Source organism: Frankia sp. BMG5.23, assembly GCF_000685765.2.
Taxonomy (GTDB): Bacteria; Actinomycetota; Actinomycetes; order Frankiales; family Frankiaceae; genus Frankia; species Frankia casuarinae.
Genome location: NZ_JDWE01000008.1, coordinates 112,291 through 156,393 on the forward strand (window position 1 = coordinate 112,291; position 44,103 = coordinate 156,393).

Consider the following 44,103-nt stretch of genomic DNA (forward strand, 5'->3'; position numbering starts at 1 on the left):
CGGGTGAGACAACGGGAACGGGATCCGACGGCACCACCGGTTTCGGCGGGCGGGGAGAAGACTGATGACCAGCGCTGACCTCCTTCTGATCATCATGGTGGTAGGGCTCACCGCCTACGCGCTGCTCGGTGGCGCGGACTTTGGTGGCGGGGTGTGGGACCTACTGGCACGCGGACGGCACGCCGGCGACCAGCGGAAACTGATCTCGGCGTCACTCGGCCCGGTGTGGGAGGCCAACCATGTCTGGCTGATCTTCATCGTGGTGGCGATGTTCAGCGGGTTTCCCGAGGCCTACGGGGTGATCGGCTCCTCTCTGGAGGTGCCGCTGTCCGTGGCCCTCGTCGGCATCGTGCTGCGTGGCGCCGCGTACGTGTACCGGTCCTACGGGGCGGGTGGGGCCGGTCCCGACCACTGGTGGGGGCACGTCTTCGCGGTCTCCTCGACGATCGCCCCGTTCGCGCTCGGGGTGGCCGGTGCGGCTCTGGCCAGCGGTGATCTGTCGACCGACGACCCGTTCGCGCCGGTGCGCAGCCCGTTCGGGCTCGTCTGCGGGGCCTTCGCGGTCGCCGCGACGGCCTTCCTCGCCGCCGTCTACCTCTGCCGGGACGCCGCCTCTTCCCCGGCCACCGCGCACCTGGTGGCCGACTTCCGCCGGCGGGCCATCGGCGGCGCCGTGCTCTGCGGTGCACTCGCCGCGATCCTGCTGCCCCTGCTGTGGGCGGACGCCCCGCAGGTCGCCGGCCGGTTCAGGGACCGCTCGCTTCCCCTGGTAGCCCTGTCCACCCTCGGCGGGATCGGCGCCCTCGTCGCGCTCTGGCGCGATCAGTTCGGTGCCGCCCGCATCGCGGCCGGTCTCGCCGTCGGCGCGATGCTCTGGGGCTGGGCGGTGGCCCAGTACCCGGACCTGGTGGTCGGGCAGGCCACGGTGGACACGGCCGCGGCGCCGACGACGAACATCCGGGCCATGCTGTTCGCCATCGCCGGCGGTCTGGTGGTGCTTGTGCCGTCCCTGATGATGCTGTTCCGGCTGTTCTCCCGGCCGGAACCGGCGGAGTGATCGGGCTGGTGCAGTGATCGGGCCGGTGCAGTGATCGGGCCGGTGCAGTGATCGGGCCGGCCCGCCGCGGCGGTGGGCTACGGTCATCGCGTGACCTCTGCCCCCGCTCAGGCGCCGGTCATCGCGGGTGAGTCGCTCACCCGCCGGCAGCTCGTCGTCGAGGTCTGGCTCGTGCTCGGGGTCTCCTTCGCCACCTCGGCGCTGTTCGCGGTCATCCGCTACGTCGGGGTGCTGACCCGGCCGGGCCCCGTCCGTTCCCAGGTGGCCCGGCTGAACACCTCGGCGGCGCCGGGACGGCCTTGGCTCGACCTTGCGCTCCAACTCGCCGACCTGGTCACCGGGCTGGTGCCAGCGCTGCTCGCCGTATACCTGCTGACGAGGCACGGAGGCGGACCGCGGGCGATCGGCCTGGACGGTCGGCACACCGGTCGCGACGCCGGCCGGGGAGCGGCGATCGCGGCCGGGGTCGGCGGGCTCGGCCTGGGCCTCTACCTGCTGGCGTGGCACAGCGGGGCGAACCTCACCGTCGCGCCCTCGGGCCTGCCGGACGTGTGGTGGCGTGTACCGGTCCTGGTCCTCAGCGCGGCGCAGAACGGCCTCGCCGAGGAGGTCATCGTCACCGGGTACCTGCTGGTGCGGCTGCGTGAACTTGGTGTCGCGGCCAACCGGGCGCTGGCGGCCAGCGCCCTGCTCCGCGGTTCCTATCACCTCTACCAGGGGCTCGGTGGGTTCACCGGTAACCTCGCGATGGGCCTGCTGTTCGGCCGGATGTTCCAGCGGACCGGCCGGGTGCTGCCGCTCGTCATCGCCCACGCACTCATCGACACCGTCGCGTTCGTCGGATACGTAGCGTTGGTCGGAAAGATCTCCTGGATCCCGGCGCCGCGCTAAGGTTACGGGTGGGGAAATAGAGATCGTCTGATGGGCATACGATGCGTATCTCAACGGTGTATCGCGGAGGCGGTGGATCGTTCGAGGACGTCAACGTCGGCGGGTTCGGGGCGCCGGAAGGCCATGGGGCGCCGGAAGGCATAGCCGTCGAGTGCCTGCCGCGGTACGGCTGGTCGGGGAGGACCGATGGTCAACGGAATCCGCGAGATCGAGCGCAAGTTCTCGGTCGAACCGACCTTTGTGCTCCCGAAGTTGGGGGAGGTTGCGGGCGTCGCCACCGCGCGCACCCGCAAGACCGTCAGCCTGGAGGCCGTCTACTACGACAGCGACGATCTCCGATTGGCCCGTAACAAGATCACGATACGGCGTCGGACCGGTGGGGCGGACGCCGGATGGCACCTCAAGCTGCCCGTCCGGGTGGGGGAGCGGGACGAGCTCCAGCTCCCGCTCGACGCGGGCGTGGGCGTGGGCGTGGGGGCGGAGGGCCCGCGGTACAGCCCTCCCGCGGAGTTCGTCGATCTGGTGTCGGTCCATCTGCGCGGCGCCGAGCCGCGGCCGGTCGCCAGGCTGCGGACACTGCGGACAGCGCGCCGACTGCGGGACACGGTCGGAGTCGACCTGGCCGAGGTCGTCGATGACCAGGTCTCCGCGCAGACCCTGGGGGAGACGACGGTACTGAGCAGCTGGCGGGAGATCGAGGTCGAACTCGTCAACGGCGGGCCCGAGGTGCTCGACGAGGTCGCCGGTCTGCTCACGGCCGCGGGCGCCACCCCGGCGGCGGACTCCTCGAAGCTCGCGCGGGTCCTGGGTGAGGCGCTGGCCGCCGGCCCCGGGCCGGACGTTCCTTCGCCGCCGCGCAAGCCACGACGCGGGACGCCGGCGGGCGAGGTGGTACGGGCCTACCTGATCGAACAGGCACGTGCCCTGCTCGCGGCCGATCCGCGGGTGCGGCTCGACGAGCCCGAGGCGGTCCACAAGATGCGCGTCGCCTGCCGTCGGGCCCGCAGCACCCTGCGGACGTTCGCGCCGCTGTTCCCGCCCGAGAGAGCGCTCTTCCTGGACGGCGAGCTGCGGGACCTCGCCGGCGCGCTCTCCGGCGCCCGCGACGCCGAGGTCCAGGCCGCCTATTTCGAGACCCGCCTGGCGGAGCTGCCCACCGAGCTGGTCGCGGGGCCCGTGCGCAAGACGGTCACCGCGCACCTCGGCGCCGGCACGGCCAACGGCCGGGCGGAGGCGTTGGCCATGTTGCGCAGTGACCGGTACTTCGCGCTCGTCTCCAACCTGCTCACCCTACTGCGGGGCCCGCTCACCCCCGCGGCGGCCCGTCCGGCCGGCAAGGCCCTCCCCGATCTGCTGCTCGGCGCCGACCGGAAGCTGGCGAAGAAGGTCCGTGCCGCGAGCGCCCTGAAGGCCGGCTCGGAACGGGACGAACTGCTGCATTCCGCCCGCAAGCAGGCCAAGCGGTTACGGTACGCGGCGGAAGCCGTCGCACCGCTGTACGGGAATGACGCGGCGCGGCTGGTCGAGCAGGCCCAGATCGCGCAGGAGCTGCTCGGAACCCATCAGGACGCCACCATCGCGCGCAGGCTGCTGGGGGACTGGGGGACGGCAGCGCAGGCCCAGGGCGCCCCCACCGCGTTTACTCTGGGTGTCCTGCTGGGCCTGGAGGAGTGCCGGGCACGCATGGCGGAACGAGACTTCTTCGATGCGTGGCCCGCGATCTCGGCAGCCCGGCACCGTCGCTGGATCCGCTGACCTGAGGCCGTGCCGGGTGGGCTCTGCCGTGGTCTGACCGATTACCTCCTCCGCGTCACCCATTCGTGCGCCACATCCGGGCCATCGGGCGCACGACCATCCGCCACGGGTCGGCGCGCTCGGGAAATCCCTGTCAGCTCGACGGATTGCGGGACGGGACGGGTGGAGCTGCCGGCGGCCGGACCTGCTGCGTTGTTCTGTGACCGGGGTATGAAGTGGACTTCCTTGCCCGGAGGACTCCCGCGAAGGCCTCCGTCCGTGTAGCGTCGTCCCTGGCCGGAGTTCGGCGGTTCGCGTCTCAACCGAGGCGCGGCGGAACAACGTCAGGGGCTCTTGCAGCTTCCTGATGTTCGGCCCGGGGCCCGCGCGGTGCGGGTCCTGACTGCACCAGCAGGGAGAACGGCACGTGGCTCAGGGCACGGTGAAGTGGTTCAACTCGGAGAAGGGCTTCGGCTTCATCTCCGTGGACGGCGGCGGTTCCGACGTCTTCGTTCACTACAGCGCGATTCAGATGGACGGTTACAAGGCACTTGAGGAGGGCCAGCGGGTCGAGTTCCAGGTGACCCAGGGTCAGAAGGGTCCGCAGGCCGACGCCGTCCGCGTCGTCTGAGCCACGAGAGACTTCAACGGTCAGCCCGCCCAAGGGTCCTCCTGGGGCGGGCTGACCGCTTCTCGACTTCTCGATCAGTTCGATATCCGACAGTTCGGTGGAAGGTATGTTTTTTCCGGCTGATCTCGATCGTTTTCTCGGGCCGGAAAGCGCGGGGCGTTCATCGGTTCCCGGATGGCGTGGTTCGCGGCCAAAAGCTTAACGCCTGATTAAAGGTACAGCCAATCCTGCACGAGAAGTTCGGCGATCTGCAGGGTGTTCAACGCGGCGCCCTTGCGCAGGTTGTCCCCGCAGAGGAACAGCGCGACCTCGTGCGGGTCGTCCGGCGACTGCCGGATTCGGCCGACCCAGGTCGGGTCCGTTCCGACGACGTCGGCCGGGGTCGGGAACTCGCCGGCTGACGGATCGTCGACGACGGCGACGCCGGGAGCGTTCAGCAGCACCGTGCGCGCCTCGTCCGCGGTCACCGGCCGGGTGAAGCGGGCGTGCACCGCGACCGCGTGCGTGGTGATGACCGGCACCCGCACACAGGTAGCCGACACCCGCAGATCCGGGATACCCAGGATCTTGCGGGACTCGTTGCGGACCTTGAACTCTTCCGAGGACCAGCCGCCGTCCTTCAGTGAACCGGCCCAGGGCACGACGTTGAGCGCCAGCGGCGCCGGGAAGGGGCCGAGGCCGTCCTCACCGATGGCCTTACGCACGTCACCGGCGGTCCGCCCCAGCTCGCGGGTGCCACCGACGACGGTGAGCTGGTCGTAGAGGGCGTCGATGCCGGCCTGCCCGGCGCCGCTCGCGGCCTGGTAGGAGGCCGCGAACATCGACTCCAGCCCAAACGCCCGGTGCAGAGCGCCGACCGCAACGATCATCGACAGGGTGGTGCAGTTCGGGTTCGCGATGATGCCCCGCGGCCGCGTGGGGATCTGGTCGGCGTTCACCTCCGGCACGACCAGCGGCACGTCGGCGTCCATCCGGAACGCGCCGGAGTTGTCGACCGCGACCGCGCCGTGGGCCGCCGCTACCGGTGCCCACCGGGCGGAGACCTCGTCGGGAACGTCGAACACGGCCACGTCCACGCCGTCGAAGACCTCCGGTGCCAGGGCCTGGACGACGACGTCCGCGCCGCGCACCCGTACCGTCCGTCCCGCGGATCGGGCCGAGGCGATCGGCCGGATCTCTCCCCAGATGCCGGGGCGTTCGTCGAGCAGCGACAGCATCACCGTGCCGACCGCGCCGGTCGCCCCCACCACTGCGAGCGTCGGTCGCCGGCCCGCCTCGTTGCTCGTCACGATCCATCCTCCTGATTCGCCACTGTGCCGCCGCGGCGTGTCCAGCTGCCGCGGTGTGCCGCCGTCTCGAGGACCCACGACGTCGCCAACGTCATCGTCCGGTTCCCGCGTACACGATCGCCCCGCCGTTCGGGTCACCCAGGTCGAAGGCGCCGTGCACGGCCCGCACGGCGAGCGGGAGGTCGGTGTCGCGCACCACTACTGAGATGCGAATCTCAGAGGTGGAGATGATCTCGACGTTGACCCCCGCGTCGGCGAGGGAGCCGAAGAACCGGGCGGACACCCCCGGGTGCGACTTCATCCCCGCGCCGATCAGCGACAGCTTGCCGATGTGGTCGTCGTAGAGGGTGCGCTCGAAGCCGATCTCGCTTTGGACCTTCGTGAGCGCGGTGAGCGCGGTACGTCCATCCGCCTTGGGCAGGGTGAACGAGATATCCGTCCGCCCCGACCCGGCGACCGAGCCGACCTGAACGATCATGTCCAGGTTGACGTCGGTGTCCGCCACGGCCCGGAACACCGCCGCCGCCACCCCGGGCTTGTCCGGGCATCCGACGACCGTCACCTTCGCCTCGCTGAGGTCGTGCGCGACCCCACGGATGATGGCCTGTTCCACGAGCTGTTCCTCCGGAATCTCGGTGACCCACGTGCCCGGCTTCGCAGAGAAGGACGATCGGACATGCACGGGGACGCTGTAACGGCGGGCGTACTCGACGCACCTCAGCATGAGGACCTTCGCGCCGCACGCCGCCATCTCCAGCATCTCCTCATAAGAGATCGTGTCGATGCGGCGGGCGTCGGGGACGATGCGCGGGTCGGCGGTGAACACGCCGTCTACATCGGTGTAGATCTCGCAGGCGTCTGCTCCCAGCGCGGCAGCGAGCGCCACCGCGGTCGTGTCCGAGCCGCCTCGACCGAGCGTGGTGATGTCCTTCGTGTCCTGGCTCACACCCTGGAAGCCCGCGACGATCGCGATGGCGCCGGAGTCCAGGGCGGCGCGGATCCGCCCGGGGGTAACGTCGATGATGCGCGCCTTGCCGTGCACCGAGTCGGTGATGACTCCGGCCTGGGAGCCGGTGAACGAGCGGGCTTCGGCGCCGAGGGTGGTGATCGCCATGGCCAGCAGCGCCATCGAGATTCGCTCACCGGCGGTGAGCAGCATGTCGAGCTCCCGGGCGGGCGGAAGCGGCGAGACCTGTTCGGCCAGATCGAGAAGTTCGTCGGTGGTGTCACCCATCGCGCTGACCACCACGACGACGTCGTTGCCGGCCCGCCGGTTCTCCACGATTCGCTCAGCGACTCGTTTGATGCGGTCCGCGTCGGCAACGGAGGACCCACCGAACTTCGCGACCAAGAGCGCCATGGCAGCCAGGTTACCGAGCGCGGCCGCTGACCGAGCGCGGCCGCCCGTCGCCCTTGCTCGGCGGCCTTGCCCGGATCTGGTCCGGTGTCCCTTTTCCGCCGCCGGGACGATGTCGCCCCGGCGACGGGGTGCTGGGCGTATTCCTTCCGGTGTGCCAGGGTGATGACATCCGCACGACCGGCTCACCCGTATGACCGACTCACCCGTACGACCGGCTCACCCGTATGACCGACTGCGACGCACGCGGTCCACGCGATGGTCCCCGACGCCGAGGACCAGCTCAGGAAGGACGATCCTCAATGGCAGTCAGCCTTGCCAAGGGCGGCAACGTCAGCCTCACGAAGCAGGCCGCCGAGGCCGGCACCCCCCAGCTCACCGCGTTGAACGTCGGGCTCGGATGGGACGCCCGCACGACCACCGGGACCGATTTCGACCTGGACGCCTCTGCCATCGGCGTCCGGGCGGACGGCAAGGTCCTCAACGACGGCTACTTCGTCTTCTTCAACAACCTCGCGTCCCCCGAGGGGGCGATCACGCTCACCGGTGACAACCTGACCGGACAGGGCGAGGGGGACGACGAGTCCGTTATCATCAACCTTGCACTGGTTCCAGTCGACATTGACCGGATTATCGTTCCGGTTTCCATCTACGACGCGGTGAACCGGAACCAGAACTTCGGCCAGGTGCGCAACGCCTACATCCGCGTGGTCGACCAGGGCGGAAACGAGCTGGTCCGCTACGATTTGTCCGAGGACTACTCCACCGAAACCGTCGTCATCTTCGGTGAGGTCTACCGCAACGGCGCCGACTGGAAGTTCCGCGCCGTCGGCCAGGGCCACAATGACCTTGGTGGTCTGGCTCGTGATCATGGCGTCAACATCTGAGCTACCCGAGCGGATGCGTGCCTGGCAAGTAGTCGCTCCCGGGCCGATGAGCACCCGCCCGCTGCGCCCGGCCGAGCTGCCCGTGCCCCGGCCAGGGCCGGGCCAGGTTCGGGTCCACGTCGACGCCTGCGGAGTCTGCCGTACCGATCTGCACCTCGCCGAGGGTGATCTCCCGCCGCACCGACCGCGCACCGTGCCCGGACATGAGGTCGTCGGACGGGTCGACGCGGTTGGCGAGGGGGTGAGCGGCGTGCGCACCGGGGACCGGCTGGGCATCGCCTGGCTGGCCTCGACCGACGGGACCTGCGGGTACTGTCGGCGCGGAGCGGAGAACCTCTGCCCGGCCTCGACCTACACCGGATGGGATGTCGACGGCGGATACGCCGAGTACGCCTGCGTGCGCGCCGACTATGCCTACCGGCTGCCCGACGGCTACAGCGATGCGGAGCTTGCCCCGCTGCTGTGCGCCGGCATCGTCGGCTACCGGGCGCTGCGCCGGGCGGAGCTGCCGCCCGGCGGGAGGCTCGGCATCTACGGGTTCGGCGCGTCCGCCCATCTCGCCGCCCAGGTGGCGATCGCACAGGGCGCCACCGTCCACGTGATGACGCGCTCGGCGCGGGCCCGCGAGCTTGCTCTGGAACTCGGCGCCGCCTCGGCGGGCGAGGCGTATGCCGCACCGCCCGAGCCGCTGGACGCGGCCGTGCTCTTCGCCCCGGTGGGTGACCTGGTGCCGGTGGCGCTCGCCGCGCTCGACCGTGGCGGCACGCTGTCCATCGCGGGCATCCACCTCAGCGACATCCCGCCGCTCGTTTACTCCGACCATCTGTTCCAGGAACGGTCCGTACGCAGCACGACCGCCAACACTCGCGCCGACGGTGAGGAGTTCCTGGCGATCGCCGCCGAGCACCGGCTCGCGGTGACCGTGTCGCCCTACCCGCTGTCCGCGGCCGACCGGGCCCTCGCCGACCTCGCCGCCGACCGGGTCACCGGCGCGGCCGTGCTGCTGCCCTGACCGTTTTGCCTGTCCTGTCGGTGCCGGGCCTTCCTGCCGATGCCGGCCCTTCCGGATCTGGTTCGTAGATCCGGAAGGGCCCGGGATCCGGAAGGGCCCGGAGGTTTGGCGACCTTGCCGGGGGATGCGCGCTGAGCTTCCGCGTTCAGTCGCCGCGGGTCGCGAGTCGGCGCAGGAGTAGGGTGCCCGCGGTGGTCAGTACGGCGGCCGTCGCAATCTCGCGCGGCAGGCGGTGTCGGGCCTCGTTCTGGATCGCTTCGTGGAAACGGTCGAACCGGCTCGGCCAGGGACTCACCCCGACGAAGTACCGGCCCACCTTGTCGGTGTCCGGTAGGCAGGCACCGGTCATGCCGGCGAGGACGGCGAGTCGGCGCCCGGCGGGGGCGGACGCCGTCAACAAGGCCATGGCCGCGAGTCCCGCCACGCCGTCCTTGCGTGCGATCGGCAACCATTCCGGCTCGGTGTTCGGACCCGTTCCCCAGTGGGGCAACGCGTCCATGACCAGGTGTGAGACGAAGCCGGCGGCGAGGGCGGACACCGGGTGCCGGATCGCCATGCCCACGAAAGCGCCCGCCCCGACATGTGAACTGATGATCATGCTTCAGGACCTCCTGGTGGCAGACGGACGGCAGAGCGTTCGCCGGGTACCCCCTACCCTGACGTCCCGATTGGAGGATGCGTACCGCGGGGTGATGGTGGGGCCTTCCGGTGGTCACCATCAGTGGTCGCCCGGTGGTCTCCGTGTTTGGGGGCGCGGGTACCACCGCTCCCGGGATCGGATCCGGGTGTCCGATGCTCGCGCGAAGGTGCGCGCGGACGCCGTCCCACCTTTCTCTGGATGCTCTTGCTGCCGCCCGTCTCGATGCGTTCGTCGATGCTCCGGCCGATTCCCACGCCGACGCGCGAGCCGACGAATTCGTCGAATGCCCGCGCAGATGCTCGGGCGAATGCGCATCATGGGTAGATCGGCGCGCCTCGTAGCATCTGGGCGCGTAGCGGAGCGACTCGGCGGCAATCCATGGATGAAGGGCTGCTGTAGCGTGAAGGAGATAACTCAGAGTGATCAATTTTGAGGTTTGGGTGGCGTTGGTGCGGGAAGCTACCGGGATGTCCTCCGGTGAGGATGGCGGTTCGCCGGGCGGTCCGGGGCACCGCGGCGGCGTGGGTCCGGGGCACCGCGGCGCTGGAGACCTGAGCGGTGTGGATGGATAGGCGCGTCCGTGATCTACGCATGTGCCACCTACCAGCCGTCTGCGACCTGGCCACGCCGGTGCCGTCGGGGGTGGTCGTCTCCGTCGCGTGGCGGCTGGAAGGGGCCGGGCGGATCATCGGCGGCATGGTGCCCCGCGGCCATCCGGGGGCTGGCCCGCAGGGTAAACGGGTCCTGCACGGTGAGGGGATCTGGGCGGCCGAGATGTATCCGCGGGACCGGGAGATCGCGGCGGAGGCCGACCTCGTCGAGCCGGGTTCGGCGGCCCGGCCGGTCCGGCTGGTGGTGCACGGCTCCGACCGGGACATCATCGGCTATCTGGATCAGCCCTGCCTGCCGGCCACCCGACTCGCCCGGCTCACGACCGGGCTGCGCCGGGACGCCCGTCAGGTCAGGGTCCGGGCGGCCGGGCGGGTCTGGTGGCTACGGGCGACGAACGTCTTCGGAGTACAGGTCGTCCGGGATCCCGAGGTACGGATCTACCGCACCAGAGGATTACACGCCGTGTTCAGTGCCGAGGCCGACCACCTTGACGTCAGCGTGGTCCTGCTGGCCCTGGCCTCGATTCCCAGCTCGGCTTATGCCCCCATCCTGGGGTTCTAGCGGCTGCAGCGGCCCCGGCGGACCCGGTGGCGGACCGGCGGACCCGGTGGCGGACCGGTGGAGCCGGGTGGCTTCGGGGTGGGACCGGGTGACAGCAGGCCGGGGTGTCAGGCGCTGACGACGCGGCGTCCCTCGAAGGCGCGTCCCAGGGTCACTTCGTCCGCCCATTCGAGGTCACCGCCCATGGGCAGGCCGCTGGCGAGGCGGGTGACCTTCAGGCCCATCGGAGCGATCTGCCGGGCCAGGTAGGATGCGGTGACCTCACCCTCGGTATTCGGATCGGTGGCGAGGATCAGTTCGGTCACCGTGCCGTCCGCCAGGCGGGCGACGAGTTCCCGGATGTGCAGGTCGTCGGGACCGACACCGCCGATGGGATTGATCGCGCCCCCGAGCACGTGGTACCGCCCCCGGAACTCGCGGGTGCGTTCGATCGCCACGACGTCCTTGGGTTCCTCGACCACACAGATCGAGCTCGGATCGCGGCGGGGATCGGAGCAGATCCGACACAGTTCCGACTGCGCCACGTTGAAGCAACTCCGACAGAACTGGACCTTCTCCTTGACCTCGGTCAGGGCGGTGGCCAGCCTGCGGACGTCCACGGGGTCGGCGGCCAGCAGATGAAACGCGATCCGCTGGGCACTTTTGGGACCGATGCCGGGCAGCCGCCCGAGCTCGTCGATCAGATCCTGGACGATGCCCTCGTACACCGGTGCCGCCGGTTGTCAGCCGAGCCCGGGAAGGCCCGGGCCACCCGGAAGCGGGCCTCCGAGGCCGCCACCGGACAGCAGGCCACCGAGTCCACCGAGTCCACCGAGTCCGTCGGCGCCACCCGGACCTGCCGGGCCGCCCGCGCCGAGGCCACCGGTGATCGCGTCCATCCGGTCGGCGGCGAGCTTGTGGGCATTCGTGGTCGCGTCACGGACCGCCGCGAGGATCAGATCCGCGAGCGTCTCAGTGTCCTCGGGGTCGACCGCCTCGGGGCTGATCGTCAGATCGACCAGTTCCCCGCCGCCGTTGACGGTAGCGCGGACCAGGCCGCCGCCGGCCGTCCCGTCCACCCGGGCGGTGGCGAGGTCCTCCTGGGTGGCGAGGATCGCGGCCTGCATCTTCTGCGCCTGTTCGAAGAGCTGCCCCAGCGCCCCGCCCCCGGCGGAGGCCCCACTCCCGGCGCGGTTCTGTGGGTTAGACATGTCGATGAGCCTACGTCTCCTTCAACCGGACGAGATCTGTTCCTTCAGCCGGACGAGATCAGCCGGACGAGATCTGTTCGATGATCGTGGCACCCAGTCCGCTCCGTAGCAGGGACACGGCGGCCTCCTCGCCCCCGCGGGCCCCGCCGGGACCGGACGGGACGGCCTCGTCGTCGAGGGACGGCTCGTCCTCGCGCCGCGGACCCGGCTCGTCCCCGGCGGGAGGTGCGCTGGCAGCGGCGGCGACCCCGTTCGCCGGTCCGGGCGACGAGCCGTCCCGGCCCGTGGCGGACCAGGGCCTGTCGCCCTCGGGGCCGGGGCCGCCCTCGGGGCCGGGGCCCGGGCCGGTGGAACCGTGCCCGGCGCCGTGGGAGTCGCCGTGTTCGCGGGGGTCGCCGTGTTCGCGGGGGTCGCCGTGTTCGCGGGGGTCGCCGTGTTCGCGGGGGTCGCCGTAGCCGTCCGGGCCGCGGCCAGGGTCTGTCGTGCCGCCTTCGGTTCCGTCGGTGGAGCCGCCGTAGCCGTTCCCGGTGTCGGGGGACAACCCCGCCGGTCCGCGCATCTGGCCGGGCATGGCTCGGGGGGATCCCGGCGAGACGGCGCGGTTCTCGGCGCCGACGGGCGGATCCAGCCGCGGGCCCCAGGAGGGGCCGGAGGATTGTCCTGCCGGGCCGGCGGGCCGTGCCGGTGCCGGTGAGCGGGATGCTCCCGCCTGGCCGGTGGGCCCGGGGGCTCCGCCCGAGCCGGCGAACCCCGAGGCCTTGGAGGGACCGGGCGGGCCGGAGTAGCCACCGCCGCCCGGACCGGGACCCGCTGCGGGCCGCCCGCTGCCGCGACCAGATCCGCCCGCGGGAGCGACGGTGACCCGCCAGGTCCCGCCGAGTCTCTCCGCCAGCACCGTACAGAACAGCTCGGCGTTGTTCCCCTGCCCGAACATCCGGCCCATCGTCGGGGTGGCGAAGGCCAGCACGACCTCGTCGCCCCGAACGTCGGCAACGGTCGCGTGATCCTTCAGGATCGCATGCGTCTTCCGGCTGTGGCGGCCGGCGAGCGCGAGAAGCTCGTCCCACAGCATCCGCAGGCCGGCGGCGTCGATCCGCCCGGTCCCGGGCGTGCCGGCCGTGCCCGGAACACCTGCCGGGCCCGAGGGGCGATCACCCGACGTGAACGCGGGACCCGGCGAACCAGGCTGGGGGCCCGCCGCCGGTCGAGACACCGGTCCGGTCCGAGCGGATGCCCGGACTGCCAGCGGCATGGGCTCCGGGTCCGCGGCGGGCGGGTGGACCGGCGCGGGAGCCCGGCCGACCGGCAGCGGGGCCGGGGGGCCCGGCTCCGGTTCTTCCCCGCCGAGCACGGCCCGCCGTTCCAGCCGCTCCAACCGGGTGAGCAGCGCGGCCGGGTCGGTCGACGCCGTGGGCAGCAACGCACGGGCCATGATCAGTTCCAGTATCAGCCGTGGGCTCGCCGTCCCCCGCATCTCGACCAGGCCGTTGTGCAGGACGTCCGCCGTCCGGGACAGCTCGGCGGGGCCCATCCGGGTGGTCTGCGCCCGCATCCGGTCGATCTGGTCGGGGGAGAAGGATTCCAGCAGGCCGCGGGCGTCCGCGTCCGGAACGGCCGCCATCACGATCAGGTCGCGGAACCGGTCGAGGAGATCGGTCGCGAACCGGCGCGGGTCGTGACCGGCGGAGACGACCTTGTCGACCACGGTGAACAGGGCCGCGCCGTCGCGGTCGGCCAGCGCGTCGACGGTCTCGTCCAGCAAGACGCCGTCGGTCATGCCGAGCAGCGCCACCGCCCGGTCGTAGCGCAGGCCGTCGTCGTCCGCGCCGGCCAGCAGCTGGTCGAGAACGGACAGCGAGTCGCGAACCGATCCGGCGCCCGCCCGCACGATCAGCGGCAACACGGCTGGATCGACGACGACCCCCTCCCGGGCGCAGACCGACGCCAGATGTTCGCGCAGCACGCCCGGCGGAACCAGCCGGAAGGCATAGTGGTGCGTCCGGGACCGGATGGTCGGGATGACCTTGTCCGGTTCGGTGGTGGCGAAGACGAACTTGAGGTACGGCGGGGGCTCCTCGACGACCTTCAGCAGCGCGTTGAACGCCGCCGCGGTCACCATGTGCGCCTCGTCCACCACGAAGACCTTGAACCGGGCCGACGCAGGGGCGAAGAACGCCCGCTCGCGCAGGTCACGGGCGTCGTCAACGAGACCGTGCGACGCGGCGTCGATCTCCGTGACGTCCATCGAGGCGCCCGTCCGGATGCCCACGCACTCGTCGCACACCCCGCAGGGTTCAGGGGTCGGGCCCTGGACGCAGTTCAGCGAGGCGGCGAGGATCCGGGCGGAGGAGGTCTTGCCGCAGCCCCGGGGGCCGCTGAAGAGATAGGCGTGGTGCAGCCGACCGGTGCGCAGGGCCTTGCGCAGCGCGTCGGTCACGTGCTCCTGGCCGACGACCTGAGCGAACGTCGCGGGACGGTAGCGGTTGTACAACGCTGTGCTCACTGACCTGCTCCGCGTGCTCGACGAGACGATCGGCGAAACGAGAGGACCCCCCGCACACCCGCCAGAGCCCGCTTACCCTTGCTGCCTTCCGGCCCTGGGGGGGTTCACGAGGGTAACGCCGCACGAGGGGTCTGCTGTGCAGTCTAGCCCGTGATGGACGATCATGAATTCCGAGGTCTGCCGGGCGGCACGGCGGCAGGCCCGGCGCCCGGCCCCGCAACGATCAGATAGTCTCATCCACGGAGGATTCGCCTAGTGGCCTAGGGCGCACGCTTGGAAAGCGTGTTGGGGGCAACCCCTCGCGAGTTCGAATCTCGCATCCTCCGCCGTTTCGCTGTATTCCGGCAATTATGGTCAAGGCTCCTGACCTGGGCGGATTCCGGGTCGGACACAGGGTCACCATCCTCCGATGATCGTTGTGAGAGTCCCGTGAGAGTCCGGCGTGTGCGGGGCACCGCGGTAGCCACCGCCTCGGCGGCCCGCTGGCCGGACGACCGCATCAGGTGGACGTAGAGGTTGCCGGTGATCGCGGTGGAGCTGTGCCCGTGCCGCTTGGACACCAGCGTGATGTCGACACCGTTGCATGTGAGCGTCCAATGGTGCTCTCATGCCGCCTTGCCTCTCGGCGAGGCGCCCCGAGTCTGATCGGCCGAAGCCGCGCTCGGTTCCCGCTTCTTAGCCACCTGCCCGCTTGCGCGGGTCTTACGGTCGTCTCCACGGGCGTTTACCGTCTCCGACGCACTGGCGGCGACGAGGTTGTGCAGGTTGATTGCGGCGTTGTGGTCGCGGTCGAGTACCAGTCCGCAGGACTGGCAGGTGAACGTGCGCTCGGACAGCGTCCGCAGGCGCGCCCCGCGCGGCGATCGCGGAGGGAGGCCGGTGGTCTCCAACGTCGACCGCGCTCGACCGGTACACCCGGCAGACCGACCTCCGCAGGAACCACCCGCTCCGCAACGTGGCGATCCGACCTGCCCCTGCACGACGTCCAGGACGCCGCCGGCCACGCCGACCCGCGCACCACTCAGCGGTACAACCGCGCCCGGCACCCCGCCTACGCCCTCGCTGGACACCGCGCCGGCTGACGGTCACCGCTGCCGTGACACTCTCTGAGCTCGCGGTGCTGGATATGCCCGTCCGTAGGCTCTGAGGAGGGCTTCCCGCTCCGCCGGAGTCGCGCCGCGAAGCACCACGATCAGCCCCAGCAGCCAGACACCGCGGTACAGCGCCTCGGGTACCGCGGTCATCAGAACGATCAGAAACACGGGGTTCCTCCCTTTAGCCAGACCACTCCCTTGTGGAGCGGACCGACCGAGGGCGACCCACATCCGTTCATATCGACGATCATCCGGCTACGGCAAATTATTGATCTTGAAACATCAAGATCTATGATCTTCTATTGATTGACCCGCTATGTGACTGAGATCACGCGATTGGGGGCCGGGGCTGCGGGTTCCGGGCCGGATTCCGGTTCGGGACGGAGCGGCGAATACGCCTTCCCGTCCGTGTCCATCGCAGCGAACACGTTGACCTTGTGACGGATCAGCCCGGCGCGGGCGTACAGGTCATCCATGGCTGTTGCCTTCCTGGAGGATCGCGATCAGGCGCGCTAGGTCATCGCGGGACATGTGCTTACGGAGAGCGGCAGCGACCGCGGTAGGCGAGGAGACGACGATCCGCGGGTGCCGCCAGCCCATTTCCCGCGCGGCGGCATTTGCGGACATCTGGCCACCGACGACCCTCGCGGCCAGATCTGCGGCCTCGGGATCCGTTACTGCATCTGCGCGTCGCACACCGACGCCGTGACGCTGCCCGCCCGCTATGGGCAGAACGGGCGCCGCCGCGGTCCCTATGGCCGCGGAGCACGCGGTAGGCATGCAGAAAGGCGCGGCTCAGACGTTCGTTCCGGACGTCAGTGCCGGGCGTTGCGCTGCCGCGACCGGTTCGCCGAGTTCCCGGACCGCCGGCATCGTTCCCCAGCGGGCATCCAGGGTGCGCCAGGTCTTCGCGGCTGGTCCGACGACCCACGAAGTCCGCTGGTCTCCGACCGCCTCCAACGCACTGCGCGTCGCAGCGGTGGCCCGTTCCGGGTCCGGTTCGGCCCGGTGCAGGTAGCTGCGGGCGAGGGCGTTGTAGGAGCCGCCGAGGTTCGCCGACCGGCCGCTTCCGAGGTAGGCGTCGACGGCGCGCTGCGCGAACTTCTCGGAGGCCGGGTCCCGCAGGGTGGCGAGGATCGCCGCTGTCTGAGCCACGGCCTGGCCTTCATCGATGCGGACCTCACCGGGCATGACGGGTCCGTTCCACAGGTGGTCCCACATGTCGTCTAGCGCGGCTCGCGCGGTCGACTCGTCGCCCCCGCGGGCGGCGGACCGCGATTCGCAGGCGGCCAGCATGGGCCGCGCGTAGGGGTGCGCGTCACGGCGCCGCTCCGCGGCCACGCTCCGCGCGCGATGCGGATCATTCCGGAAGTACGCGAACGAGCTGTCCGACCGCGGCGACGCAGTCGGACAGGAGCCGGTCGCCGGCTTCCTGGGCGTGCTGACCGGCAAGATCGAGATAGGTGTCGGAATCCTCCTGCGCGCCGAGGTCGTTGGCGGTCAACGCGAGATAGATCGCGTACTGGCCGGCGCGGAGGTCCAACGTGGTCCGGGTCTTCCCTCGCACCCGGCGATCGAGCATCCGCTCGACGGCCATCCACTCCCGTTCGGCTTCGGCGGCGAGCTCGGCCGGCGGGGTGACGATGTAGGCGCGGGCGATGCGGTTGATGTTCGCCTCGATCTCCCGCAGCGTCGGGGGGCGATGGCGGCGGCGGCCGCGATCCGTCCGGAGATCTGGGCGGCAACGGCAGCGGCTCCGAGCAGGCCGACTGTTCGGCCAGGACGTCGAGCACCGCGAGGCCCTGAACCTCAGCGACGAGCAGGTGAAGATCCTCACCGAGGAGTGCACCCGCTACCAGGGCACCGCCGACACCAACGTCCGCCAGATGGCGCGGACCGTCGCGCTCGTCCACCACCTCCTGTACGGCGGCACGCTGCCCGCGACCGAGCAGATGGAGGAGATCGACCGCCAGCTCGTCCAGTGGGCGGCGCTCGCGCTCGAACTCGCCCGCGCCCAGGTCGCCGGCACCTACCACGGGATGAAGGCCCTCACCCCCGACCAGCTCACGCAGCGCGCCGCCCTCCACCAGGGCGGCGAGCTCCATCCCCCGCGAGCCCTCACCGCCCACTGATCCCCACCGCATCCACCCGCAAGGAGAACAAGTGACCACCACCCTTGCCCCACCGCCGATCGACCGGCTGTCGCTGGAGCTCACCGGCCGCTGCCAGCTTTCCTGTTCCCACTGCTACGCCGACTCGGGCCCGGCCGGCGGGCACGGGCCGATGACCGCGGCCGACTGGGCGGAGGTCATCGACGCTGCCGCCGAGCTCGGGGTCCGCCTGGTGTCGATGATCGGCGGTGAGCCGACGTTGCACCCGGCGCTGCCCGAGTTTGTCGGCCGGGCGCTCGACACCGGCATGACGGTGGAGATCTTCACCAATCTGGTCCGGATCCCGGATGGCCTCTGGCCGACACTGACGCGGCCTGGGGTACGGATGTCCACCAGCTACTACACCGCGGGGCGGCGCCGTCGAGGTGCACCGGGGGCGGATGTGGCGGGGCATGGCGGAGCAGCGCCAGTTCCTGCTCGACGCGTCCCGCGGCCGATATGTGCTCTACCTCGACGACGATGTGCTCTGCGAGCCGGCCCTCGTGGACCGGCTGCTCGCCGCCATCCGCATCCTGCGCTGCGGCTTCGTCGGCACCCCACCGCAGGGGCTGAGCCACGTCACGGACGTGCGGCCGCACGAGCAGAAACCCTTCGAGACCGTTACCGACGCCGCGGACGTCCGGCCGGAGCGGGTGCGCAAGGGCACTCCCGGCTGGGAACGCTGGCGGTTGCACAACGCGGCGAACCTCACCCACATCACCGCCGACCTCGCCCGTCGCGGCCGGCTGCCGGCGGGCGGCTGCCACGACCGCACTGAGGCTCCGCCGGTGCAAAAGTCACGGCTAGTGACCTGCGCCGGGTCGACCGGTGCCGCCGTGGGACGCCGTGGGCCGTGGCCCGCAGGCCGCGGGAGACCACGTTGTGCTGGGTGTTTCCGCTTCCGGCGGGCGGCCGCCCCGGCTAGCGTCCAGCGAGTGTGCAGTCGGACCGGCAGACGGGGCATGATCATGGAAGACGGGGCGTGACCATGGACGATGACCCGTTTCTCGACTGCCCACGGACGGATCATGGTCATGGGAGGCGGGCGACATCCCGAAGCGCAGGTGCGGCATGGGCGACGAGTCCGATCGACGGCGGTTCCTCCGGCTGGCGGCGGGGGCATCCCTGCCACCCGGGCTGTTCATGGTCCGGAGCGGGCGAGTGATCCCGAGAGTGATCGCGTCCGAGGACGTCCTGAACCACATCGACGTCCGCATCGAGCAGATCACCGGGGCGTACGAGCGGACTCCGATCGGCGCGACGAGCGTGTACCTACGCCGGCATCTGCCGGCCGTCCGCTCCCTGCTCGCCGAGGGCGGGCACCCGACCGCCGTCGACGCCCGCCTGCACCGCGCCGCCGGCCGCCTGGCCGCCCTGTGGGCCACCACCCGCCACGACCTCGGTGACATCCCCGGGGCGACGGCCGCGTTCGCCGAGGCGTTCGGCCACGCCGAGGAGGCGCGGGACCGGACACTTCAGTGCTGGGTTCGGCTGTGGCAGAGCTCCCTGGCCCGCAAGTCCGGCCGCCTGACCTCCGCCCTCGCGCTGGCCCGCGCCGCCACGTCCCACGTCGGTGCGGGCTCGCCGGCCGCCAGCCGCGCCGCGGCGATAGAGGCCCGTACCCTGGGCGCGCTCGGTGAACGGGCGGGCGTGCACGAAGCGATCAATCGTGCCTGGCGCATCCAGGGGACGCTGAGTCGCGCGCAGTCGGGTAACCCCGGGTTCTCGATCGACACCCTGCACATGCTGACGCTCGCCGAACTGTCCGCGGCAGCGTACGTCGAACTCGGCCAGCCGGACGCGGCATCGGTCTATACCGACGCCTCGGTGCACCATCTCGATGTCGCCGGGGCGACCGGCCTGCGGTCGATGGCGAGGATCGCCGCGGCTACAGCGGCCCTGTACCGCCACCACGTCGACGAGGCTGAAGCGCTCGTCACCGAGGCACTGGACATCTCCGAGCACCGGCCGAACGCCGTGATGGTCACGCGGACCCACCGGTTCCTCGCGGACGCCCGGCGGATCGCCGGGCGGCGCCAGGGCACGAACAACATCGCCGAACGCCTCGACACCTGGACGTTGCCGTCGTTGCCGTCGTTGCCGAGGTAGCCGTCGTTGCCGAGGTAGCCGCCGGTGCCGCCGGCGGTCACCCCGCGCAGGTGTCCTGGTAGGGCAGGCCGGGAATGTGGAAGCTCCACGCCGACCGGTCGAGCCCGCCCTGGGCCTCGTGGCAGGCGTACTCGACGACGCCGTTGCGGCGGAACGCGTCGACCGCGGCGAGCCGCCACAGCCGGACGGTGCCATCGTTGCCGCCGGAGGCCAGCGTCCCGCCGTCCGGGGAAAACGCCAGCGACAGGACGGAGCGGGTGTGCCCGGTCAGCGGCTGCCCGATCTGCCGCGGCGGGGTGACGCTGGTATCCCAGAGCCATACCCTCCGGCCAGATCCGACCGCGGCCAGGACCTGCCCGTGCGGGGAGAAGGCCACGGCCCGGACCGGTCCGGGGTCGGCGAGAAGGATGCTGGGCGGCCGGGGCCGATCCGGGGCGGTGACATCCGCCAGCATGATTGATCCGTCCTGGCCGGTGGCTCTGAGGCGCCCGTCCGGGGAGAACGCATCCCACGGCGTGGGGAGGGCCGCGGCGGCGTTCACACGCCCCCGCAATTGTGGCCGGTCTGGGTCGGTGACGTCCCACCGCAGCACCGTCCCGTCGACGCCGGTCGCGTCGAGGTTCCGGCTGTCCGGCGAGAACGTCACCGACGTGATCCCGCTGTGCTGGCCGGTGAGGGGCGGGTCGATCCGACGATGTTGACCCTCCGTCACATCCCACAGCACGACCGTTGCGTTCGCGCCGCCGACGGCCAGGATGCGTCCATCCGGGGAAAACGCCACCGAGGTGACGGGATCGCCGCGGCTGGCGAGTGGGTTCGGGTCCTCGGCGAGGGTTTGCAGCAGGTTCGCCCGGCTGTCGGCGCCCCTGTCGGCCTTACCGCCGGCCTCACCACTGGCGGCCTCACCACTGGCGGCCTTACCGCCGGCCGCACCACCGGTACCGGGGTCGATGTCCTCGGCGGCGATGGCGAGTCGTAACGCGCGCACCTGGTCCGTCGCCCGCGCGGCGTCGGCGTCGGCGAGCAGGGTGTGAGTGATCAGGGCGTGCCGCGCCCGTTCGGTGGTGCGCTGCGCCCGTTCCGCGGTGCGCTGCGCCTGCCGGGCGGTGAGGGACTGCCAGGTGGCGACCGCGGCCCCGACGACGGTGAAGACGAGGAGCACGGAAAGGACAGCGATGACCTGCTGGCGGCGTTGACGTTCGTGACGTTCCCGGCGGCGGGCCGCCTCGACGCGCGTACGTTCCTGGCGACGGGCTTCCTCGATCCGCTGGTCGCACGCGTCAATGAACCTCCGCCCGGCCGGTTTGAGATGGACCACCGGCTCCTCACCGGCGCGGAAACGCTCATAGGACTGCCACAGCGTCGTGATGGCGGTGGTCAGCCGGTCCTCGTCCCAGAGCGGGCCGTCGTTGTGCTCCCACTCGGCGGCGGCGCGCTCGACCTTGCCCTCACTGAGCAGGGCGGCTTCCCGTTCCCGGATGACGGCATCCAGTGGCTTCCAGGCGGTCAGCAACGCCTCGTGGACGACCCCGACGGCGGTCCCCAGGCTGTCGCTGGGGGTGGACAGCAGCCATTGGTTCACGAAGACCTGGAAGGTTCTCCGCAACGCGTCGGACGGCAGGTCCTTGAGGTCGATGCGTCGGCGGGTCCGCCGACCGGCCTCGTCGAGCGTGGCGAGCTCGGCCATGCCGACCAGGATCTCCTCCCGGCCCAGCCCGCTCGTCTCCACGGCGTCGTCGAGGACGGCGTCGGCGCGGCGGGCCAGCGCCCCCCGCACGCCACCCAGCTCGTGGTACCGGTCCATCGACAGGGTGCCGCCGCGGGTCTGGTCCTTGGCCAGCTCATGGAGCGTGAACGCCAGCAGCGGCAGCGCCTCGCCGTCCTCGGTGTCCGCGACCATCCTGGCGACCAGCTCCGGCTCCACGTGCAGGCCGGCTACCCGGGCCGGCTCGGTGATGACGACCGGCAGCATGTCCCGGGCCAGCGGGCGGAGGGGGAAGACGTGCAGGTTGACCCCGCCCTGTTCGGGGGGGCCGCTCAGTTCGGGCAGGGCGAAGACCTGGTCCTGGAACTCGGAGCGAAGCGCCATGACCACCCGCACGGGACCGGTGACCCCATGCCGCAACAGGGTCGCCAACCGGGCCCGTTCCTCTTCGTCCGATCGGGTGAACAGCTCCTCGCCCTGATCGATGATCAGTAGCAGCAGGCTGTCCCGCACCGGGCCGGAGCCGGCCGTCAGAAGTTCCTCGGCCAGCCCCATCAGGGCCAGGTCGTCCTCCCTGAGCTGCCGGTCGATGTCGGTGACCGCCCACTGCTGGCCGACACGCCTCGCAGCCTGGGTCAGGGTGTGGGCGAGCTTGCGGACCGGGTCCCGGCCCGGCCAGAAGGGGTCGGCCACCTCCCAGCCGGGCTCGCCCGCCAGCTGGGCCGGCAGGCCGGCGGTGACCAGCGACGACTTGCCGCATCCGGAGGCGCCGACCACCAGTAGCAGACGCTGTTCACCGAGGGAGCGTAGCCGGTGGGTGAGTCGCCGCAGCTCGTTGCCGCGCCCGTAGAACACCTTGGCCATGTCCCGGGTGAACGGCCGCAGACCCGGGAACGGGGACCGGTCGTCCGCCCAGCCCAGCCCGCCGCCGGCCTCGACGCGCCGCAGCCCAATGTTCAGGTTGTCGGCCCACCCCGGATTCTCGTGCAGGTGAACGTGCTGCCGGTCCTCCAGAAGCGGGGAGGTGACCGTCGGCTCCACGCGCAGCGGCAGCAGCAGGCTGCCGACCTCGTAGGCGATTCCCAGTTCGTAGGCGCACCACGGGGAGGCGTTGTAGGCGTTGGTGATGACACAGACCACGGCGTCGGCGGCTCGCAGCTCGCGGTGCAACCGATCCTTCCACATGTCGCCGGGCTGGACGCCCACCCGGATGTTCTGAGCGAGGAACACCCGGTGGCCAAGAAGGGTCAGCGTCTGATGCACTCTGTCGGCCAGCTCCGCGTCGGAGCCCGCATGGCTGACGAAGACTCGTGCCACCATCGCCCCCAGGACTCGCCGCATTTGCCGCGCACATTCTCGCGGACATTCTATGCGCCGCTTGTCCTACCTCCGGCAGGCGGCATGGATACTCGTCGGCGCCCGGTCGCAACCGGTCCCGTCGGCGCCCTGGAACGATCCCGCCGCATCGCCGCGAGATATCACCAGAAGGGCCGGGACGGCAACCTCGTCGCGTCGAAAAAATGTACTTTACCCGTTATCAAATTTCCGGTGTACGGAAAGTAAAGGGGGAATGGCTGGATGGTTGTGGCTGCCCCCTTTTGCGCTGTTCCCGTGCCTCCGGCACGTTTCTTACTGCAACGATCACACGATTAACGATCGTACGGTTATTGTGTGGTTATTGCACAGAGATTGCTTGTTTATTGGGGTGGCGTTGAATCGGGTCCGCCGAACGTGGACCGTCCACTGGTTCCCGGGCCCGATGTGGCTCCTCTGGTACGTGGATCGGCGGTGAGGTGGCCTGATCGGCACGGACAGCCGGCCCGGTCCGCGCCGATCGGTTGCGAACCCCGTGCGGGGGGATGGTGGTGTCCGTACCATCCACGCACGCCATTCTCACCGACGATCTGGATCTCACCGACGATCCGGGCGAGTTGGGCGGCGCCAGGGATGTCGTCGAGCTGGGAGGCCTCCGATGATGACCGTCGCACAGTCCCATGTCCGGCTCTCCCGCGCCGCCGGGTGGCGCAGGCCCGACGACGTGGTCGTGGTCGCCCGGCCGACCCGATGGGGCAATCCCTTCGACCAGCGCGAGTGGGGGCGGTCCGCGGCGGTAGAGCTGTACGCGGCGTGGATGACCGGCAGTGGGCCGGATGTCCGGTACGACCGGTCCGGTCGCCGCTACTCGCGGTCGGAGCGGCTCGCCGAGTTGCCCGACCTGGCTGGTAAGCGGTTGGCCTGCTGGTGCCCGCCGGGCGAGCCCTGCCATGCCGACATCCTCGCAGCCCTTGTCGCCGAACGGGTGCGATGAGGGCGACTGTGAAAGCACCGTCCAAACGCCGGGCCGCGTGAAGATTGCCCCGCGATACGACACGTGTCCATCGTGCTGTCGTAGGACGCGTCGGCTTGTCCGGCGGTCCGGTCGCACGCCTGGGACCACTTCATGGCATGCTCGGTTTCGATGGCATGAGGATGTGTCAGCCGTTCGTCCCCCGGGACGGCGGGTCTGGGCACCTTCCGCGGCGTCCATGGGGTATATGGATGGACGCCCGGGCATGTCGTCCCGTAGGCCGGGTCCTCATCGTGGAGGTTTGTTGTGAAGCGTGTCGGAGCGATTGTTCTGTTGGTTGCCCTGGTTGGTGGCGGGTTCCTCTTCCGTCGTCAGCGCGGCAAGCAGGACGCGTAGCCTCGCGTCGTCCCTCGGGTCGCGGGAGATCACCCGACCCGGGCGACTTGTGACGGTCCGCGACGAGCCGGTGTGAACTCGGGGTTGACCCGGAAACGCCGGTGTTGCGGCGGGGTGAGCTGCCCGATGTCCGGGCATGGCCGACCCTAGACTCCGCCTGTGCATCGGTTTGACGCGCAGGCTGCCGACCTCGTCCGCGCGATATGTGACTTTGCCCGCGTCCGGCTCGGATTCGATCCGGTACCGCTGGACGCGCCATTGTCATGGGACGAGTTGGCGGCGGCGGTGGGATCCACGATCACCGCCGAGGGCATCGGTGGCCGTCGCGCTCTCGAGGTGTTCGACGAGGAGCTGTCCCGCGCCTGCATCTCGACGGATCATCCCCGCAATCTCGCCTTCATCCCGGCCGCCCCGACTAAGGCGGCTGTATTGTTCGATCTGGTGGTCGGGGCGTCGTCCATCTACGCGGGCAGCTGGATGGAGGGCGCGGGCGCGGTCTTCGCGGAGAACGAGGCGCTGCGATGGCTGTCGGACCTCGCGGGCTTCCCCGCCTGCGCCGGTGGGCTGTTCGTACCGGGGGGCACCGTCGGCAACCTGTCGGCGCTGGCCGCCGCCCGGCATGCCGCCCGGAGCCGGTTGACCGCCGCCGGTCGGCCGACTCCACCGCGATGGCGGTTCGTCTGTGGGGCCGAAGCGCACTCCTCCCTCTACCAGGCCGCCACGGTGCTCGACACCGAGGTCGTCGTCGTGCCGACGGATGACGCCGGACGACTGACCGGTCCGCTGTTGGCCGAGGCGCTGGACCGGCTCGCCGAGCAGGACGGCGCCCAGGCCGTCGACGGCGTGTTCGCGGTGGTGGCGACCGCAGGGACCACCCAGTTCGGCACCGTCGATGACATCCGCGGGGTGGTGGACGTCTGTCAGGCCCGCGGGCTGTGGGTACATGTGGACGGCGCCTACGGGCTGGCCGCGCTCGCCGCCGCATCGACCCACTCTCTCTTCGACGGGATCGCCGAGACCGACTCGTTCATCGTCGATCCGCACAAGTGGCTGTTCGCGCCGTTCGATGCCTGCGCGCTGGTGTATCGCGATCCGGCGGTGGCCCGGGCGGCGCACGGCCCGCAGCGGGCCGGCTACCTCGAGGTCCTGGATTCGGCGGGGGCCTGGAACCCGTCGGACTACGCCATCGGGCTGTCCCGGCGGGCCCGCGGGCTGCCGTTCTGGTTCTCGCTGGCGACGCATGGCACCTTGGCCTACGGCCGGGCCATCGAGTCCACGCTGGCGACCGCCCGGGCGGCCGCGCTCCAGATCGCCGCGCTGCCTTACGTCGAGCTGGTGCGGGAACCGCAGCTGTCGATCGTGGTGTTCCGTCGGCTGGGTTGGCAGGCCGCGGACTACCAGCGGTGGAGCGAGAACCTGCTGCGGGACGGTTTCGCGTTTGTTCCGCCCACCGTGCACGAGGGCGAGACCGTCGCCCGGTTCGCCATCGTCAACCCGCGGACCACCGTTGACGACATCGGCGCGATCCTCGCCACGATGGCCTGATCCTCGCCGCGATGGGCTCCCTCTCCCCGCCGTCCGGTCTCCCCGCCGGCCCGGTGCCCGGGCTTGATCCTCCGGGACCGCTGTGCGGGCCCGGCCAGCACGCGAAGAGCGAGACGTGCCGCTAGGGCGGTGGAGGTGGGATTTGAACCCACGGAGGGGTTGCCCCCTCACACGCTTTCGAGGCGTGCGCCCTCGGCCACTAGGCGACTCCACCGCGGACTAGCCTACCGGACGTCGCGAGAGTCCGGTTCGCCGGGGTGTGTAGGGGTCCGACGGCGCCGAGGCTGCGGCCCGTCGCCCCGAACCGGGCGAGCGTGGCGGCGGTGTGCCGGCTAGCGCCCCGCCGGGCGCCGGCGCGCGGCGAAGAACTCCGCCAGGAGGGCGCCACACTCGTCGGCGCGGATCCCGGCGACCACTTCGGGTCGATGATTGAGCCGCCGGTCCCGCACCACGTCCCAGAGCGAGCCGACCGCCCCGGCCTTCTCGTCAACCGCGCCGTAGACGAGGCGGTCCACCCGGGCGAGCACGAGGGCCCCCGCGCACATGGTGCAGGGCTCCAGCGTGACCACGAGGGTGGCTCCCGGTAGCCGCCAGGAACCCGTCCGGCGCGCGGCCGCCCGCAGGGCGATCATCTCGGCGTGGGCGGTGGGATCGGCGCCGCGTTCCCGCTCGTTGTGCCCGAGCCCGAGCACCGTGCCGTCCTCGGTCACCACCAGGGCACCCACCGGGACGTCGGCGTGGTCCGGGGCCAGGCGGGCCTCGCGCAGGGCGAGCCCCATCGCCTCGTGGAAGCGGTCCGGTCCGGGCGGACCGCTCAGCCGGGCGGGAGCGCCCGCCCGGGGGTACTCGTCGGGATCGGTCATCCCGGATCAGCGGGCCGGCGGCGCGGGACCGAAGCGGTGGGCTCAGCCACGTGCGTCATCGAGGATCTCCCCCGCCCCGGCCCGTTCGCTGAGCGCGCTGATCACATCGCCTGGCAGCATCCCCTCCTCGCCGATCAGTTCCAACAACGCCTCCGCGGGGGTGCCCAGATCGCCGAGTAGATCGAGATCGCCCACGGGGGCGGCATGGGTGACGGCGGACGCGTCATCCTCGTCGTCCGGGGTGGTCAGCCCCGCCATCGAGGGCAGCGCGTCGGCGAACAGGCGTTCGGCGAGGTCGGAGGTCACCAGGACCCGGCGATCGGAGAGGAAGACCTGCGGATCCGGGTCGTCGGGACACACCCGGACCACCGCGAGGTACTCGTCGTCCTCCTCGAGGAAGGCGACGACGGGGCCATCACCCAGATCCCGCATCATGTCGGTGAGGGCGTCGAGGTCGTCGACGTCGGCCGGGTCGAGATCGTGCACCGACCAGTGGCCGTGTACCCGCGCGATCGCGATTGCCTTCGTGGTCACTGTGCGCCCTCACGTCCCTTCTGCAACCGCGCGGCGGACCCGGGCCGGCCGTGCCGGTCCGGGATGCCCGCCCGGCGCGGCCCCCGGTGGCCAAACCGGCGCACCCGCGCCGACCAGCCGTGTTCCGCCTGTGATTCTCACCTGTGGGGGCGGCCGTGGGTATTCCGGTTCACCCTGTCAGGTGAGTTCTACCGCGATGCCGCGTCGATTCCGCGACGGTGGTCCGGTCGACACCTTCCCCAACGGACTATGGGTAACGCCAGCTCACGTGAGGTAATGTCCGGGCTGGAACAAACCCCCGTCCGGGGGCGCTACCGGGTGGTACCGGGCCGATGACCGGGGACTGGACCGGGATCTATCGGAACAGAAGACGGGGCGGGCTTCGCCGCCCGGTGCCGTCGTGGCACTGTAGAAACCGCGATGACGACATCAATCCCCCGCCGGTTCACCGCCAGGACCCAGGCCGCGCTCGCCGTTGAACGCCTGGCGGCCGAGGCGTCACGCCGGCTCGGCCGTGGTTCCGGCGAGATGATCGGTGGCAAGCTCGCGCTGCGGGTATCCCCGGCGGCGCTCGCCGAGGTCGGCTCCCACCGGATGACCGCCTGCGTGTCGGGCACCAACGGCAAGACCACCACCACGAGGCTGCTTGCCCGGGCCCTGGGCACCCTGGGGCCGGTCAAGTCGAACAGCGGCGGGGCGAACATGGCGCCCGGGGTGCTGGCCGCGCTGTCCCGGCCGCCGTTTGACGCGGCGGCGGCTCTCGAGGTGGACGAGATCTGGCTGCCGAAGGTGGCCAGGGAGATCTCGCCGCGGGTGGTCCTGCTGCTGAACATCAGCCGTGACCAGCTCGACCGGTCCAACGAGACGCGGCGCATCGCCGCCATGTGGCGCGAGCTCGGCTCGGAGCTGCGCGACACGACGGTGGTCGCGAACGTCGATGATCCCCTGGTGGCCTGGGCGGCGGCGGGCTGGCACCGGCAGGTCTGGGTGTCGGCGGGGCAGAACTGGACGGCGGACGCGATGGTCTGCCCGCAGTGCGCCCGGCTGCTACACCGCAACAGCAGCGGCTGGTGGTCCGAGTGCGGGCTGGCCAGGCCCGAGCCGATCGTCGCGGTCACCGGCTCCCGGGAACTACTCTGGTACGGCCGCACCATCGAGGCCCGGCTCGATCTGCCCGGACGGGTGAACCTCGGCAACGCGGCGATGGCCGCCGCCGCGGCCCGGGAGTTCGGCGTCGAGATCGAGGATGCGCTTGCGGCCATGACCGGCCTGGGCGATGTGCAGGGTCGCTATCAGGAGGTGGCGCTCGGCGAGGAGGGCCATCGAGGCCGGCTGCTGCTGGCGAAGAACCCCGCTGGCTGGGTGGAGATGATGGAGCTGTTGGCGGACGCGCCGCCGCGGCCTGTCGTCATCGACTTCAACTCCCAGACCGCTGACGGGCGGGATCCGTCCTGGATCTGGGACGTGCCGTTCGAACGGCTCGCCGGCCGGCAGGTGCTGGTCACCGGGGAGCGCAAGGAGGACATGAGCGTGCGGCTGGCCTATGCGGAGGTGCCGCACAGCGTGTATGCCAGTGCGCGGGACGCGGCCCTGGCCGCCAACGAGAAGGTGGTCGACGTCGTCGCCAACTACACGGCGTTCCGCGATCTGCTGGTGAGGTCCACGCAGTGAGGTTGTGCGCGTGGCTAGGTTGTGCGCGTGGCTAGGTTGTGCACGTGGCTAGGTTGTGCACGTGGCTAGGTTGTGCACGCGGCTAGGTTGTGCACGCAGTGAGGTTGTGCGCGAGATGAGGGGATCCACGCGATGACGGGCGGCTCTGCGACCAGGATCGCGCTGATCTACCCCGAGCTGCTTGGTACCTACGGCGACGGCGGTAACGCGATCGTGCTGTCCCAGCGCCTGCGCTGGCGTGGTTTGCCGGTCGAGGTGGTGAACGTTCCCGCGGGGTCGGCGGTGCCCGAGAGCTGTGATATCTACCTGCTCGGCGGCGGCGAGGACGCACCGCAGGTCCTCGCCGCGGACGGCATCCGGCAGAACCGGGCGATCCGGCGAGCGGTGAGCTCGGGAGCGGCGGTGCTCGCCGTGTGCGCCGGCTACCAGGTGATCGGCGCGACCTTCCCATCCGGTGGGGAGATCCACGAGGGGCTGAATCTCGTCGACGTGGAGACCCGTCGCTCCTTCGGCCCGTCGGACGCGCCGCCGGCGCGTGCGGTCGGGGACATCGTGGTGGAACCGGACGCACGGCTCGGCCTGCCCACCCTGTACGGGTATGAGAATCACGCCGGGCGGACGAGGCGGTTGCCCGGCGCGAGCGGCATCCCGCTCGGTACGGTCCGGCTCGGGATCGGTGACGGTGACGGCGGAACGGACGGCATCGTGGATGGCCGGGTCATCGGCACCTACCTGCACGGGCCGGTGCTCGCGCAGAATCCCGCCCTCGCCGATCTCCTGCTGAGCTGGGTCCATGGTCCGCTGCCGCCGTTGGACGCGCCCCGCGAGGTGGAGGTGCTGCGCCAGGCCCGGCGCCGCGCGTTGGCCGTCACCTGACGCCTCCCCTGGCTTTTTTTGGGGGGACAAGTGGGGGGACAAGGCGGACAGGCCCCGGTCTGACCCCGGTCTTGTCGTCATCTGCTGCCAGGTTTGCGGCGTTTCCCGGCCAGCGGTGTGGTTCGGTTGGACCGTGGTGTCGAATCCCCTCGCCGGATGGTGGGGCAAAAACAAGAGAACCGTGCTCATCGTCGGTGTCGTGATCGTGGTCGTCTGGGGCTACCTCGGGACCCGTGACCGCCCGAAGACCCAGCGGGTCAGCCTGCCCGGCGACTACGCGTCGGCGGGCCGCGAGCTGCTCGTCCAGGCCCCGTCCGATCCCGCCAACCCGCTTCCGCTGGTGTTGATCCTGCACGACGACAACGCGGACGCGAAGTCACTTGACCGGCAGAGTGACGCCGGCAAGCTCGCGAACTCCCGCGACTTCGCGGTGGCCTTCCCGGAAGCCGTGGGCGGCACGTGGCGGATCGACGGACCCGAGGGGGCCGACGTGCGCTATCTGCGCGACGTGGTCCGCTTCGTCTCCACGAAACGGACCAAGGTGGATCCGAACCGGGTCTACGTGTGGGGGATCGGCGAGGGTGCCCGGCTGGCCCTGACCGCCGCCTGCGCCCCGGGTAAGCCGGAGTTCGCCGCGGTCGGCGTCGTCGGGCAGTTCGACCCGGAGCCCGGGCCGACCTGCCAGGACCGTGTCCCGGAGGGCCGGGCCCCGGAGGCCTCCTGGGACCGGAAGGTCAGCGAGACCCTGTGGAAGTTCTCGTCTGGTCACCGGCTGGGGGCCTGACCGCGGCGCCCGCGAGCGGGCCGGGCGGTTTCCGCACCGGGCAGAGACCGAGGGCTGAAGTCCGCCGATGCCGCCGGGAGGGGGGTAGCGGCATCGGCGGACCTGGTCGGCCGGGGCCCGAGGCCCGCCGGCCTTCCCGTGCGGATGGGGGGGGAATCCGAGGGAAGGCCGGCGGAATCGGGGGCCTTCCGGCCGGACGGACGTCAGATGGGGGGGAGATCTGACGTCCGTCCCACCGGAAGGAGGGCCCGTCCGGAGAGCTGGAAAGGAACCACATAGGCGGGTTGTCGGGCGGTGACAGGGCCCGCTTGCTGGTCTGTCCGCGGCTTCGCCGGTGGGTGGGAGTCCCGGGTCCGGCTTCCACGGCTTCGGGTCGGCGCCTGGAGAGGGGCTCGGTAGCCGGCCGCTCGTGGACTGGCAGGGCTCGTGTGGTCCGCGCCCCAGCCGCGAAGGCGATCCACCGGAGCCGGGTGAGCCGTTGCGTCGGCATGAGGGCGGTGCGCCGGCTCCGACCGGCCGCTAGAGGATCCGACCGACGTAGTAGGAGGTGGTATAGATCTTCTTGAGCGACACGACGTCGCCGGTGTGCGGCGCCGCCCACATCATGCCGTCGCCCGCGTAGATGCCGACGTGGTAAATGTTCCCGGGTGTCCCGAAGAAGATCAGGTCGCCGGGCTGTTTGTTGTACTGCGACACCCGGGTGGCGGCGGCGAACTGGGCGTCGGTCGTCCGCGGCACGCTCCTGCCGAGCTGCTTGAAGATGTACTGGATGAGGCCGGAGCAGTCGAACGAGCTCGGGCCCTCCGCACCGTAGACGTAGGGCTTGCCGGCCTGCAGGGAGGCCAGGTAGACGGCCTTCTCCCCGAGGGAGCTCGACGGGACCGGAACCGACGCCTGGTCCGCGGCGTCCCCTGTCGTGAGGAGATCCGACCAGGCGGCGTTGCGGACGAGCCGGGGGGTGGGCGCCGGCCGTACGCGCAGGGTGGCGTCGTTCGCCGAGCGGGCGGACTGCAGGGCGTCCGTGCCGTCGAAGACCGCGGTGACATTCGTGGTGGTGAGCACCCGGGCCGTGTAGGAGGCGTAGCCCTGGGCGTTGGTGTAAAGGTGCTTGAAGGTGGCCCACCCGGTGGGGAGCTTCACCTGCACCTTGACCAGCTGGTTCGCCAGCGGTTCGTGGGTCTGCTCGTTGTAGAGCGAGAAGCCGATGTCGATCGGCTGGTCCGCGCTGACGCTCACGTCGGGGTTGGTCACCCGGAGACCGACCTGAACCTTGCCGGCCAGGGGCGGGGCGTCGACACCGCCCGTCGAGCCGAGCAGGGAGGTGGAGCCGTGGGTGCTGACCGCCGCGGCGGCGATGCTGCCCCCCAGGGCGGCCTGGGAGCCGATCTGCGCGGCGAGGGTGATCGGAGCGGTGTTCGGCTGCTCGTCCTTCGCGGCGTCGGCGTTGATGTCGGTGGCGCAGCCGGCGAGAGCCACTCCGGAGACCGCGACGGTCCCGGTGGTCACGGCGGCGAAGGCGCGGGCCCGGGCCCGGCTGCGGGCGGCCGGGGGCGCGGAGGGTGCGCGGTGACGGCCGCGACCGGCGCCTCGCGTTTCTTCGTCGAGCTGCACGCTTTGCGCGGACAACGGTGTATTCCTTCCCGTGCGCCTGCGAAGTGAGCTGTCGGGTTCGGGCTGGGCTGCCCGGCTCTCGCGTGACCTTCACGCGTCGAGCTTCACCCCTAGGTCGACACCGCGGATCGGCGCCGGCCGGTGGAGGTGGGTCCCCCGCTCCTGCCCCTGATGACGACTCGGAGGGGACACCGGGGCCGGGGGCAGGACTCGGCGTTCGGCCCGGTGTTGTCGTGACGTCGGCGTGAGACTAGTCCACTTGGATGGGGTGGGTAAACACTAGTCCTTCCCAACTACAGCGAGTGCGCGTTGAAGTTCCCGTCGCGCGGCGTCGGCGGCCCGCGCGGTCGGCCGGGCTGACCGGGCGGCCCTAAGGCCCTTCGCGCCCCGTTTGTCCTGCTGGTTTTTCGTTGCGTGTGGGGTCCGCGGCGGCGGCCGGTCCGGGTGAGAGGCGGGCGGGCGGGTAGCCCTCCCGCGGCCCGTGGGCGATTTTGACTACTTAAAGTAGTCGACGGGTGAGGCCGGGTGTGCACCCCCCTCAGCGGGACCGGGAGCCGCGGCGGGTGAGGAATCCCGCCGCATCGAGCACTTGGAGCTCGACCGCGAGCTCGTGGACCTCACGGGGCAGCGAGCGGTGGTGCGCCAGCGCCTCGACCGCGGCGCGGGCGTGGTCGGCGAGCTCGTCGAGGGCGTGCTGGCGCTGGCGCATCCGAGCCCGCTCCTCCTGGATGGTCCGGACCGTGTCCTCCTGCCACCGGCGGGTCCGGATGAGATGCTCGCTGGCGTCGGCGGCCTGCCGCTCGGCATCCTCCAGCCGGTTGAGGAGCGCGTCGAGGGCCTCCAGCCGGCCGGCGAGCTCCGCGATGAGATCGCCCCGATCGGGCAGGATGGCCGTTTTACGACTCTTGGGGTCAGGCGAGGTCATGGAGTCCCCCGAGGGGTGGGGGGTCGGCGGGGACCGCGCCGAGCGGCTGGCGCGAGACCCGGTTGCTCCGACACGGTTGGTAACGGTAACCGACGTGGCGGGCCAGGGGTAACCCATCGTACGGATACGTCGCGTCAGCCAACTTATAGTAAAAAGGGACTATGGATCTGCCGTCATTGTCGTGGTCTATGCGCGCATAGCATGCAGGTCGGTGTCAGAGCCAGCCGTTGCGCTTGAACGCACGGTAGAGAAACAGACAGATCGTCGTAATGACGGCCAGGACGGCCGGGTAGCCCCACGTCTGACGAAGCTCCGGCATGTGGTCGAAGTTCATGCCGTAGATCCCGGCGACGGCGGTCGGGACGGCGCCGATCGCCACCCAGGCACTGATCCGTCGCATGTCCTCGTTCTGCGCGATCGTCACCTGCGTCAGCGTCGCCTGGAGCACGGAGGAAAGCAGCTCGTCGAAGTGAGCTATTCGCTCGCTGACCTGCTCGAGGTGGTCGGCGACGTCCCGGAAGTAACGGCGCATCGCCACGTCGACCATCGTGGGGGCGTCCATGGTGAGGGTACGCAACGGGCCCGCGAGCGGCAGCACCGCGTGCTTGAGCTCCAGAAGCTCGCGTTTCATCTGGTAGGCGCTTTCCGTCGACGGCTTCTGATCCCGGTGGAAGACGCCCGTCTCGATCTGGTCGACGTCGGCCTGGATGCTTTCCACGGTGCGGACGTAGTCGTCCACAATGCTGTCGCAGATGGCGTGCAGCACGGCCGTCGGGCCGTGCCGGAGCATCTCCGGGTTGGCCTCCAGCCGGCCGCGCAGCTTCGTCATCTCCCCGTGCCTGCCGTGCCGCACGGTCACGACGAAGTCCTCGCCGAGGAAGATCATGATTTCGCCGGTGGTGACTACCTCGGAGGTGCCCGTTACCTGGGTGTGCTCCACGTAACTGGTCGTCTTGAGCACCATGAACAGGTGGTTCTCGTATTGCTCGAGCTTGGGGCGCTGGTGGCCGGTGACCGCGTCCTCCACCGCGAGCTTGTCCAGCCTGTACTCCTCGGCGATCGCGGTGAGCTGCTCGTAGCTCGGCTCGAACAGGCCGAGCCAGGCGAACCCGTTGCGTTCGGACCGCGCCAACCGCAGCGCGTCGGCCTGGTCGATGTCCATGGTGACCCGCCGGCCATGGCTGTACACGCCGCAGGCCATGACGCGCCCGTCCGGTGTCCGCGGTAGCTCGGAGCGGGGCGCCCCGCGTCGTTTGCGACCCACCCGGACCAGGGAGACCGGACGGGTCAGCGCGCCGGCGAGCTTATGGGCGTTGGCCGACGCCTGCTCCAGGGCGTCCCCCAGCACCTCCCGAACGGGATGCTGGCTGCCGTGGTCGCCGCCGTCCGGGCGCGCGCCATCAACGTCGCGTCCCCGGGTCTCGCGTACCGTCTCGTCGCGTACCCTTTCGCCCGGCACCGCGTCGTCCCGCATCACTGCCTTCTTCCCTGCCGCCGATCCATGTCCAGGTCCACCTGTCGGCATCTCCCACGCCCTTCCCCGCTGGTGAACCTTCATGGTGACAAGTCGGTGCCGGCCGTCCGGAGGCGATCCGGGCTTCACCGTGGACGCGGATGCCTGGCAACTGTGCCGGCGTGGTGTGGCACGAAGGGTGAGATACACGTCCGGCGCATGGGATACGTCACAGGGAGGATCGAGTGATCGGGATCGAGGTACGCACGCTTCGGGTGTTCGCCGACGAGACGGGCGCCGGCGGCAGCCTGCTCGCCGTGGTGCTGGATGCCGCGAAGCTGCTGCCCGACGCGCGGGAGCGGTCCGTCGTCGCGCGCCGACTGGGCTGCCCCGCCACGGTCTTCGTCGACGACCCGGAGTTGGCGGAGCTGGCCACCTTTACGCCCACCGGGGAGCTGCCCATGGCGGGGCACGCCTTGGTGGGGTCGGCCTGGCTGTTGGGTCGGCTGCTCGGTGGCCATCCGGAGATCCTCCGCCCGGCCGGCGGCGAGGCGGTCAGCTGGCAGGAGCAGGGCCGGGTCTGGGTCCGCGGCGCCCTGGCCGCCGTGCCCTGCTGGTGGCATGAGATGCTCGCGGACCCGGGCCAGGTCGACGCGCTCGACCTGCCCCGTCCACCCGCCGAGGACCTGACCCAGCTCTGGGCGTGGGAGGATGAGCCGGGCGGGGTCGTGCGGGCCCGGGCCTTCGCCAGCAGGCACGGCGTCACCGAGGACGAGGCCTGCGGGTCGGCTTCCATGCGACTGGCCGCGATGCTCGGGCGGCGGCTCACCATCCGGCACGGCGCCGGTTCGATTGTGCTCGCGCAGCCGGGTCCGCCCGGCCACGCCGATGTCGGCGGCCTGGTGGTCGAGGACGAGACGAGGTTCCTCGCCGATCTCGACGAGTTCCTCGCCCGGTGACGGTGCCGTTCGGCGCGGCCACGGCCGGACACCAGGGGGACCAAGCCTGAGAGTGTAGGTGCCGAGCGAGGCGACTGGCACCCTTTGTGGGTACCGGGTTACGGCTGCGTGGTGGCTGCCGAGATGCGGACCGGGTCGGATAGGCGTAGCTTTGGATCCCGGTAGCTCTCCGCTGGGTATCCGCCCATGGGCTGCGAGGTGGTCATGGCCGAGACGTTGGTGACCTTGGTGGAGGCCGCGCATCAGGATGCCGTCCGTCTGATCGAGCTCTCGCGCGACGTCGGTGCCCACGGTGACGTGGATGGTCCGTCGACCGACCCGCGGCAGGCGCTGCGCGCCAGCGACGCGGCCGTGGCCGCCGTCTCCGCGCACCTGAGCGCGATGGAGTCGGTGGTCTACCCGGAGATGGCCCGCCGGGTCGTGGGCGGCCGGGCGCGGGTGGCGGACCTGGGCCGCTTGGCGCGGCGCTGCTCCTCGGTGATGCGCGGCATTGAACAGTACGTCCAGGGGGACCTCAACCGGCCCGCGGAGCCGGTCGCGAACCTGCGCCGGGATCTGGCCGCGTTGATGGTCGAACATGCGACGCTGGAGGACGAACTTCTGCGTGAGCTGATGGCCGAGCTGTCCGACGACGAGCGCCGGGATCTCCTCGACCGCTTCTCCGACGCGATGCGCCACGCTCCGACCCGACCGCATCCGCACCTTCTGCACAGCAGGCTGTTCGGTGGAAGCCTGGCGGCCCGCCTGACGGGCTACTGGGATCACCTGCTCGACGTGATGGACGCCCGGGAGGTGCCCGGCGCGCCGAGGCGGGCCCCGGTGCCCGCCGGGCTGTGGGGCTGGTACCTGCTGGGCCGTCCCACGGCGCCGGCTGCGGGTGAGACCCCGTCAGGGAAGGAAGGCGCGCAGGGCGACACCACCGCTGGTAGCCACAACGTCACTGGTGGCCACATCGCCGCTCATTGATCCGTCCTTGCGACTGCCGTCGTTTCCGTAGGCCCACCATGTCTTCCTGAGCCCGGTCTTCCGGAGCCCGTCGCGCTCTGTCTTCCTGACGGTCTTCCTGGCCGCGGTCCACTCCGGTTCGGCGTTCCGATGCGCACGGGCGCCGTGGTCGTGCCATGCTTCGAGTCCGGGTTGGGCCGGTATGGCCTCGTGTCGTGCAATGCCGAGGAGATGTGTCAGGAACCGAGGGCACCGCGATGCGGGCGCCGAACGCTGATCCCGTAAAAGTGATCTGGCCGGTGCTGTTGGTCGAGGATGATGATGCCGACGCCTATCTGGTGTCCGAGCTCCTCGACGAGGTCTCCGCTCCGGTCGAGCTGACCCGGGTGCGCACGGTGGCCGAAGCCGCCCGTCGCAGCGAGCACGTCGCGTGCGTGCTGCTGGATCTCGGGCTGCCGGACAGCGAGGGCCTGTCGGCGCTACGCCGGTTGCTCACGGTCGAGGCGGGAGCGCCGGTCGTGGTGCTCACCGGTCTGGTTGACGAGTACCGGGGGGCGCAGGCGGTCGCCGCGGGCGCGCAGGACTATCTCGTCAAGGGTCAGGTCGACGGGCGGGACCTGGTCCGGGCCGTCCGGTACGCGATTGAGCGCAAGCGGGCCGACACCGCCGCGCAGGCGCTGCGGGAGTCGGAGCTGCTGGCGGACGAGCGGGCCCGCCTCGAACGCGGCCTGTTACCCCGGCCACTCATCGACGACGGCCGGTTGCATCACGACGCCCGGTACCGCCCCGGCCGGCAGCAGTCCCTGCTCGGCGGGGACTTCTACGACATGGTGTCCACCGCGGACGGCACGCTCCACGTCCTGCTCGGCGACGTCTGCGGGCACGGCCCGGACGAGGCGGCGCTCGGGGTGAGCCTGCGGATCGCGTGGCGCACGTTGGTCCTCGCCGGTGTTCCGGAACCCGACCGGCTCGGGTATCTCCAACGCGTGCTGGTGAGCGAGCGGGAACAGGATGAGATCTTCGCGACGGTGTGCACCCTCGCGATCGCTCCCGACCGGACCTCGGCGCGGATGCGGCTGGCCGGTCATCCGCCGCCGGCGCTGTTGCATCCGCGGCTGTCGGCGCTGCCGGGCGACGTCGTCGGTCCGGCTCTTGGCATCGTCGACGACGACCTCTCCGAGGAGGTGCGGATCGAGCTCGGGCCGCACTGGGCGCTCCTGCTCGCCACGGACGGCCTGCTGGAGGGGCGGGAGGGACCGGGCGGGGAACCGCTGGGCTGGGAGGGCGTGCTGCCCGAGATCGCCAAACTCTGGCCCGCCGACGACCCCGACGGGCTGCTCGACAACCTGATCGACCGGGTGGAGGCGCGCAATGGCGGCCCGCTGACCGACGACGTCGCGCTCCTGCTGCTGATCTGGGGTGCCGGCTGATGCCGGAGCGCACCCACCCGAACGTCACCCACCCGAACGTCACCGACGGGGGAGCGGGCGACGCGGGGCCGAGCGGAGCGGTGGAGCGCGGCCGGGTCGGGTCCGTCTGGCGCCTGCGCCGTCGACTCGAGGTGACCTACGCGGTGGCGGCGATGGTGCTGATGATCGTCGCTGGTCTCGTCGTCTCGTCGTTGGTCCGGCTTGATGACGCCCTCCACACGCGCAGCGACGTCCTCGCCCCGGCTCTGCTGAGCTCCACCGAACTGGTCTCCAGCCTGGTCGACCAGGAGACCGGGATGCGGGGCTACCTGCTTCAGGGCAGCGAGGACTTCCTGGAGCCCTACAACGAAGGGCGCAGGGCCGAGCGCACGCTGCTCGCGGACCTGCACCGACGGCTCGTGGAGCGCCCCGACCTGCTGGCGAGGCTCGCCGTGCTGGAGGACCGGATCCGGGCCTGGCACGGCGACTACGCCGATCCGGCCATCAACGCGGTGCGGGTGGGCGGTCCCGCGGCGGCCCGCCTGTTGTCACCGGAGTTCGGCAAGACCCGCTTCGAGGCGGTCCGCGCCGCGGCCGGGGACCTCGAGGCGGACCTGCGGGCCAGGGAAGTCCGGGCCCGCCAGCACGTCACGGCGGCGCTCCGTTTCCTGATCTTCGCGCTGGTGACCGGCGCGGCCGTCATGGCCGTACTCCTGGCGGTCATCGCGCGGGCGCTACGGTCCTGGGTCACCCGCCCGCTCGAGCGGGTGAGCGACGATGCGCGAACCGTCGCCTCCGGACATCTCGATCACGTGGTCGAGCCGACCGGTCCCCCGGACATCGCCTCGCTCGCCGCCGACGTGGAGTCGATGCGACGCCAGCTGATCGGGGAGCTCGGGGTCGCGCGGGCGGCGCGGTCCGCGGTGGAGGCGCAGGCCGAGGCGCTGCGGCGCTCCAATCGTGACCTGGAACAGTTCGCCTATGTCGCCTCGCACGACCTGCAGGAGCCGCTGCGGAAGGTGGCGAGTTTCTGCCAGCTCCTGGAGCGACGCTACGGTGACAGGCTCGACGAGCGGGGCAGCCAGTACATCGCTTTCGCGGTGGACGGCGCGAAGCGGATGCAGCAGCTCATCAACGATCTGCTGGCCTTCTCCCGGGTGGGGCGGACTACTGACGGTTTCGTCGATGTGTCCCTGGGGGAGATCTTCGACCGGGCGGTGGGAGCGCTGTCCATCGCGATCGAGAGCGCCCGGGCCGAGGTCACCGCGGATGATCTGCCGGTCGTGCGCGGGGACCCCGTCCTGCTCACCCAGCTGTTCGCGAACCTGATCGGGAACGCGCTGAAGTTCCGGGCCGAGACGGTTCCCGCCGTGCATGTCGGTGTCGTCGACCGGGCGGACGAGTGGGAGCTGTACTGCGCCGACAACGGGATCGGAATCGATCCGGAGTACGCCGAGAAGATTTTCGTGATCTTCCAGCGGCTGCACGGCCGGGATGTCTACGAGGGCACGGGCATCGGGCTGGCGTTGTGTCGCAAGATCGTCGAGTTCCACGGCGGCCGGATCTGGCTGGACGGCGCGGTGAAGGACGGAACCACCTTCCGGTTCACTTTCCCTAACCGGAGACTTCTAACGGCCAGAGACCCGCCGTGAGTCGCCTCATCGCCTAGAGTGCCGCACATGATGGGGTCAGGAGCGGTTCTCACCCGGCCAGGGGCCCGTGCGCAGCGGCGGGAGCTCGCGGACCTGCTGGCCGAGCGTGGCCCGGCGGCGTCCACCCTCTGCGCCGGATGGACGAACCATGATCTGGTGGCGCACCTGGTCACCCGCGAGCGGGTGCCGTGGGCCGCTCCCGGGCTCATCGTCGGTCGGCTGCACGGCATCACGGAGCGGGCCGAGCGGGCCACCATGCGGGCCCACACCTTTCCCGAGTTGGTCGAGACGTTCCGTGCCGGGCCGCCGTGGTGGCAGCCGACCCGCATCGGCCTGATCGACGATGCCATGAACCTGGTCGAGTTCTTCGTGCACGCCGAGGACATCCGCCGCGCCGCCCCTGGCTGGGAGCCTCGCGAGCTTGACACCAGAAGCCGTGACGCGATGTGGACCGCTCTGCTGCTGATCGGGTTCGCCGGGTTCCGGCGAGCCGGCCTGGGTGTCGTGGCGGAGCGTACGGACGCTCCTGGCCGGCGCGCCTTGCACGGCGGCGAGCCGGTGGTGGAGATCGTCGGGCCACCTGAGGAGATCGTGCTGTACGCGTTCGGGCGGGGCCAGGTCGCCCGGGTCGAGCTGCGCGGTTCCGACGCCGACATCGAGCGGTTCCGCGCGGCTCCCACCGGTCCCTAGCTCCCGGCGGCTGCGATCCGGTCGGAGCCGTGCCGCTATCGGGGCGGGGCGTTACCAGAGCAAGGCGCTACCAGAGCGAGGCGTAGGTGGCCGCGCCAGCGGGATGCTCTGTCGGGTTCACCAGGGAGGAGTGCACGTTCCCGGGTGACGAATCGCTGAAGTACGTCTCGTAGGCGAGGATGTCGCGGTTCGCGGCGAACGTCTGGTACATGTTGCGGATGTACACCGGGTTGTCGCCGCCGGCCTGGCCGGCGCGGCCCGCCCCGGTATCACTCTTCCCGACGAGTCCCCATTCTGGGACCGAGAACTGCTTGCCGTGCTGGCGGGCGAACGCGATCGTCGAGCAGAGCCCGGCTTCGGCGTGACACTGACTGGCGAAGGCAGCGTCGTCCGTGCTCGCCGGCCATTGGTCGTAGCTGTCGATGCCGATGATGTCGACGTACTGGTCACCGGGGTAGACGGCCCAGGCTCCGCTGCTGTGCGCATTCAGCGCCCAGTCGATGCGGGCCTGCGGATCCGTCGAGCGGATCGCGCTGACAACCTGGCGGAAGCAGTTCACCCAGGTGGTGGGGTTGGTCTTGGAGACCGACCACGGGAACCAGTCGCCGTTGAACTCCCAGGCGAGCCGGATGACGCTCGCCGGGCGGCCCTTCGCCACCAGCCACCGGCCGAAGTCCGCCCAGTGGCCGTTGTAGGCGCCGCTCGCGCAGGAGTTCATGTCCCCACCGCCCGTGGGGTAGAAGGACTGCGAGATGACCCAGGTGCCGGCGAAGGTCGAGAACTTCTCCGGGCCCGAGCCGAGCCACGGGTTCGTCATGGTCTGCCAGCTCGACCTGTCGGTGAAGGTGAGCACGACGTTGACCGGCGAGCCGCGGAAGCTCTCCCAGGCCCGCACCTGCGTCATCGTCCCCGCGGCGACGCCGCTCATGCCGCCGGGCACCGAACCGCCCCCACCACCGACGGGGATAACGGGCACTTGTACCGCAGGCTTCGTGACCCGGGCCGCGGCGCCGGGGGTCGTCGGCCTGGCGGTGGTCCGTGGGGCCGTACCGGCCGGGGTGCCCGCGGGCACCGGGGCGGGCGACGGCGAGCCGACGGTCGCGCGGGAGTTTCCGCCGGTCGTGCCCGCCGAGGCGCTGCCCGCCGAGGCGCTGCCCGCCGAGAGGCTGGGTTGCACCCGGAGGTCATCGCCGTGTCGGGGCTTCCCGTGCTGGATGGCGGTGGCCTCGACTGTCGCCGAGCCCTCGCCCCCGGTGTCGCGTTCGGGGACGAGGGTCCACCCGACTACGGCGGCGACCAGAGCCATCACGCCTAGCGACGCGATCCAGGCAGGGTGACGCGGACGGCGGCGCCCGCGCCGGGAACCGGATCGGACTCTCGGCGGGCTGGGATTGCCCTCCGCTCGGTGCTTCACCGCGGGTATCCCTCCGTGCGTGGCAGTGTCGTCAGGACCCCCCGGGTCCCGGCTTCGGCATCGAAGCGGATGACCTCCATGTCGCACAGCAGCCTGAGACGGACCGGACCGGCCTCCGGTCGCCCCCTCGACGCCGGCTGCCGTGTCTAGATAGTTCGGACGAGACACTACACCGACGTGCTAGGCCGACTTGTCGGAACTCGGGGGTTTCGGGCGGTGAGGCTCTCGGGTGGCGTGGAGCCCGGTTGGTCGGCACGCCGGTTGGTCGACACGCTGGCTGTGCCACAATGTGCGCGCGCGGAGCCTGGGATGTGCCTGGTGGTCAACCCACCTCGCGTCACGGATTCCGCGCACGGGTCGGGGATCACGCGCCGGTGGAGTGTCCGCGGTGCCTGGTCGAGCGCCCCGGGGGTTATGCGGCCAGGCGCGGTGGCGGGGCCGTTCACCGGCTCGCCCGCCACGACGACAACAGGAGAGCACCCAATGTCCCAGCCACCCGAGTACCCTCCCGCCGGCGGTCACGGTCAAGGGGGTTATGACCAGGGCGGCTACGGCCAGGGTGGTTACGGTGGCCAGGGCGGTTATGACCAGGGCGGTTACGGCCAGGGTGGTTACGGTGGCCAGGGCGGTTATGACCAGGGCGGCTACGGCCCTCCACCGCCCGGCTATGGACCCCCGCCCGGTGGGTACGGCGCGCCGCAGGGCTACGGTGCCCCGCTGGGATACGGCGGCCCGGGTGGGTTCGGCCCACCTCCGCCCTACAACCAGCCGATCCCGACCTACCTGTGGCAGTCGATCGTGGTCACCCTGCTGTGCTGTCTGCCCGCCGGTGTGGTGGCAATCGTCTATGCCACCAAGGTGCAGAGCCGCCAGCAGATCGGCGACATCAACGGCGCGCTGGACGCCTCCAAGAAGGCCAGGATGTGGTGCATCATCTCGGCCATCTCGATCATCGTGGTGTTCCTGGTCATCCTCGTCATCGGCTTGGCCGGCGGCTTCGAGACCGATTCCAGCACGTCGTATTCGACGCTCCCACCCGCTCGCACCTGAAGGAGCGTGGCCTGACCGAGAGTCAGGCTCTCGTCGTAACGGCCGTCGGCTTGGCTCGCTTGTCGGCTCGTCAGCCGATGGAGCTCCCGCCGCAGAGCCCCGCCATCACCGAGAGAGACGCGAGGAAGAGGAGGCCGAACACGAGTCCGGCCAGGCACCAGGCCAGGCTGCGACGCGATGCCCGGCGCGCCCCGGCGACGTCGTGGGCAAGGAGTCGATTCGACGCGCGCGAGGAGTTGATGATCCCCATCACGCCGAGCGGTGCGCACAGGAATGTCGTCAGGATCGCGAGAGCCAGGTAATTGCCGACCTTTGGCGTCGCCTCGGTCCCCGGCCGCTGCCGCGTCCGCGCGTGCCGTGGTGTCTGCGCGTGCCGTGGTGTCTGCGCGTGCCGCCGGAGCGTCTGGTGGGGTTCGGCGGGTCGGTGGGCCTGTGTTCCGGGCCAGCCCGGATGGGGGCCGGTGTCGTTGTGTCGATTCCGTGGGTAGCCGGTCGAGTAGTGATGTCCGCTCGAGTAGTAGTGACCGCCGGTGTCCCCTGGCCCAGGCCACCGCACGTTGTGCGTGTTCCACCGCAATGGTTCGGTCGGAGGCGGGCGGAACTCCTCCTCCCAGCGGCTGCGGGGCCGATCGGTCCTCGGGCGACGCTGGGTGGTGCCGGTGGTGCCGGTGGTGCCGGTGGTGCCGGTGGTGCCGGTGGTGCGGGATGACGGGTCGCTGATGCGTGAGCCCGACCGCGGGCCGGTGTCGGCCGCGGTCCAGGGATCCCAGCGGGCACCGGTGTCCGTCCGGCAACCGGCGTTCGTGCGGGCGCCGGTATTCGTCCGGCCGGTGTGGTTCGTCGATCCCGGGCCGCCCGCGTCCGGTGTCGGGGACGAGGGCGACCCGGTGAGGCGGGCGTCGTACTCGTCCCGCCACCTGTCGAGGATTTCGTGGGACACGGTGAGGAGCTGCATCGTGCGCATGGACTGTGCGTCCCGGCTGGCGGGATTGTCGGGGTGATGAGCCCGGACGCGGGCCCGGTACGCCCGGCGGATCTCCGCCCGGTCGGCGGTGCGCGCTACCCCGAGCACGGCGTAGGCGTCGACGCCACCGAGTTCGCGAACCAGCCGGTTGAGCGGGGTCAACGTCCGATCCGCTTGACGACGTCGCCGCGGTTCCGATCGGAAGGCACCATGCGAACCGCCATTCCCCGTCGTCGGCCGGGCGCCATCAGCGGTGATGATAGGCGATCCGTCCGCCATCAGTCCGCCATTCGTCTGCCTTCGGCAGATTCGTGCTGTCAGGCCGTGACGTCCCGGCGGGCCAGGCTCACCGCCCCGACCACCGCCGCACCGGCGGCATACAGACCTCCGACCAGCAGCGCCGACCCGTAGCCGCAATGCCACTTCCACTAAGTCGATCAAGCTGCTACCTGGGGTTTCGTGGGGTTGGCGAGCCTGATCGTGGGCGGGGCGTGGTGGCGGAGGCCGCGCTGGCCGGGTTTCTTGACCGGATACTGGTTGTGGCGCGCCCGGCGGACGACGCGGGGGTAGGTGCGTTCGCGGCGGGTGTTGAGCCGGGTCGGTCGGGTGATGTCGGTGGCGGTCTCACCCTGAGTGCGTGCCCGCTGGTCAGG

The 44,103-nt window shown here is 70.8% G+C and carries 40 protein-coding genes, 2 tRNA genes, 1 other RNA gene, 3 pseudogenes and 1 riboswitch (1 of these 47 only partly in view); of the genes and pseudogenes, 25 read left to right on the forward strand and 21 right to left on the reverse strand.

Translation table 11 applies throughout. The features are described 5' to 3' along the window. The 5 genes from BMG523DRAFT_RS06075 to BMG523DRAFT_RS06095 all read left to right on the forward strand — a co-directional run. Positions 1 to 65, forward strand: the 3' portion of a protein-coding gene (locus BMG523DRAFT_RS06075; RefSeq protein WP_043590609.1) for a cytochrome ubiquinol oxidase subunit I. 1,603 nt of this gene lie to the left of the window's left edge; only the last 65 of its 1,668 coding nucleotides appear in the window; its start codon lies beyond the left edge, outside the window; its stop codon occupies positions 63 to 65. Then, a complete protein-coding gene (locus tag BMG523DRAFT_RS06080) occupies positions 65 to 1,057 on the forward strand; it encodes a cytochrome d ubiquinol oxidase subunit II (protein ID WP_043590611.1) in 993 nt (330 codons plus the stop codon). The genes BMG523DRAFT_RS06075 and BMG523DRAFT_RS06080 overlap by 1 nt, the downstream gene beginning before the upstream one ends. Positions 1,058 to 1,147: 90 nt before the next feature. Then, positions 1,148 to 1,948 carry a CPBP family intramembrane glutamic endopeptidase gene (locus BMG523DRAFT_RS06085; protein ID WP_232234979.1) on the forward strand — a complete coding sequence of 267 codons (801 nt, stop codon included), beginning with the start codon at positions 1,148 to 1,150 and terminating at the stop codon, positions 1,946 to 1,948. 186 nt (positions 1,949 to 2,134) lie between these two features. Beyond that, positions 2,135 to 3,703 carry a CYTH and CHAD domain-containing protein gene (locus tag BMG523DRAFT_RS06090; protein WP_011434727.1) on the forward strand — a complete coding sequence of 523 codons (1,569 nt, stop codon included), beginning with the start codon at positions 2,135 to 2,137 and terminating at the stop codon, positions 3,701 to 3,703. 406 nt (positions 3,704 to 4,109) lie between these two features. Beyond that, positions 4,110 to 4,313, forward strand: coding sequence for a cold-shock protein (locus BMG523DRAFT_RS06095; RefSeq protein WP_009740954.1), 204 nt, complete (start codon positions 4,110 to 4,112; stop codon positions 4,311 to 4,313). Between the two features lie 209 nt (positions 4,314 to 4,522). On the opposite strand, the gene BMG523DRAFT_RS06100 is transcribed toward BMG523DRAFT_RS06095, so the two are convergent. Both BMG523DRAFT_RS06100 and BMG523DRAFT_RS06105 read right to left on the reverse strand, forming a co-directional pair. Beyond that, on the reverse strand, positions 4,523 to 5,602 hold the full coding sequence (locus tag BMG523DRAFT_RS06100) for an aspartate-semialdehyde dehydrogenase (RefSeq protein WP_011434728.1): 1,080 nt from the start codon (positions 5,600 to 5,602) through the stop codon (positions 4,523 to 4,525). 91 nt (positions 5,603 to 5,693) lie between these two features. Further along, positions 5,694 to 6,962, reverse strand: coding sequence for an aspartate kinase (locus BMG523DRAFT_RS06105; protein WP_011434729.1), 1,269 nt, complete (start codon positions 6,960 to 6,962; stop codon positions 5,694 to 5,696). 299 nt (positions 6,963 to 7,261) lie between these two features. Between BMG523DRAFT_RS06105 and BMG523DRAFT_RS06110 the strand changes: the two genes are divergently transcribed. Both BMG523DRAFT_RS06110 and BMG523DRAFT_RS06115 read left to right on the forward strand, forming a co-directional pair. Then, positions 7,262 to 7,846 (forward strand): TerD family protein, encoded by a 585-nt coding sequence (locus BMG523DRAFT_RS06110; protein WP_011434730.1) that lies wholly within the window; start codon positions 7,262 to 7,264, stop codon positions 7,844 to 7,846. 13 nt (positions 7,847 to 7,859) lie between these two features. Further along, the gene (locus BMG523DRAFT_RS06115) at positions 7,860 to 8,858 is read left to right on the forward strand and encodes a zinc-dependent alcohol dehydrogenase family protein (protein WP_011434731.1); all 999 of its coding nucleotides are present in this window, start codon (positions 7,860 to 7,862) and stop codon (positions 8,856 to 8,858) included. Positions 8,859 to 9,003: 145 nt separating this feature from the next. On the opposite strand, the gene BMG523DRAFT_RS06120 is transcribed toward BMG523DRAFT_RS06115, so the two are convergent. Next, a complete protein-coding gene (locus BMG523DRAFT_RS06120; RefSeq protein ID WP_011434732.1) occupies positions 9,004 to 9,456 on the reverse strand; it encodes a hypothetical protein in 453 nt (150 codons plus the stop codon). 606 nt (positions 9,457 to 10,062) lie between these two features. Between BMG523DRAFT_RS06120 and BMG523DRAFT_RS06125 the strand changes: the two genes are divergently transcribed. After that, entirely contained in the window at positions 10,063 to 10,671 is a 609-nt protein-coding gene (locus BMG523DRAFT_RS06125; protein WP_023840124.1) for a hypothetical protein, read from the forward strand. A gap of 107 nt (positions 10,672 to 10,778) precedes the next feature. Here the strand turns inward: BMG523DRAFT_RS06125 and recR are convergent, their stop codons facing one another. The 4 genes from recR to ffs form a co-directional block, all read right to left on the reverse strand. Then, positions 10,779 to 11,378, reverse strand: coding sequence for a recombination mediator RecR (recR, locus tag BMG523DRAFT_RS06130; RefSeq protein ID WP_011434735.1), 600 nt, complete (start codon positions 11,376 to 11,378; stop codon positions 10,779 to 10,781). 15 nt (positions 11,379 to 11,393) lie between these two features. Then, entirely contained in the window at positions 11,394 to 11,861 is a 468-nt protein-coding gene (locus BMG523DRAFT_RS06135; RefSeq protein ID WP_043590613.1) for a YbaB/EbfC family nucleoid-associated protein, read from the reverse strand. 58 nt (positions 11,862 to 11,919) lie between these two features. After that, entirely contained in the window at positions 11,920 to 14,364 is a 2,445-nt protein-coding gene (locus tag BMG523DRAFT_RS06140; protein ID WP_043590615.1) for a DNA polymerase III subunit gamma and tau, read from the reverse strand. A gap of 38 nt (positions 14,365 to 14,402) precedes the next feature. Next, an RNA gene (gene ffs / locus BMG523DRAFT_RS22715) (signal recognition particle sRNA small type) lies at positions 14,403 to 14,499 on the reverse strand. A 106-nt stretch (positions 14,500 to 14,605) separates the two neighbouring features. Here ffs and BMG523DRAFT_RS06145 point away from each other — a divergent pair. Further along, a tRNA-Ser gene (locus BMG523DRAFT_RS06145) sits at positions 14,606 to 14,690 on the forward strand. A 279-nt stretch (positions 14,691 to 14,969) separates the two neighbouring features. On the opposite strand, the pseudogene BMG523DRAFT_RS22725 reads toward BMG523DRAFT_RS06145, so the two are convergent. Continuing rightward, a pseudogene (locus BMG523DRAFT_RS22725) lies at positions 14,970 to 15,203 on the reverse strand (zinc ribbon domain-containing protein); the annotation flags it as partial. A gap of 108 nt (positions 15,204 to 15,311) precedes the next feature. Between BMG523DRAFT_RS22725 and BMG523DRAFT_RS27255 the strand changes: the two are divergent. Then, positions 15,312 to 15,446: pseudogene (locus BMG523DRAFT_RS27255) on the forward strand (integrase); the annotation flags it as partial. Between the two features lie 3 nt (positions 15,447 to 15,449). On the opposite strand, the gene BMG523DRAFT_RS25220 reads toward BMG523DRAFT_RS27255, so the two are convergent. The 3 genes from BMG523DRAFT_RS25220 to BMG523DRAFT_RS25835 form a co-directional block, all read right to left on the reverse strand. Next, complete coding sequence (locus tag BMG523DRAFT_RS25220; RefSeq protein ID WP_023840122.1) at positions 15,450 to 15,626, reverse strand: hypothetical protein; 177 nt, start codon at positions 15,624 to 15,626, stop codon at positions 15,450 to 15,452. 627 nt (positions 15,627 to 16,253) lie between these two features. Further along, positions 16,254 to 16,799: a hypothetical protein gene (locus BMG523DRAFT_RS25830; RefSeq protein WP_023840119.1), complete on the reverse strand. Its 546-nt coding sequence runs from the start codon at positions 16,797 to 16,799 to the stop codon at positions 16,254 to 16,256. Between the two features lie 19 nt (positions 16,800 to 16,818). Further along, entirely contained in the window at positions 16,819 to 17,055 is a 237-nt protein-coding gene (locus BMG523DRAFT_RS25835; RefSeq protein WP_051623784.1) for a hypothetical protein, read from the reverse strand. Between the two features lie 61 nt (positions 17,056 to 17,116). Between BMG523DRAFT_RS25835 and BMG523DRAFT_RS06160 the strand changes: the two genes are divergently transcribed. The 4 genes and pseudogenes from BMG523DRAFT_RS06160 to BMG523DRAFT_RS06175 all read left to right on the forward strand — a co-directional run bounded on the left by BMG523DRAFT_RS06160 (position 17,117) and on the right by BMG523DRAFT_RS06175 (position 19,717). Then, entirely contained in the window at positions 17,117 to 17,590 is a 474-nt protein-coding gene (locus tag BMG523DRAFT_RS06160) for a hypothetical protein (RefSeq protein ID WP_011434739.1), read from the forward strand. 31 nt (positions 17,591 to 17,621) lie between these two features. Further along, positions 17,622 to 17,855: pseudogene (locus BMG523DRAFT_RS26300) on the forward strand (radical SAM protein); the annotation flags it as partial. A 154-nt stretch (positions 17,856 to 18,009) separates the two neighbouring features. Further along, entirely contained in the window at positions 18,010 to 18,594 is a 585-nt protein-coding gene (locus tag BMG523DRAFT_RS24255) for a glycosyltransferase (protein WP_011434740.1), read from the forward strand. A gap of 85 nt (positions 18,595 to 18,679) precedes the next feature. Further along, positions 18,680 to 19,717: a hypothetical protein gene (locus tag BMG523DRAFT_RS06175; RefSeq protein WP_023840116.1), complete on the forward strand. Its 1,038-nt coding sequence runs from the start codon at positions 18,680 to 18,682 to the stop codon at positions 19,715 to 19,717. A 37-nt stretch (positions 19,718 to 19,754) separates the two neighbouring features. On the opposite strand, the gene BMG523DRAFT_RS06180 is transcribed toward BMG523DRAFT_RS06175, so the two are convergent. Then, positions 19,755 to 22,763 carry a TIR domain-containing protein gene (locus BMG523DRAFT_RS06180; RefSeq protein ID WP_232234977.1) on the reverse strand — a complete coding sequence of 1,003 codons (3,009 nt, stop codon included), beginning with the start codon at positions 22,761 to 22,763 and terminating at the stop codon, positions 19,755 to 19,757. Between the two features lie 631 nt (positions 22,764 to 23,394). On the opposite strand from BMG523DRAFT_RS06180, the gene BMG523DRAFT_RS06185 reads away from it, so the two are divergent. After that, positions 23,395 to 23,730, forward strand: a complete 336-nt coding sequence (locus tag BMG523DRAFT_RS06185) for a DUF4326 domain-containing protein (protein ID WP_023840114.1) — start codon at positions 23,395 to 23,397, stop codon at positions 23,728 to 23,730. Positions 23,731 to 24,264: 534 nt separating this feature from the next. Further along, the gene (locus BMG523DRAFT_RS06190) at positions 24,265 to 25,650 is read left to right on the forward strand and encodes a pyridoxal-dependent decarboxylase (RefSeq protein WP_011434745.1); all 1,386 of its coding nucleotides are present in this window, start codon (positions 24,265 to 24,267) and stop codon (positions 25,648 to 25,650) included. Positions 25,651 to 25,777: 127 nt separating this feature from the next. On the opposite strand, the gene BMG523DRAFT_RS06195 is transcribed toward BMG523DRAFT_RS06190, so the two are convergent. From BMG523DRAFT_RS06195 to BMG523DRAFT_RS06205, 3 genes are all read right to left on the reverse strand, one after another. Continuing rightward, positions 25,778 to 25,864 (reverse strand) — tRNA-Ser (locus BMG523DRAFT_RS06195). A gap of 118 nt (positions 25,865 to 25,982) precedes the next feature. Continuing rightward, on the reverse strand, positions 25,983 to 26,429 hold the full coding sequence (gene tadA / locus BMG523DRAFT_RS06200) for a tRNA adenosine(34) deaminase TadA (RefSeq protein WP_035909245.1): 447 nt from the start codon (positions 26,427 to 26,429) through the stop codon (positions 25,983 to 25,985). 126 nt (positions 26,430 to 26,555) lie between these two features. Next, positions 26,556 to 27,047, reverse strand: coding sequence for a tRNA adenosine deaminase-associated protein (locus tag BMG523DRAFT_RS06205; protein ID WP_011434747.1), 492 nt, complete (start codon positions 27,045 to 27,047; stop codon positions 26,556 to 26,558). A 420-nt stretch (positions 27,048 to 27,467) separates the two neighbouring features. On the opposite strand from BMG523DRAFT_RS06205, the gene BMG523DRAFT_RS06210 reads away from it, so the two are divergent. The 3 genes from BMG523DRAFT_RS06210 (at position 27,468) to BMG523DRAFT_RS06220 (ending at position 30,378) form a co-directional block, all read left to right on the forward strand. After that, positions 27,468 to 28,718, forward strand: a complete 1,251-nt coding sequence (locus BMG523DRAFT_RS06210; RefSeq protein ID WP_011434748.1) for a MurT ligase domain-containing protein — start codon at positions 27,468 to 27,470, stop codon at positions 28,716 to 28,718. Positions 28,719 to 28,850: 132 nt separating this feature from the next. Next, complete coding sequence (locus BMG523DRAFT_RS06215) at positions 28,851 to 29,594, forward strand: type 1 glutamine amidotransferase (RefSeq protein ID WP_011434749.1); 744 nt, start codon at positions 28,851 to 28,853, stop codon at positions 29,592 to 29,594. 181 nt (positions 29,595 to 29,775) lie between these two features. Then, positions 29,776 to 30,378, forward strand: coding sequence for a PHB depolymerase family esterase (locus BMG523DRAFT_RS06220; RefSeq protein ID WP_308726838.1), 603 nt, complete (start codon positions 29,776 to 29,778; stop codon positions 30,376 to 30,378). Between the two features lie 519 nt (positions 30,379 to 30,897). On the opposite strand, the gene BMG523DRAFT_RS06225 is transcribed toward BMG523DRAFT_RS06220, so the two are convergent. The 3 genes from BMG523DRAFT_RS06225 to corA all read right to left on the reverse strand — a co-directional run bounded on the left by BMG523DRAFT_RS06225 (position 30,898) and on the right by corA (position 34,388). Further along, positions 30,898 to 32,004 (reverse strand): C40 family peptidase, encoded by a 1,107-nt coding sequence (locus tag BMG523DRAFT_RS06225; RefSeq protein ID WP_011434751.1) that lies wholly within the window; start codon positions 32,002 to 32,004, stop codon positions 30,898 to 30,900. Positions 32,005 to 32,009: 5 nt separating this feature from the next. Continuing rightward, positions 32,010 to 32,176: riboswitch (cyclic di-AMP (ydaO/yuaA leader) on the reverse strand. Positions 32,177 to 32,527: 351 nt separating this feature from the next. Further along, entirely contained in the window at positions 32,528 to 32,914 is a 387-nt protein-coding gene (locus tag BMG523DRAFT_RS06230) for a hypothetical protein (RefSeq protein ID WP_011434752.1), read from the reverse strand. Positions 32,915 to 33,128: 214 nt separating this feature from the next. Further along, positions 33,129 to 34,388: a magnesium/cobalt transporter CorA gene (gene corA, locus BMG523DRAFT_RS06235; RefSeq protein WP_023840111.1), complete on the reverse strand. Its 1,260-nt coding sequence runs from the start codon at positions 34,386 to 34,388 to the stop codon at positions 33,129 to 33,131. A 224-nt stretch (positions 34,389 to 34,612) separates the two neighbouring features. Between corA and BMG523DRAFT_RS06240 the strand changes: the two genes are divergently transcribed. The 5 genes from BMG523DRAFT_RS06240 (at position 34,613) to BMG523DRAFT_RS06260 (ending at position 40,022) form a co-directional block, all read left to right on the forward strand. Further along, positions 34,613 to 35,326, forward strand: a complete 714-nt coding sequence (locus BMG523DRAFT_RS06240; protein WP_011434754.1) for a PhzF family phenazine biosynthesis protein — start codon at positions 34,613 to 34,615, stop codon at positions 35,324 to 35,326. A gap of 204 nt (positions 35,327 to 35,530) precedes the next feature. Then, entirely contained in the window at positions 35,531 to 36,292 is a 762-nt protein-coding gene (locus tag BMG523DRAFT_RS06245) for a hemerythrin domain-containing protein (protein WP_108913358.1), read from the forward strand. Positions 36,293 to 36,528: 236 nt separating this feature from the next. Further along, positions 36,529 to 37,701, forward strand: coding sequence for a PP2C family protein-serine/threonine phosphatase (locus BMG523DRAFT_RS06250; RefSeq protein ID WP_011434756.1), 1,173 nt, complete (start codon positions 36,529 to 36,531; stop codon positions 37,699 to 37,701). Further along, positions 37,701 to 39,332, forward strand: coding sequence for a CHASE3 domain-containing protein (locus tag BMG523DRAFT_RS06255; RefSeq protein WP_011434757.1), 1,632 nt, complete (start codon positions 37,701 to 37,703; stop codon positions 39,330 to 39,332). Before BMG523DRAFT_RS06250 ends, BMG523DRAFT_RS06255 begins: the two co-directional genes overlap by 1 nt. A 30-nt stretch (positions 39,333 to 39,362) precedes the next feature. Continuing rightward, positions 39,363 to 40,022 (forward strand): TIGR03085 family metal-binding protein, encoded by a 660-nt coding sequence (locus BMG523DRAFT_RS06260; RefSeq protein WP_035909253.1) that lies wholly within the window; start codon positions 39,363 to 39,365, stop codon positions 40,020 to 40,022. Positions 40,023 to 40,089: 67 nt separating this feature from the next. Here BMG523DRAFT_RS06260 and BMG523DRAFT_RS06265 read toward each other — a convergent pair whose 3' ends face one another. Further along, entirely contained in the window at positions 40,090 to 41,436 is a 1,347-nt protein-coding gene (locus tag BMG523DRAFT_RS06265; RefSeq protein WP_043590617.1) for a glycoside hydrolase family 26 protein, read from the reverse strand. A gap of 483 nt (positions 41,437 to 41,919) precedes the next feature. Between BMG523DRAFT_RS06265 and BMG523DRAFT_RS06270 the strand changes: the two genes are divergently transcribed. Further along, positions 41,920 to 42,486 carry a CD225/dispanin family protein gene (locus BMG523DRAFT_RS06270; protein ID WP_011434760.1) on the forward strand — a complete coding sequence of 189 codons (567 nt, stop codon included), beginning with the start codon at positions 41,920 to 41,922 and terminating at the stop codon, positions 42,484 to 42,486. 70 nt (positions 42,487 to 42,556) lie between these two features. Here BMG523DRAFT_RS06270 and BMG523DRAFT_RS06275 read toward each other — a convergent pair whose 3' ends face one another. Continuing rightward, a complete protein-coding gene (locus BMG523DRAFT_RS06275) occupies positions 42,557 to 43,612 on the reverse strand; it encodes a CD225/dispanin family protein (protein WP_051623785.1) in 1,056 nt (351 codons plus the stop codon). 275 nt (positions 43,613 to 43,887) lie between these two features. Beyond that, positions 43,888 to 44,103 (reverse strand): hypothetical protein (locus tag BMG523DRAFT_RS06280; RefSeq protein ID WP_043590619.1); only part of this gene is annotated, 216 nt, incomplete at its 5' end.

Excerpts from the sequence above, each read along its gene's own strand:
- BMG523DRAFT_RS06115 (WP_011434731.1), top strand. The coding sequence starts at position 7,860 with ATGCGTGCCTGGCAAGTAGTCGCTCCCGGGCCGATGAGCACCCGCCCG.
- BMG523DRAFT_RS06135 (WP_043590613.1), bottom strand. The coding sequence starts at position 11,861 with ATGTCTAACCCACAGAACCGCGCCGGGAGTGGGGCCTCCGCCGGGGGC.
- BMG523DRAFT_RS06250 (WP_011434756.1), top strand. The coding sequence starts at position 36,529 with ATGCGGGCGCCGAACGCTGATCCCGTAAAAGTGATCTGGCCGGTGCTG.
- BMG523DRAFT_RS06105 (WP_011434729.1), bottom strand. The coding sequence starts at position 6,962 with ATGGCGCTCTTGGTCGCGAAGTTCGGTGGGTCCTCCGTTGCCGACGCG.
- BMG523DRAFT_RS24255 (WP_011434740.1), top strand. The coding sequence starts at position 18,010 with ATGTGGCGGGGCATGGCGGAGCAGCGCCAGTTCCTGCTCGACGCGTCC.
- BMG523DRAFT_RS06160 (WP_011434739.1), top strand. The coding sequence starts at position 17,117 with ATGCGGTTGATGTTCGCCTCGATCTCCCGCAGCGTCGGGGGGCGATGG.
- BMG523DRAFT_RS06080 (WP_043590611.1), top strand. The coding sequence starts at position 65 with ATGACCAGCGCTGACCTCCTTCTGATCATCATGGTGGTAGGGCTCACC.
- BMG523DRAFT_RS06260 (WP_035909253.1), top strand. The coding sequence starts at position 39,363 with ATGGGGTCAGGAGCGGTTCTCACCCGGCCAGGGGCCCGTGCGCAGCGG.
- tadA (WP_035909245.1), bottom strand. The coding sequence starts at position 26,429 with ATGGGGCTCGCCCTGCGCGAGGCCCGCCTGGCCCCGGACCACGCCGAC.
- BMG523DRAFT_RS06110 (WP_011434730.1), top strand. The coding sequence starts at position 7,262 with ATGGCAGTCAGCCTTGCCAAGGGCGGCAACGTCAGCCTCACGAAGCAG.
- BMG523DRAFT_RS06245 (WP_108913358.1), top strand. The coding sequence starts at position 35,531 with ATGGCCGAGACGTTGGTGACCTTGGTGGAGGCCGCGCATCAGGATGCC.
- BMG523DRAFT_RS06180 (WP_232234977.1), bottom strand. The coding sequence starts at position 22,763 with ATGCGGCGAGTCCTGGGGGCGATGGTGGCACGAGTCTTCGTCAGCCAT.
- BMG523DRAFT_RS06210 (WP_011434748.1), top strand. The coding sequence starts at position 27,468 with ATGACGACATCAATCCCCCGCCGGTTCACCGCCAGGACCCAGGCCGCG.
- corA (WP_023840111.1), bottom strand. The coding sequence starts at position 34,388 with ATGCGGGACGACGCGGTGCCGGGCGAAAGGGTACGCGACGAGACGGTA.
- BMG523DRAFT_RS06120 (WP_011434732.1), bottom strand. The coding sequence starts at position 9,456 with ATGATCATCAGTTCACATGTCGGGGCGGGCGCTTTCGTGGGCATGGCG.
- BMG523DRAFT_RS06215 (WP_011434749.1), top strand. The coding sequence starts at position 28,851 with ATGACGGGCGGCTCTGCGACCAGGATCGCGCTGATCTACCCCGAGCTG.
- BMG523DRAFT_RS06175 (WP_023840116.1), top strand. The coding sequence starts at position 18,680 with ATGGGCGACGAGTCCGATCGACGGCGGTTCCTCCGGCTGGCGGCGGGG.
- BMG523DRAFT_RS06255 (WP_011434757.1), top strand. The coding sequence starts at position 37,701 with ATGCCGGAGCGCACCCACCCGAACGTCACCCACCCGAACGTCACCGAC.
- BMG523DRAFT_RS06270 (WP_011434760.1), top strand. The coding sequence starts at position 41,920 with ATGTCCCAGCCACCCGAGTACCCTCCCGCCGGCGGTCACGGTCAAGGG.
- BMG523DRAFT_RS06230 (WP_011434752.1), bottom strand. The coding sequence starts at position 32,914 with ATGACCTCGCCTGACCCCAAGAGTCGTAAAACGGCCATCCTGCCCGAT.
- BMG523DRAFT_RS06090 (WP_011434727.1), top strand. The coding sequence starts at position 2,135 with ATGGTCAACGGAATCCGCGAGATCGAGCGCAAGTTCTCGGTCGAACCG.
- BMG523DRAFT_RS06125 (WP_023840124.1), top strand. The coding sequence starts at position 10,063 with ATGGATAGGCGCGTCCGTGATCTACGCATGTGCCACCTACCAGCCGTC.
- BMG523DRAFT_RS06185 (WP_023840114.1), top strand. The coding sequence starts at position 23,395 with ATGATGACCGTCGCACAGTCCCATGTCCGGCTCTCCCGCGCCGCCGGG.
- BMG523DRAFT_RS25835 (WP_051623784.1), bottom strand. The coding sequence starts at position 17,055 with ATGGCCGTCGAGCGGATGCTCGATCGCCGGGTGCGAGGGAAGACCCGG.